This window comes from Streptomyces sp. NPDC006552, from assembly GCF_040611655.1.
Taxonomy (GTDB): domain Bacteria; phylum Actinomycetota; class Actinomycetes; order Streptomycetales; family Streptomycetaceae; genus Streptomyces.
This window is the reverse complement of sequence record NZ_JBEXOS010000010.1, coordinates 57672-115342: the sequence shown is the minus strand read 5'-3', so window position 1 is coordinate 115342 and position 57671 is coordinate 57672. Positions and strand designations below refer to the sequence as shown.

Here is a 57671-nt window from a genome sequence, read left to right as displayed (position 1 = left end):
GTCCAGCTCCCGGACGGTGCCGTCGATCCCGGCCGTGCCGGTGAAGCGGTGCACCGCGCCGTCCTGCCGGGTCGTCCAGTCGCCGAGCGCGACGGGCCCCTCGGCGTCCAGGTAGGCCGTGCGGAAGAGCGCGTACAGCTCGTCCGGGCTCGCCTCCCGGCCGCTGTCGTCCGTGGCCTCCTGCACCACGCGCGCGTACCCGGGCCGCATCCCTTGCGGCAGGTCGATGCCGTGGTGCTCCTTGAGCAGGTACGCCATGCCGCCCTTGCCGGACTGGGAGTTGACGCGGATCACCGCTTCGTACGTCCGTCCGACGTCGGCCGGGTCGATCGGCAGGTACGGCACCTGCCAGGGCTCGTCCGGGTGCGCGGCGCGGTGGGCCAGGCCCTTGCTGATGGCGTCCTGGTGGGTGCCGGAGAAGGCCGTGTGGACGAGGTCGCCGCCGTAGGGGTGGCGCGGGTGCACGGGGATGCGGTTGCAGTGCTCGACGGTCGCGCGCACCGCGTCGAGGTCCGAGAAGTCGATCATCGGGTCGACGCCCTGCGCGTACAGGTTCAGGGCGAGGGTCACCAGGTCGACGTTGCCGGTGCGCTCGCCGTTGCCGAACAGGCAGCCCTCCACGCGCTGGGCGCCGGCCAGGACGGCGAGTTCGGCGCAGGCGACGCCGGTGCCGCGGTCGTTGTGCGGGTGGACGGAGAGGATGACCGCCTCCCGCCGGTCCAGGTTCCGGTGGACGTACTCGATCTGGTCCGCGTAGATGTTCGGGGTGGCGATCTCCACCGTCGCGGGCAGGTTGTGGGTGACCGGGCGGTCCGGGCTCGCGTCCCACAGCGCGGTCAGCCGGTTGCAGAGGTCCAGGACGAAGTCCGGCTCGGTCAGGTTGAAGGTCTCCGGTGCGAACTGGAAGCGGATGTGCGCGTCCGGCCGGCCGTCGGCGAGGCGTGCCATGTGCTCGGCGGCCTCCCGCACCGTCTGCCACACCTCGGCGCGGGACCGGCCGAGCACGACGTCGCGCCAGACCGGCGAGGTCGGGATGTACAGGTGCACGACCGCACGCGGCAGTCCCTCGATCGAGGCGAAGGTCCGCTCGATCAGCTCCTTCTTGGCCGGGGTGAAGACGACGGGCGTCACGTCGTCGGGCACGGCGCCGCCGCGCACCCGGTCCACCAGGTGCCGGACGAAGTCGAAGTCGGCGCGGCTCGCCGAGGGGTAGCCGACCTCGATCTCCTTGAACCCCATCGTCACCAGCAGGTCGAAGAGGCGGCGCTTGCGCGGGGTGTCCATCGGCTCGGCCAGCGCCTGGTTGCCGTCGCGCAGGTCGACCGGGACCCACAGCGGCGCCTCGGTGAACCGCCGGTCGGGCCAGCTCCGCTCCAGCCGGGGCACCTCGACGCGGTCCTGGTAGGGGAGGTAGCGGTGGAACGGCATGGGGCCGGGCCGCTGCGGATTCCAGCGGAAAGCGGTGCGGGCGGGCTCGGGACGGTCGTTCATGGGCGGGGCCTCTCTCGGCTCGGTCGGAGGGTGCGACCGGCAGCACGGCGCCCCGCGGCGGGGCGCCGGTCGCGTCAGGCCCCGCCGCGGCAGCCGAGAAGGAGAAGACCGCGGAACATGCTCGGTAGAGTAGCCACACCTCAGCTCCTCAGACAAGTACTCCTCAGACAAGTTGGGTCCACGACGATGACAGCGACGCCCCCGCCCCTCGGCCCAGTCCGCCCCAGCCCCCTGGTCGAACAGGCCGCCGACCGGCTGCGGGCCCGGATCGCCGAGGGCGCCTGGCCCGTCGGTGCCCGGCTGCCGGGCGAGACGACCCTCGCCAAGGAGCTCGGCGTCGGCCGCTCCACGGTCCGCGAGGCGCTGCGCGCGCTCGCCGGTGCCGGCATGGTGCGCGCGCGCCAGGGCGCGGGCGTCTTCGTCACGGCCCTGCGCCCGGTCGAGGACTGGCCGGCGCGGCTGCGCCGGGCGGCCGTCGGCGACGTCTACGAGGTGCGCACGCTGGTGGAGGTCCAGGCCGCGCGGCTCGCGGCCCAGCGGCGCACGGACGAGGATGTCGCGGCGATGCGGGCCGCGCTCGACGGACGGCGGGCCGCCGCGGGCGGCCCCGGGGACGCCTTCGTCGACGCCGATGTCGCCCTGCACGCGGCGGTCGTCGCGGCGGCGCACAACCCGGTCCTCACCGACCTGTTCACGCAGTTCGCCCCGGCCCTGCGGCAGGGGCTGATCGACCTCCTCGCGCTCGTCGACGTCCGGCGGGCCGAGCACGACCACGGGGACGCGGCGCACGCGGAGCTGGTGGAGGCGGTCGCGGCGGGCGACGCGGAGCGGGCCGGCCGGGTGGCGCACGCGGAACTGGCGGCGATCCAGGAGAAGTTGGCGGCCCGTCGGCCGGGCGCGGCCACCGGTTGAGGCCCCGTGTCACCCACTTGGCGGCACACCGGAATAGGCCCGGGGGCACCGGGGTTCGCACTCCATGCACATGCATGGATCTCGATGAATCTCTCTCGAAGGGCCTGACATGAAGATCGGCATCATCGGCGCGGGCAACATCGGCGGCAACCTCACCCGGCGCTTCGCCGCCGTCGGGCACGACGTCCACGTGGCCAACTCGCGCGGCCCGCACACCCTCACCGCACTCGCCGAGGAGACCGGCGCGACGCCCGCCACCATCGAGGACGCGGTGCGCGACGCGGAGGTCGTCGTCGTCACGGTCCCGCTCAAGGCGGTCCCGCAGTTGCCCAAGGGGTTCCTGGACGCGGCCGCCCCCGGCGCCGTCGTCATCGACACCGGCAACTACTACCCGCAGCAGCGCGACGGGAAGATCGCCGAGATCGAGGAGGGGCTGACCGAGAGCCGCTGGACGGAGCGGCAGCTCGGCCACCAGGTCGTCAAGGCGTTCAACGGCACGTACGCACAGGACATCCTGGACAAGCCGCGCCCCTCCGGCGACCCGGCCCGCGTCGCCCTGCCCCTCTCCGGCGACGACACCGAGGCCAAGCAGACCGTCACCGCGCTCCTCGACGAGATCGGCTTCGACACGGTCGACGCGGGCGGCCAGGACGAGTCGTGGCGCCAGCAGCCCGGCACCCCGGTCTACGGTCTCGCCGCGGACGCCATCGCCGTCCGCAAGGCCCTGGACGCGGCGTCCCCGGAGCGCACCGCGGAGTGGCGCGCCTGACCGGCCGCGCCCCGGGCGGCCCCCGTCAAGGCGTGGCCCAGTCGCGCAGCGCGGCCTCGCTCGCGAAATCGGCCACGTTCTTGTCGAGGGGATCGCTCGTGTACTGGTGGATGCGCCAGTCCGCCTGGATGCGGGGCTTGCCCGCGCTCACGTAGTCGGCGATCCACAGGCCGTCGCCCGCGTACGACGTGGTGTCGATGTTCAGCCAGAAGTTCCGGTTGCAGTAGAGCAGCACCCGGTTGTGCGGGCGCAGCCGCTTCACCTCGCGGATGAACTTGTCCTTCTCCGCGTTGCTGGCGTGGGTGCCGCTGCCGGTCGTCTCCCAGTCGACGGCCAGCAGGTCGCCCGCCTTCTCCGGCGCCTTGCTCACGAAGTACTCGGCCTGCGCCGTGAGGTTGCCCGGCCACAGGAAGTGGTAGAAGCCGACGACACAGCCGCCGTCGCGGGCCTTCTTGGTCTGCGCGGAGAGCCGCGGATTGACGTAACTGCGGCCCTCCGTCGCCTTGATGAAGACGAACGACAGGCCGTCCGTGTCGAAAGAGCTCTGGTACGAGCTGACATCTATGCCGCGGATCATGGCGGGGCCTCCTCGGTCGGCGGGCGACGAAGTCGACATACCCATCGTTCCCGGGCGGCCACCGTCGCTGGGTCACCTGTCTCGGACAGCGGTCGTTTGCCCGCGCTCAGTCTTGGAACACGCTTTACACGGGTTCATGCAACTGACGGCGGCCGTCACGCGGTCTAACAAGGGGCGCACAGACCGGGGGACAGGGTCCCACCAGGGGCGCGCGACGGCGACGGAGAGAGCGGGGCAGTTCGTGGGACGGCGTAAGGGCAGCGGTATAGGGATCGCGCTCATGACGGTCGCGGCGCTCGCAGGCGTGAGCGCCTGCGGCGGGGGCGACAGCGACAACGAGGCGAGCGGGAACGACGGGAAGGCACCGGGCAGGCCGAGCGCGAGCGCCTCGCCCTCGCCGGCCAAGCCCAAGGGCCCGCCGATGCTGCTGGAGACGATCACCCCGCAGACCGACGCCACGGTGGGCGTGGCGATGCCGGTCTCGGTGGTCTTCACCAACCCGGTGGCGGCCAAGGCGCGGGCCGGCGTGGAGAAGCACATGAAGGTCAGCGCCTCGAAACCGGTGGCCGGCGCCTGGCACTGGTTCGGCGACAAGCGCGCCGACTGGCGGCCCAAGGAGTACTGGCCCTCGGGCACGACGGTCAAGGTCGAGGCCGACATGAAGGGCGTCGCCAACGGCAACGGCCGGTACGGCGTGCGCACCTACACTCACACCTTCAAGGTCGGCGACGACGTCCGGGCGGATGTCTCCGTCTCCGGCCACACCCTGAAGGTCACCAAGAACGGCGCGGCGGTCCGCACCCTGTCGATCAACGCGGGCAGCGCCGAGTACCCGACCTGGAACGGCACGATGGCCGTCATCGACAAGCAGGAGAAGGTCCACATGACCTCCTGCAGCGTCGGCATCAGCTGCAACAAGGGCGACGCCAACTACTACGACCTGACGCTGCCCTGGGACGTGCACCTCACCCAGTCCGGCACCTACGTCCACTACTCGACCGGCGACCCGAACCCGGGCAGCGGCAGCGCCCGCGGCTCACACGGCTGCGTGCACCTGTCGATGTCCGACGCCAAGTGGTTCTACCAGCAGGTCAAGCAGGGCGACCCGGTCACCATCACCGGCTCCCCGCGCGCCAAGGCCCCGGCGGACAACGGCTACGCGGCCTTCAACCTGAGCTGGGACCAGTGGCTCCAGGGCAGCGCCTCGGGGGAGGCGACGACGGCGACGCTGTAACGCGCCGCGGGGCCGTCAGCCGCAGTTGGTTCCGTTCTTGCTGAACCAGGTGCCGTCCAGGCGGCCCCACCAGTCGACGCAGGCGCCGCGGGCGTCGACGTAGAGCGGGCCGGCGTAGGACCGGTAGTCACCGATGTCGTAGTTGTCGTGGATCTCGCTGCCCGCCAGGCCGAGATAGAGCTCCATCGGCACGGGGTCGCCAACGGTGGTGCGGATCATGACCAGGCAGTTCTTGCCGGTCGCCGCGCTGTAGGTGAGGTACGCCGTCCCCTTGCCGGTGACCGGCGCCTGGTTGACGACCTTGTACCCCGCGCCACAGGCCCCGTTGTAGGCGGCCGGAGCGGCCGAAGCGGTGGGCGTGGCCGCGGAGGCCGCAGGGGCCAGGGCGGTCAGCGCGGCGACGCCTGCCCCGGCCAGGGCGGTGGCGGTCAGCAGGTGCTTGGTGCGAGTGAGACCGGACATCAGTGTGTTCCCCCGTCGTGTCGGGTGCGCGGCCTCTGCCGCTCACCCCGTTTTCCTGACACCCGATAAGACAGGTCAGGGCCACGCGCGGTTGTCCGCACCCCGGTCACGGGATCGTGCAGATGGTCAGCGTCCCGTCACCGGGAGGTGAACGGCAGGGGCCGCGGAGGCCGGCTCACCGGCCTAGCACTCGATGATGTTCACCGCGAGCCCGCCGCGCGCCGTCTCCTTGTACTTGACGGACATGTCCGCCCCGGTGTCCCGCATCGTCTTGATGACCTTGTCGAGGGAGACCTTGTGCGAGCCGTCGCCGCGCATCGCCATCTTCGCGGCGGTGACGGCCTTCACCGCGGCCATGCCGTTGCGCTCGATGCAGGGGATCTGGACGAGCCCGCCGACCGGGTCGCAGGTCAGGCCGAGGTTGTGCTCCATGCCGATCTCCGCCGCGTTCTCCACCTGCTCCGGGGAGCCGCCGAGGACCTCGGCGAGCGCGCCCGCCGCCATCGAGCAGGCCGAGCCGACCTCGCCCTGGCAGCCGACCTCCGCGCCGGAGATCGAGGCGTTCTCCTTGAACAGCATGCCGATCGCGCCGGCCGAGAGCAGGAAGCGTATGACGCCCTCCTCCTTCTCCTCCGCGGTGCCGGCGGGCACGAAGTTCACGTAGTAGTGCAGGACGGCCGGGATGATGCCGGCCGCGCCGTTGGTCGGCGCCGTGACCACTCGGCCGCCCGCCGCGTTCTCCTCGTTCACCGCCATCGCGTAGAGCGTGATCCACTCCATCGCGAGCGCCAGCGGCTCGCCCTCGGCGCGCAGCTTGCGGGCCGAGGAGGCGGCGCGGCGGCGGACCTTCAGGCCGCCCGGCAGGATGCCCTCGCGGGACATGCCCCGCGAGACGCACGCCTGCATCGCGCGCCACAGCTCCAGCAGGCCGGCGCGGATCTCGTCCTCGGTGCGCCAGGCCTTCTCGTTCTCCAGCATCAGCGCCGGGATGGACAGGCCGGTCTCGCGAGTGAGGCGCAGCAGCTCGTCGCCGGTGCGGAAGGGGTACTTCAGCACGGTGTCGTCCGGCACGACCGGGTTCTCGCCCTGGACGGCGTCCTCGTCGACGACGAAACCGCCGCCCACCGAGTAGTACGTCTTGGACAGCAGCTCGCCGCCCTCGGCGTCGTGCGCCCACAAGCGCATGCCGTTCGCGTGGTAGGGCAGCGTCTCGCGGCGGTGCAGGACCAGGTCGTCGTCGAAGGAGAAGGCGATGTCGTGCACGCCGAGCAGGTTGATCCGCCCGGACGACTTGATCGTCTCCACCCGCTCGTCGGCGTGCTCGACGTCGACCGTGCGCGGGGACTCGCCCTCCAGGCCGAGCAGCACCGCCTTCGGGGTGCCGTGGCCGTGGCCGGTCGCGCCCAGGGAGCCGTACAGCTCGGCGCGGACCGCGGCGGTGTGGGCCAGCAGGCCCTCGTTCTTCAGGCGCCGCGCGAACATGCGCGCCGCGCGCATCGGGCCGACCGTGTGCGAGCTGGACGGGCCGATGCCGATCGAGAACAGGTCGAAGACCGAGATGGCCACGGTGAGGACTCCAATGCTGGGTGGTAGACGCCGTTGTCTGCCGGGGGTGGTGCGGTCGTTCCGGGCGGTGCACGGCACGGGGCACCGTGCGTGCTGGACCCCTGTGGTTCCAGTGTGCGCGGTGCCCCGGAAGTGTGTACGTACCCCAAGGGTACGTAACTGCCGCGAAATACCTACAGGCCGGGGTAGAGCGGGTGCTTCTCGGCCAAGGCGGTCACCCGGGCCTTGAGCGCGTCCACGTCGCAGGACGGCTTGAGGGCCTCCGCGATCACGTCGGCGACCTCGGTGAAGTCCTCGGCCGTGAAGCCGCGGGTGGCGAGCGCAGGCGTACCGATGCGCAGGCCGGAGGTGACCATCGGCGGGCGCGGGTCGTTCGGGACGGCGTTGCGGTTGACCGTGATGCCGACCTCGTGGAGACGGTCCTCGGCCTGCTGCCCGTCCAGCTCGGAGTCGCGCAGGTCGACCAGGACGAGGTGCACGTCCGTGCCGCCGGAGAGCACGTTCACGCCATGGGCGCGGGCGTCCTCGGAGGTCAGCCGCTCGGCGAGGATGCGGGCACCCTCGACCGTGCGCTGCTGGCGCTCCTTGAAGTCCTCGCTCGCGGCGACCTTGAAGGAGACCGCCTTGGCCGCGATCACGTGCTCCAGGGGGCCGCCCTGGAAGCCCGGGAAGACGGACGAGTTCAGCTTCTTCGCGAAGTCCTTCTTGGCGAGGATGATGCCGCCGCGGGGGCCGCCGAGCGTCTTGTGCGTCGTCGAGGTGACGACGTCGGCGTACTCGACCGGGTTCGGGTGCAGCCCAGCCGCGACGAGACCCGCGAAGTGCGCCATGTCGACCCAGAGGTAGGCCTCGACCTCGTCGGCGATGCGGCGGAACTCCGCGAAGTCCAGCTGCCGCGGGTACGCCGACCAGCCGGCGATGATCACCTTCGGGCGGTGCTCCTTGGCGAGCCGCTCGACCTCGGCCATGTCGACCAGGCCGGTGTCGTCGACGTGGTAGGCGACCACGTCGAACTGCTTGCCGGAGAAGTTCAGCCGCATGCCGTGCGTGAGGTGGCCGCCGTGCGCCAGGTCCAGGCCGAGGATCGTGTCCCCGGGCTTGGCGAGCGCGAAGAGGGCGGCCTGGTTCGCGGAGGCGCCCGAGTGCGGCTGCACGTTGGCGTACTCGGCGCCGAACAGCTCCTTGACCCGGTCGATGGCGATCTGCTCGGTGACGTCGACGTGCTCGCAGCCGCCGTAGTAGCGGCGGCCGGGGTAGCCCTCGGCGTACTTGTTGGTGAGGACCGAGCCCTGCGCCTCCATGACGGCGACCGGCGCGAAGTTCTCCGAGGCGATCATTTCCAGGGTCGACTGCTGGCGGTGCAGCTCGGCGTCGACGGCGCGGGCGACGTCCGGGTCGAGCTCGTGCAGGGACTGGTTCATTGCGGACTTGTCGGTCATCTCGGTCAGCTCCCGGAGAACGTGGTGTACTCGTCGGCGGTGAGCAGGTCCTTCGGCTCCTCGGAGACCCGGACCTTGAACAGCCAGCCGCCCTCGAAGGGGGCCGAGTTCACCAGCGACGGGTCGTCGACGACGTCCTGGTTGGCCTCGGTGACCTCGCCCGAGACCGGGGAGTACAGGTCGGAGACCGACTTGGTGGACTCCAGCTCGCCGCAGGTCTCGCCCGCGGTGATGCTGTCGCCGACCTCGGGGAGCTGGACGAACACGATGTCACCGAGCGCGTTGGCCGCGTGCTCCGTGATGCCGACCGTGGCGACGCCGTCCTCGACGGCCGACAGCCACTCGTGCTCCTTGCTGTAACGCAGCTGCTGGGGGTTGCTCATGAGGCGAATTCTCCTGTACGCGGGAGGGTGCGGGTGACAGTGGGGGAGGGCGACGGGCTCGGGCGCGTCACTTCTGGCGCTTGTAGAACGGCAGCGCCACGACCTCGTACGGCTCATGCGTACCGCGGATGTCGACGCCCACACCCGCGGTGCCCGGCGCGGCGTGCGCGGCGTCCACGTACGCCATGGCGACCGGCTTGCCCAGGGTCGGGGAGGGGGCGCCGGAGGTGACCTCGCCGATCACCTGTCCGTCGCGGACGACCGGCATGCCCGCGCGCGGGACGCGGCGGCCCTCGGCGACCAGGCCGACGAGCCTGCGGGGCGGGGCGCTCTCGGCGCGCTCGGCGGCGGCCGCCAGCGCCTCGCGGCCCACGAAGTCGCCGTCCTTCTCGAACTTCACCACCCGGCCGAGCCCCGCGTCGAACGGCGTCAGCTCCGTGGTCAGCTCGTGCCCGTACAGCGGCATGCCCGCCTCCAGGCGCAGCGTGTCGCGGCAGGACAGACCGCACGGGACGAGGCCGTACGCGGCGCCCGCCTCGGTCAGCGCCTGCCACAGCCGCTCCGCGTCGGCGGGGGCCACGAACAGCTCGAAGCCGTCCTCGCCGGTGTAGCCGGTGCGCGCGATGAGCGCCTCGACCCCGGCGACGGTGCCGGGCAGCCCGGCGTAGTACTTCAGCCCGTCCAGGTCGGCGTCCGTGACGGACTTCACGATGGCGGGGGAGTGCGGGCCCTGCACGGCGAGCAGCGCGTACGCGTCGCGGTCGTCGCGGACCTCGGCGTCGAAGCCGGCGGCGCGCTCGGTCAGGGCGTCGAGCACGGTCTGCGCGTTGCCCGCGTTGGCGACGACCATGTAGCGCGTCTCGGCGAGCCGGTAGACGATCAGGTCGTCGAGGATGCCGCCGTCGGCCCGGCAGATCATGGTGTAGCGGGCGCGGCCCACGCCGACCGTGGCGATGTTGCCCACGAGCGCGAAGTTCAGCAGCGCCGCCGCGTCCGGCCCGGTCACGGTGATCTCGCCCATGTGGGAGAGGTCGAAGAGGCCGGCCTTCGTGCGCACCGCAGTGTGCTCGTCGCGCTCGCTGGCGTAGCGCAGCGGCATGTCCCAGCCGGCGAAGTCGGTCATGGTGGCGCCGAGCGAGCGGTGCAGCGCGTCGAGGGCTGTCGAACGAGGCGTACGGGTCATGGCTGGTGCTCCCGGGCGTGACGGCGATGGCGAGGGGTCCCCCGTGGCGGAGGCCTCCCCATCTGTCATCGGAACCTGAGAGGTTCGCCCCGGCCACCCGTACTGGTGGTCATGGCTTGCACCTTGGGTGGGACCGCCGTGCTGGACGGGCGGCCCGCTTTTCAGATGTGCCTCGCCCGCGCGGTACGGGGCCTGAGAGATTCAAGGGAGGAACTTGCTCCTTCGGCGTCCGGGTCCACCTGCGTGTCCGGAACTCTCCCGCGCGGATTCAAACGGCCGGTATGCGGTTGTGTGCCTGCGGCGGGCACATCATCGCATGCCCGCGGATCGGCGAAAGCCCACGGCGGGCATTACCTTCTCTTTACACTTGGCGGGCAAGAGACGGGTGGGCGGAACGGGGAGGGGCGATCACGGTGCGCAAGGCGATCGCGGGGGCGTACGCGGCGACGGCGTCGGCCGCGGCGGTGACCGGAGTGCGGGTCCCGCGGCAGCGTTCGGTGCGGGACCTGCGCGGGCGGGGCGGCCGCACCCCACGGCTCATCGCGTTCACCGCGGGCGACCTCGTCGTGCTCTCGGGGCTGCCGGGCAGCGGCAAGTCCACGCTGATGCGCCGGGCCGTCACGGTCGTGCGCGTCGACTCCCAGGACACCCGCGAGCGCTGGGCCGCCCGGCTGCCGCGCGTCGTGCCCTATGTCCTGTACCGGCCGCTGGTGCGCCTCGCGCACTACGCGGGGCTGTGGCGGGCGATGCGCTCCGGAGCCAGCGTCGTCGTGCACGACTGCGGCACCCAGGCCTGGGTACGCCGCTGGGTGACGCGAGCGGCCCGGCGGCGCGGAGCCGCCGTCCATCTGCTGCTCCTGGACGTGCCCGCGGACACGGCGCTCGACGGCCAGCTGGAGCGGGGCCGCGGCGTCTCGCGGTACGCGTTCGCCCGGCACCGGCGCGCGGTGGGCGCGCTGGTGACCTCCACGGAGCGGGGCGAGCTGCCGGCGGGCATCGCCTCGGCGGTGCTCCTGGACCGTGCGGCCACCGACGCGCTCGGCGGGATCACGTTCCGGGAGTGACCCGGGCCCGCCCCGCCCGCGCGGGCCCAGGCGTTATCGTCGGCGGCTATGGAACACCCGGCATTTCACGAGGCTGCGCACCCCCACCCCGTCCAGGGCTGGCCGGCGAACGAGCTGGAGGAGGTCCTCGCCGCGTCGGTCGGCGTCGAGGGCGCGGGCGGCCGGATCGTCGAGGTCCTCGGCCGCAGCCCGATCTGGATACCCCTGCCCCGGGGCGGCGGCGCCGACAGCCGCGACCTCGATCTGCCGACCCTGGAGATCCAGGGCCAGGCCTATGTTCCCGTGTTCAGCTCCGAGCAGCAGTTCATGCAGGTCACCGGCGGCCGGATGAGCTGCACCGTGGCCCCGGCCGCCGAGTTCGCGCGCGGCCTGCCCGCGCAGGTCGGCCTCGCCCTGAACCCGGACGGCGCCGTCGGCATCCCGCTGCCCCCGCCCGGCGTCGCCGAACTGGCCCGCGGCGGCCGCACCCCGCTGGACGGCCCCTCCTCCGGCGGCCGCGTCGTGCTCTCCGAACCCGACTGGCAGCACGACCCCGTCGACTTCCTCGCGGCGGTGCGCGAGGAGTTCGCGGCGGCCGGCACCGTCCTGAGCGCCCACCGCTGCCTCGCCGTCGTCGAGGACGGGGCGCCCTCCCTCTTCGTCGGGGTGCAGCTGACCGAGTGGGAGGGCGCCGCCCGCGACCTCCCGCTGGACGCGCTGGGCCGCGCGCTCGGCCGGGCCCCCGCCCCCTGGCCGGTGAACCTGGTCTTCCTCGACGTCACCGAGGACCCGGTCGCCGACTTCCTGCGCACCCGCGTCCGTCCGTTCTACCTACGGGAAGGGTGACGCCGTCCGTCAAGTCGGTGTCAGGAACGCCGCTTAAGCTGGTTTCATGACGTGACCGGGCGGCACCGCCCCCGGCCAGGTGCGGGACACAAGGGTTCAGAAGGGGCGGTTACGGGTGAGTGCGTCGGGCACGGCCGCGGCCGGACAGGTCGAGCACATGCTGCGCCAGGTGACCCCCGGGCGCTACGACGCCTACGAGGCGCTCCTCGCGGCCCTCGCCTCCGGCCAGGTCTGGATGCTGCTCTGGCACGGCCAGGCCGGCTCGCCCGACGCCCAGTACGGGACCATGGACGTGGACGGCGTCTCGTACGCGCCCTGTGTCACCTCCGCCCAGGAGCTCTCCGCCTCCGGCTGGTCCCGCGCCTACGAGGTGGTCGGCGGGGTCGACGCGGCCCGCACTCTCTACCCCGACCACTACGGCCTGTGGCTCAACCCGCACGCCCCCGGCGGCGGGGTGGGCGTGCCCTGGCTCGATCTGCGCCGGATCGCGGGCGGGCTCGACCGGCAGCCGGCCGGGCCACTGCGGCTGACCGAGCCGACCCTCGAACTCCCGCAGTTCTGGGCGCTGCTGGCGCAGAACGCGCACCGCACCACGGCCGTGCGGGCGCTGCGCCGCGCGTGGGTGCAGCCCGCGGTCGGCGCGCCGTACCTGGCGATCGGGCTCGACGTGTACGACGCCTCGCCCGCCTCGGTGGACGCCGTCCGCGCGATGATGCAGCAGTCCGTCGCGGCCGTCCCGGACGGGCTGCCGGTCTCCACGGTGGCGATGTCCGACGCCTACGACCCGGTGGCGATGTGGCTGCGGGCCAACGCGCGCCCGTTCTACGACCGCGAGGCGCACGCCGCTCCCGCGGGCCGGGCCGACGGCGGATACGGGTACCCCCCGCCCTACGGCGCCGCGTACTGAGCGGATTGTCCGCAAAAGCCGGACAGGACCCCGTTACCGGCCATCGCAAGACCCCGGCGGCCTATGGCCAGTTGTGGGCCCAATGTCCCTGCTGGCACCGCTTGCGACCCAACTGCCCAGCGTTCGCACGCCGTTCACAGCTGTCCGGATAACGGAACACCCCTGACCGCATCACGTTTAGGCATCCTTTCCCCAGGAGATCTGGCGGCTGATCACACACGCGTTGAAGACTCCCCGAATGCGGGGCCGTTCGGGCCCTTGTGCGAGTCGCCCGCGCCGGAGTCCGGTTCCGCGGAGCAGCGGCACCGCAGCGCAGTCGAGTACGGGGCCGCCACCGCGGCAAGCATGGGCCGGTCATCCCCGGCCGGGAGGGGGCAGTCACTCGTGACCGCACCGATCGAGACCACCGAAGCAGCGGCCGAAGTGTCGCCGGAGGCGGTCCTTGCCGGAGCGGGGGCGGAGCGGATCGAAGGCCGGTCCCTCGGGCGGATCGCCTGGAACCGCTTCAAGAAGGACAAGGTCGCCGTCGCCGGTGGCGTCATCGTCATCCTGCTCATCCTCATCGCCGCTTTCGCGCGCCCCCTGCAGCACCTCTTCGGTCTCGACCCGAACTCCTTCCACCAGGACCTCATCGACCCCACGACCTCGCTCCCCCAGGGCGGGCTCGGCGGGATGAGCGGTGACCACCCGCTGGGCGTGGACCCGAAGTTCGGCCGCGACATCCTCGCGCGCATCCTCGAAGGCTCCTGGGTCTCGCTCGTCGTCGCCTTCGGCGCGACCGTCCTGTCGAACGTCATCGGGGCGATCCTCGGCGTCGTCGCCGGCTACTACGGCGGCCGGGTCGACACGGTCATCAGCCGCCTGATGGACACCTTCCTCGCGTTCCCGCTGCTGCTCTTCGCGATCTCCATCTCCGCGACGCTGCAGGGCGGCGCGTTCGGCCTGAACGGTCTGCCGCTCCACATCTGCGTGCTGATCTTCGTGATCGGCTTCTTCAACTGGCCCTATCTGGGCCGGATCGTGCGCGGCCAGACCCTCGCCCTGCGCGAGCGGGAGTTCGTGGACGCCGCCCGGGGCATGGGCGCCCGCGGCCCGTACATCCTCTTCCGGGAACTGATGCCCAACCTGGTCGGCCCGATCACCGTCTACTCGACGCTGCTGATCCCGACCAACATCATCTTCGAGGCGTCGCTCAGCTTCCTGGGCGTGGGCATCCAGCCGCCGCAGGCCTCGTGGGGCGGCATGCTCAAGGATGCCGTCGACTACTTCCAGGTCGACCCGCAGTTCATGATCGTTCCGGGCCTCGCCATCTTCGTCACCGTGCTGGCGTTCAACCTGCTCGGCGACGGTCTGCGCGACGCTCTCGACCCGCGCAGCCGCTGACCCCGGCCGCCTCGAGAGCTCCACAAGTTTCCGATAATGGAGGGGAATTCGACCATCATGCGAAGGTCATCTATCGCCGCGGTCGCGGCCATCGGCAGCGTCAGCCTGCTGCTCGCCGGCTGCAGCAAGGCAGACGACGGCTCGGACGACACCACGAAGTCGGCCGGTGCGAACGCCGCCACGAAGGACGTCGTCAACGCCTCCACGAAGAAGGGCGGCACGGTCACCTACGCGATGTCGGATGTCCCCGACTCGTTCGACCCGGGCAACACGTACTACGCCTACATGTACAACTTCAGCCGGCTGTACGCCCGCCCGCTGATGACGTTCCAGCCCGGCGCGGGGGAGAAGGGCAACACGCTCGTCCCCGACCTCGCCTCGGCCCCCGGCAAGTCGTCGGAGGGCGGCAAGACCTGGACGTACACGATCCGCAAGGGTCTGAAGTACCAGGACGGCTCGCCGATCACGTCCAAGGACGTCAAGTACGCGGTCGAGCGCTCGAACTTCGCGCGTGACGTGCTCTCCCTGGGCCCCAACTACTTCCAGCAGTTCCTCAAGGACGGCGACAAGTACAAGGGTCCCTACAAGGACAAGAGCGACAAGGGCCTGAAGTCCATCGAGACGCCGGACGACACCACGATCGTCTTCCATCTCGACCGTGCCTTCCAGGAGTTCGACTACCTGGTCGCCACCCCGCAGACCGCGCCGGTGCCGAAGGCCAAGGACGACGGCATCGACTACGTCAAGCACATCGTCTCCTCGGGCTCGTACCAGTTCCAGAGCTACCAGGAGGGCAAGCAGGCCGTCCTGGTCCGGAACAAGAACTTCGACCCGAAGTCCGACCCGCTGCGCAAGCAGTACCCGGACAAGATCGTCGTGAACCTCAAGGTCAACCAGCAGACGATCGACAAGGACCTGCAGTCCGGCGACACGCTGGTCGACCTCCAGGGCAAGGGTGTCGACACCCAGACCCAGGCGCAGCTGGTCAACGACAAGTCGAAGATGGGCAACACGGACAACGCCTACGGCGGCCGTCTCGTCTACGCGGCGATCAACACCAAGCTGAAGCCGTTCACGAACGTCGAGTGCCGCAAGGCCGTCGAGTACGCGATCGACAAGGTCTCGGTGCAGACCGCGCAGGGCGGCCCGATCCGCGGCGACGTCGCCACCACGGTGCTGCCCCCGGACATCACGGGTTACGCCAAGGAAGACGTCTACGCCACGACCGACAGCAAGGGCGACGTGGCCAAGGCCAAGGACGCCCTGAAGGCCTGTGGCAAGAAGTCGATCAACACCACGATCACGGCGCGCAGCGACCGTGACGAAGAGGTCTCCGGCGCGCAGGCGCTCATCGAGTCGCTGAAGAAGGTCGGCATCAACGCCAGCCTGAAGCAGTTCCCGTCGGGCAAGTACTTCACCGACTACGCCGGTGTCCCCAAGTTCAACCAGAAGAACAACGTCGGCATCATGATGATGCAGTGGGGCGCCGACTGGCCGTCCGGCTACGGCTTCCTGCAGCAGATCCTCAACAGCAAGGCGGTCGGCCAGTCCGGCAACACCGCGCTGTCGGAGCTCGACGACAAGAAGGTCGACTCGATGCTGGCCCAGGCCATCGGGACGCCCGAGGAGTCCAAGCGCAACGAGCTGTACGCCGCGGTCGACAAGCAGGCCATGGAGGACGCCGCGCTCGTCCCGCTGACCTACTTCAAGGTCCTGCTGTACCGCTCGCCGTACGCCACCAACCTGGTGTCCACCGCCGCCTTCAGCGGGCAGTACGACTACCTCAACATCGGCACCACGAAGAAGTAGCAGCCCCGGAAGGCAGGTGAAGGCATTGGTGCCCGCGGGCCGAACGGCCCGCGGGCACCAGCGCCGGTCCCCGTGATCTCGTACATCATCCGCCGGTTGATCGCGGCAGTGATCCTGTTGCTGGTCGTCACCGCGGTCACCTTTGGCATCTTTTTCCTGCTGCCGAGAATCGCCGGCCAGACCGCCGACCAGCTCGCGCAGCAGTACATCGGCAAGAGTCCCTCGGCCGCGGACATCGCGGCGGTCAAGCACAACCTCGGCCTGGACGAGCCCGTCTACACCCAGTACTGGCACTTCATCAAGGGGATCTTCGCCGGCTCCACCTACAACATCGGCCCCACCACGGTGCACTGCGACGCACCGTGCTTCGGCTACTCCTTCAAGAACCACGTCGCGGTGTGGCCCGAGCTGACCGACCGGCTGCCGATCACGCTGTCGCTCGCCGCCGGCGCCGCCGTCATCTGGCTGCTGTCCGGTGTCACGGTCGGCGTGATCTCGGCGCTCAAGCCCGGCTCGTTCTTCGACCGCGCGTTCATGGGTGTCGCCCTCGCCGGTGTCTCGCTGCCCATCTTCTTCACGGGCCAGCTGGCGCTGCTCGTCTTCACCTACCAGATACCTATCTTCGGGCGCACGTATGTACCGCTCACGGAGAATCCGGCGCAGTGGGCCAACACCCTCTTCCCGGCCTGGTGTTCGCTGGCTCTGCTGTACTCGGCCATCTACGCGCGCCTGACCCGCTCGGGCATGCTGGAGACGATGAACGAGGACTACATCCGCACCGCGCGCGCCAAGGGCCTGCGCGAGCGCACGGTGGTGGGCCGGCACGGTCTGCGCGCCGCGCTCACCCCGATCATCACCGTGTTCGGCATGGACGTCGGTCTGCTGCTCGGCGGCGCCGTCATCACCGAGAACGTCTTCTCGCTGCACGGCATCGGTGAGTACGCGGTCCAGGGCATCACCGACAACGACCTGCCCAAGGTGCTCGGCGTGACCCTGCTCGCCGCGTTCTTCGTCGTCTTCTGCAATCTCCTGGTGGACCTGCTCTACGCGGCCGCCGACCCGCGGGTGAGGCTCTCGTGACCGAACTTTCCAAGACCGGCGCGGCAGTCGCCGAGCCGGTCGCCACGACCGGCGTGCCGAACGCGTTCCTCGAAGTGCGCGATCTCAAGGTGCACTTCCCGACCGACGACGGCCTCGTCAAATCCGTCGACGGGCTCAACTTCTCCCTCCAGAAGGGGGAGACGCTCTGCATCGTGGGCGAGTCCGGCTCGGGCAAGTCCGTGACGTCGCTGGCCATCATGGGCCTGCACCGGCTCGGCGCGCGCGGCAAGAACGTGCGGATGTCCGGCGAGATCTGGCTCGACGGCAAGGAACTGATCTCCGCCGCCCCCGACGACGTCCGCCGGCTGCGCGGGCGCGACATGGCGATGATCTTCCAGGACCCGCTCTCCGCGATGCACCCGTACTACACGATCGGCAACCAGATCGTGGAGGCGTACCGCGTCCACAACGACGTCAGCAAGAAGGTGGCGAAGGCGCGCGCGGTCGAGCTGCTCGACCGCGTCGGCATCCCCGAGCCCGCCAAGCGTGTCGACAGCTACCCGCACGAGTTCTCCGGCGGTATGCGCCAGCGCGCGATGATCGCGATGTCGCTCGCCAACAACCCGCAGCTGCTCATCGCCGACGAGCCGACCACGGCTCTCGACGTGACGGTGCAGGCGCAGATCCTCGACCTGATCCGGGATCTGCAGAAGGAGTTCGAGTCGGCGGTCGTGCTGATCACCCACGACCTGGGTGTGGTCGCCGAGATCGCCGACCAGGTCCTGGTCATGTACGGCGGCCGGTGTGTCGAGCGCGGCCCCGTGGGACAGGTCTTCGAGGCGCCCCAGCACCCCTACACCTGGGGCCTGCTGGGTTCGATGCCGCGCATCGACCGGGACCAGACCGAGCGTCTGGTGCCGGTCAAGGGACAGCCGCCGAGCCTCATCAACGTGCCGTCCGGTTGCGCCTTCCACCCGCGGTGCCCGTACGCCGACGTGCCCAAGGACAACGTCACCCGTACCGTGCGCCCCGAACTGGAGCTCGCCGACGGCGGCCACTACTCGGCCTGCCACCTGTCGCCGGAAGACCGCACGCGGATCTGGACCGAAGAGATTGCGCCGAAGCTGTGAGTGACACCGAGTCTGTAGACGCGAAGAGGACGGCCGGCGTCCCCGCACCGGCGAAGCCCGCCGAGAGCACCGAGACCGCCGGGGCCACCGGGGCCACCGGGAAGGGGGACGTGCTGCTCGACGTCCAGGGTCTGGTCAAGCACTTCCCGATCAAGAAGGGGCTGCTGCAGCGCCAGGTCGCGGCCGTGCGCGCCGTCGACGGGATCGACTTCCAGGTGCGCCGGGGCGAGACCCTGGGCGTCGTCGGGGAGTCCGGGTGCGGCAAGTCGACCATGGGCCGGGTGATCACGCGGCTGCAGGAACCCACGGGCGGCTCCGTCACCTTCGAGGGCCAGGACATCACCCACCTGAAGACCGGCGGCATGCGCCCGCTGCGCCGGGACATCCAGATGATCTTCCAGGACCCGTACGGTTCGCTGAACCCGCGGCACACCATCGGGTCCATCGTCTCCGCGCCGTTCCGGCTCCAGGGCGAGACCCCCGAGGGCGGGGTGAAGAAGGAGGTCCAGCGCCTCCTGGAGCTGGTCGGGCTCAACCCGGAGCACTACAACCGCTACCCGCACGAGTTCTCCGGCGGTCAGCGCCAGCGCATCGGTATCGCCCGCGCGCTGGCCCTGAAGCCGAAGCTGGTGGTGGCGGACGAGCCGGTCTCGGCGCTCGACGTGTCGATCCAGGCCCAGGTCGTGAACCTGCTCGACGACCTCCAGGACGAGCTGGGTCTCACGTACGTGATCATCGCGCACGACCTCTCCGTCATCCGGCACGTCTCGGACCGGATCGCGGTGATGTACCTCGGCAAGATCGTGGAGCTCGCCGACCGCGACGACCTCTACGCCACGCCGATGCACCCGTACACCAAGGCGCTGATGTCCGCGGTTCCCATCCCGGACCCCCGGCGGCGCGGCGCCAAGAGCGAGCGGATCCTGCTGCGCGGCGACGTGCCCTCGCCGATCAACCCGCCCGCGGGCTGCCGCTTCCACACGCGCTGCTGGAAGGCGACGGAGGTCTGCGCGACGAAGGAGCCCCCGCTCCTCCAGCTCGGCACCCACCACGAGGTGGCCTGCCACCACCCGGAGAACGCGCCGGACCAGGCCCCCGAGGACACGAAGCTGCTCTCGGTGGCCAAGGAGGCGATCGAAGTGGTGACGGTCCCGGCCCCGACCGCGGCCCCGGCCGCGGAGGAGCCGACGCCCACGCCGAAGGAGCCTGAGGTGTCTGAGGCGGCTGAGGTGTCTAAGGAGCCTGAGGTTTCTGAGGTGCCTGAGGCGCCTGAGGAGAAGTAGCCGGAGGGGGCCGCCCCGCCTCGGGCAAGGCGGGGCGGCCCCCGACGCGGGACAAGCGCTCCGAGAGGCCCGGACCTGATCCCGGCTCTCCGGGCCCGGCCGAGGCGCCGCCGGATGACCCAGAAGGGTCATGTACACGCCCGCCCCCGAACGGCAGTGTCACCGTGTCCGACTCAGACACCCCGGCACACGTTCGAAGGGACAACGCCCATGGCCTCCCGTTCGGCACGCCTGGCCGCGCTCACCGTCGCAGCCGCCTCCTTCTGCCTGATCGCCGCCTCCCCGGCCCCCACCCCGGGCTCCGACGGCATCGGCGACAGTTACTTCCCCCAGCTCGGCAACGGCGGCTTCGACGCCCGCCACTACGACCTCGACCTCGCCTACGACCCGGCCACGGACCGGCTCGACGGCCGCACCACCCTCACCGCGCGCGCCACCCAGAACCTCTCCTCCTTCGACCTCGACCTACAGGAACTCGCGGTCACCCGGGTCGAAGTGGACGGCAGGCGCGCCGACTTCACCCGCACCGGCGACGAGCTGGCCATCACCCCGCGCGGCCCGCTCCGCAAGGGCCACACCTTCCGCGTGGAGGTCACCTACGGCGGCGTGCCCGAGGCGCTGAGCGGCCCGATCGTCTTCGGCTCCGACTACGGCTGGATGAAGACCGCGGACGGCGTCTTCGTCGCCTGCGAACCGAACGCCGCCTCCACCTGGTTCCCCTCCAGCGACCACCCCTCGGACAAGGCGACGTACGACATACGGATCAAGGCCCCCAAGGGCCTCACCGGCGTCTCCAACGGCCGCCTGGTCTCCACGTACGCCGCCAAGGGCGGGCAGACCGTCCACCACTGGCGCGAGTCGCGGCCGATGGCGACCTACCTGGCGACCGCCAGCATCGGCAGATTCGACGTGCGCACCGGCCGCACCCCGGCCGGCACGCCCGTCTACGTCGCCATCGACCCGGTCCTCGCGGACAGCAACGACGTCGACGTGTACGCGGTCACCGCCGAGGCCACCGACTACTGGTCCCGCGTCTTCGGCCCCTACCCCTTCGAGGAGACGGGCGCGGTCGTCGACGACATGCCGCAGGCCGGGTTCTCCCTGGAGACCCAGAGCAAGCCCAGCTACTCGGCCGTGCGCTCCGAGTCGACCATCGTGCACGAGCTGGCCCACCAGTGGTTCGGTGACTCCGTCTCGGTGGAGCGCTGGAAGGACATCTGGCTCAACGAGGGGTTCGCCACGTACGCCCAGTGGCTCTGGACCGAGCACCAGGGCGGCGCGTCCGCCCACGACTCCTTCCTCGCCGGCTACGCCTCCCGCCCGGGGACCTCGGCCTTCTGGCAGACGGTCGTCGGCGACCCGCAGCGCGACACGATGTTCGCCTCCGCGGTCTACCAGCGCGGCGCGATGACGCTCCAGGTGCTGCGCGAACGCATCGGCGACCAGGCGTTCTTCCGGCTGCTGCCCGCGTGGACGCGGCTGCACCGGCACGCCAACGCGAACACGTCCGACTTCGTCGCCCTGGCCGAACGGGTCTCCGGGCAGCAGCTCGACGACCTCTTCGACACCTGGCTGTTCACCCCGGGGAAACCGGCCCTGTAGCCCGGCGCCGCCCATCACGCACCGGCCCGGCGCGCGCGGCGGGTAAGAATGTCGGGTGCTCCAGGAACTGTTCACCCCCTCCGTCCAGCATTGGCTCGACCTCGTCGGCATCTTCGTGTTCGCCATCTCCGGTGCGCTGATGGCCGTACGCAAGAACTGGGACGTCTTCGGCATCGCCGTCCTCGCCGAGGTCACCGCGCTGGGCGGAGGGATGCTCCGCGACCTGATCATCGGGGCCGTGCCGCCGGCCGCGTTCACCGATCTCGGCTACTTCTCGACACCGCTGATCGCCGCGGCCCTGGTCTTCTTCCTGCACCCCGAGGTCGAGCGGACGCAGGCCGCGGTCAACGTCTTCGACGCGGCCGGCCTCGGCCTGTTCTGCGTCACGGGCACCACCAAGGCCTACGACTACGGGCTCGGCCTCACCGCCTGCGCCGCGCTCGGTCTGGCCACCGCGGTCGGCGGCGGCGTGCTGCGCGACATCATCGCCAACGAGGTGCCGTCCCTGGTCCGCTGGGACCGCGACCTCTACGCGGTGCCGGCGATGGTCGGCGCCGTGATCGTGGTGCTCTGCATCGACCACGACGTCCTGAACGCCTTCACCAGCGCGCTCGCCGCCCTCACCGCGTTCGTCCTGCGGCTCCTCGCGATGCACTACCACTGGCGCGCCCCGCGCGCGTGGAACCGCAGGTCGGCCTCGGTGGACGTGACGGAGGAGACGCCCTGACCGGACCCTCCACCGTCCCCGAAGCTACCGCTTAGTAATGAGTTGTTGTACGTTGCCGTCATGGCAGAAGCAGCGTCCATGCAGGACCGTACGGCGACCACGGCGGGTGCGACGATGACCGCGGCGACGATCGGTGACAGTGAGTTCGACCGCGACACCACCGTCGTGCGGCGCGAACCCGGCGTCTACGACATCGACCTCTCCGCCGGGTGGACGATCATCAACGCCGTCAACGGTGGCTACCTGCTCGCCGTGGTCGGCCGCGCCCTCGCGGACGCCCTGCCGCACAGCGACCCCTTCACGATCTCGGCGCACTACCTGACGGCGTCCGCGCCGGGCCCCGCGGTGATCCGCACCGACACCGTCCGCACCGGCCGCACCCTGTCCACCGGCCAGGCCTCCCTGTTCCAGTACGCCGAGGACGGCACCGAGGTCGAGCGCATCCGCGTCCTCGCCTCCTACGGCGACCTGGACGCGCTCCCCGACGACGTGCGCACCAGTGCGCGGGTACCGGACCTCCCGCCCATCGACCAGTGCTTCGGCGCGGGCGACGCGCCCGAGGGCGCGCCCCCGGTCCCCGGCAGCTCCGCGATCACCGACCGCCTCGCGCTCAAGCTCGACCCGGCGACGCTGGGCTGGGCCCTCGGGGCGCCGTCCGGCAAGGGCGAGATGCGCGCGTGGTTCGGCCTGGCCGACGGCCGCGACGCGGATCCGCTCTCGCTGCTCCTCGCCGTGGACGCGCTGCCGCCGACCGCCTTCGAGATGGGCCTCAAGGGCTGGGTCCCGACCGTCGAACTGACGGTGCACGTCCGCTGCCGCCCCGCGCCGGGCCCGCTGCGGGTCTCCATCACGACGCGGAACCTGGCCGGTGGCTTCCTGGAGGAGGACGCGGAGGTCTGGGACGCGCGGGATCGCCTGGTGGCGCAGTCACGGCAACTGGCGCGCGTGCGACTGGGCTGACGCCCGGTCTGCCGGCCGGTGGGCGCGGGTCGGCCGGCGCGGGCCGGCCGCGGTCTGGGCGGGTGCGTCCGCCGGTCCGGTGGGGGCTGGTCGCGCAGTTCCCCGCGCCCCTGAAGCATGCGGCTCCGCCGTCGGCTTCATGGCCGGGATGGTGCACGAAGTGCGCATCTCAGGGGCGCGGGGAACCGCGCGAGAAGCCCGACCGGGCCGCGGACGACGACAGATCTCGCGGGGCCCCTCAGACTGGCCCGGTGAAATCGGACCGCCTGCTCTCCATCCTGCTGCTCCTGCAGACCCGCGGCCGCGTACCCGCCCACGACCTGGCAACCCGCCTGGAGGTCTCGGTCCGCACCATCTACCGGGACATCGAGGCGCTGAGCGGCGCGGGCGTACCGGTCTACGCCGAACGCGGCCGGCACGGCGGCATCACCCTGCTGCCCGGCTACCGCACCGACGTGACCGGCCTGACTGCCGACGAGTCCCGCGCCCTGTTCATCCTCGCCGCACAGGGCGCCCACACCGCCCTCGGTCTCGAGACGGCGCTCGGCTCGGCCCTGCGCAAGGTGATGGCCGCCCTGCCCGCCCCGCACCGCCCGGCGGCCGAGCTGACCTCGCGCCGCATCCTGGTGGAGTCCTCGCGCTGGATGGGCCCGCCACCGCGCGAGATCGACGTCAGTGCCCTCCAGGACGCGGTCTTCGCCGACCGGCGCCTGCGCATCCGCTACCGGCACAGCGGCGCCGACGCGGCGCGCACCTACACCGTCGACCCCTACGGTCTCGTCTGCAAGGCAGGGGTCTGGTACCTGGTCGCCGACCGGCGCGGCGTGCCCCGCCTCTTCCGCGCGGACCGGATGCACGCCGCCACGGTCACCGACGCCCCGGTCCGGCGGCGCGAGGGGGTCGAACTCGCCGACGTCTGGGCCCTGTTGAAGCGGCAGGTCGAGGTGCGCCCGGGCGGTATCGAGATCACCGCCCGGGTCCGCCGCACCCGCTTCGACCTCTTCCTGCGGATGTGCGGCGCCTCCCTGACCGAGCACCCCGAGGACGACGGCGTCAGCGAGTGGATCACGGTCCGGCTCGGGTACGGGGTCCTGGGAGCGGCCCGCTCGCTCGCGCCCTTCGCCGACCACGTGGAGGTCGTCGAACCCCCCGAGGTCCGCGAGGAGCTGGCCCGCTGCGCCGCCGCGATCACCGCCCTGTACGCGCAGAGCGACCGAGCGGGGCCGGAGACCGAGCGGCCCTGAGGCCACTGAGGTCAGGGGTCCGGGCGGCCCTGATGTCAGCTGCTCACGACGCGTCCAGCCAGTGTCTGCGGCCCAGGCTGACCAGCCGCAGCTGCCGCTCCGCCAGCCCCGCCGCACGGGCGAACTCCCCGGGCGGCGTGGTGAGGAAGACCGACGCCGTCATCACCATGTGGTCGACGTAGAGCCCCGCGAGCATCAGCAGATCCTCCTGGCTCCAGCCCGCCGACTCCGGGTCATGGCTCAGCGCCGCCGCCACCTCCGCCGCGAACTGCCCGAGCTGCGCTCCTATCGCCTCGCTGACCCGCTGGACGCCGCCGTGCCGCTCGCGCGCAATGAAGCGCACGTGGGCCGGGTGGGCGCGCACGTGCGCGGCGATCAACTCCACGGTGCGGGCGATCCGTTCGTCGCTGTCCCAGACGGCCGTGAGCAGTTCGGAGACGACCGCGTGCAGGCTGCCGAGCGCCTCGTCGACCAGGGCGACGCCGAGATCGGCCGTGCTCTCGAAGTGGCGGTAGAAGGCGGTCGGCGTCACACCCACGGCACGCGTGACCTCCCGCAGACCCAGGCTGCTGAGGCTCTGCTCCTCCAGCAGTTCGAGCGCCGCGTCGAGGAGGGCCTGCCGGGTCTTCTGCTTCTGGGCCTGCCGGATGCCGAGAGTGTGACTCATGTCATCCAGTTAACAACTGTTCTCCGTAATTGAAAAGCCGCCTGCGGGATAGACTCATAAGTCAGTGAACAGTTGTAACCCGATCACTCTGTGAGGTCCTCCCATGCTGTTCCTCGTCGCGGCCCTGCTCCTGCTGGGCTTCGCGCTCGGCACCGTCGCGCACGCCCCGCTCTCCTTCACGCTGGTGGCCGCCGCCGTCATCGCCGTCTGGCTCGCCGTCTTCGCGGTCCGCGAGCGGCACGGCCGCCGCCACCAGAGCTGACCCGCGTGCGCGGCCGCACCGCAACGTTCCGGCACCACCCTTCCTGACCAGGTTTTTCTCACCAAGGGGGCACCAACCATGACCATGCAGCTCACCAAGACGGACCGGGTCGCTCCGGTGGAGACGACCGAGGTGCAGGCGCGGCCCACCGGGCGGCGGGACACCGACGGCATGGCCGTCGCCTCGTTCGTCCTCGGCCTTGTCGGCCTGCTCGTCCTGAACGTCTTCCTCGGCCCGATCGCGATCATCCTCGCCGGCCTCGCCCTGTGGCGCGGCACCACCCGCCGCGGCCGCGCCCTGCTCGGCCTCGGACTCGGCGTCGCCGACCTCGTCGTGCTCGGCGTCCTCGTCGCCGCCGACAACACCGTGTCCTGGAGCATCGCGGGCTGACCCCCCCCGCCCGGCTCCCTCGCGTGGGAACGGGACCCCACGCGGCGGCCGACGCCCGCCGGAGTGTCCGTAGAATCGGACCCACCATGGCCTACCTCGACCACGCCGCGACCACTCCGATGCTGCCGGAGGCGGTCGAGGTGATGACCGCCCAGCTCGGCGTCACCGGCAACGCCTCGTCCCTGCACGCCGCGGGCCGCCGCGCCCGGCGCACGATCGAGGAGTCCCGTGAGACCCTCGCCGCCTCCCTCGGCGCCCGCCCCAGCGAGGTCGTCCTGACCGCGGGCGGCACCGAAGCCGACAACCTCGCCGTCAAGGGCCTCTACTGGGCCCGGCGCGCCGCCGACCCGGCCCGCACCCGCATCCTGACCAGCCCCGTCGAGCACCACGCCGTCCTCGACGCCGTGCACTGGCTCGCCGAGCACGAGGGCGCCACCGTCGAGTACCTGCCCGTCGACCCCTACGGCCGCGTGGCCGCCGACGCCCTGCGCGAGGCGATCGCCCGCAACCCCGCCGACGTGGCCCTGGCCACCGTCATGTGGGCCAACAACGAGATCGGCACGGTCCAGCCCGTGCGCGAACTGGCCGACGCCGCGCAGGAGTTCGCCGTCCCGCTGCACGCCGACGCGGTCCAGGCCTACGGCCAGCTCCCGCTCGACTTCGCCGCCTCGGGCCTCGCCGCCATGACGGTCTCGGGCCACAAGGTCGGCGGCCCGTACGGGGTCGGCGCGCTCCTCCTCGGCCGCGAGTACACCCCCGTCCCGGTGCTGCACGGCGGCGGCCAGGAGCGCCACGTCCGCTCCGGCACGCTCGACGTACCCGCCGTCGCCGCCTTCGCGGCGGCGGGCCGGATCGCGGCCGCACAGCAGGAGTGGTTCGCCCGCGAGATCGGCGCCCTGCGCGACGAGCTGGTCAGCGCGGTCAGCGCGGCCATCCCCGAGGCGATCCTCGGCGGCGATCCGGCCCCCGGCGGCCGGCTCCCCGCCAACGCGCACTTCACCTTCCCCGGCTGCGAGGGCGACTCCCTGCTGCTGCTCCTGGACGCCCAGGGCATCGAGTGCTCGACGGGCTCGGCCTGCACCGCGGGCGTCGCCCAGCCCAGCCACGTCCTGCTCGCCACGGGCACCGACCCGGATCTGGCCCGCGGCACCCTGCGCTTCTCCCTCGGCTCCACCTCGACCAAGGCGGACGTGGACGCGGTGGCCGCGGCGATCGGCCCGGCGGTCCAGCGGGCGCGCAGCGCGGGGCTGACGTGAGCGGGGCCCGTCCGGACCGGGGCGAGCGGCACTTACGGCCCGCTGCTCAGGCCCTGGCGGCGCCGGCCCGGTCGTAGGCCTCCTTGACCAGCCGCATGTACCGGTCCCAGTCCCAGTGCGGCCCGGGGTCGGTGTGATCGGTCCCCGGCACCTGCACGTGCCCGATGACGTGCTCGCGATCGGGCGGGAAGTCGTAGCGCCGGCATATCGCCGCGGTCAGCCGGGCCGAAGCCGCGTACATGGCCGCCGTGAAGTCCGCGGGGCGGTCGACGAACCCCTCGTGCTCGATGCCGACACTGCGCTCGTTGTACTCCCGGTTCCCCGCGTGGAACGCCACGTCCAGCTCCCGGATCATCTGGGCTATGTGCCCGTCCTGGCGCACCACGTAGTGCGCGGCCGCGCCGTGCCAGGGGTCCTTGAAGACCTTCAGCGTGCCCTGGTAGCTGCCCTGGGTGACATGGATGATGACGCGGTCGACCGTGTAGTCGGCGGGCCGGTCCGCCCGCCGCCAGTTCGCCGCGGCCGCCGCCACCCACTCCGCGCCCCGGAAATCCACCGCCCCGGCCGTGCGCGGCTTGTCGACGCCCGGCACCTGCCACCACATGTGCGCGAGGTCGCTGCGCGCGAGCAGCCCCACGCCGAAGGCCGACGCCACCCCGCCGAGCACCAGGGTGCGCCGGCTGATCACCCGATCCCCGTCCCCGCCGCCCTTGGCACCCATACGCCGCCCCCGCTCGCACTCCCCGCCGTCCCCCTACGAGATCCACAACGCATATCCGGGGGAGTCGGTTCCCGATGCCCCGTACCCTGTACGTGCTATGACTTCGCAGACCTCGATGCCTCCAGCCGACCGCCCCCTCCGCGTCCTCGCCGCCATGTCGGGGGGCGTGGACTCCGCCGTCGCCGCCGCCCGCGCCGCGGAAGCCGGCCACGACGTGACGGGCGTGCACCTCGCCCTGTCCGCGAACCCGCAGTCCTTCCGCACCGGCGCCCGCGGCTGCTGCACCATCGAGGACTCCCGCGACGCGCGCCGCGCGGCGGACGTCATCGGCATCCCGTTCTACGTATGGGACCTCGCCGAGCGCTTCCGTGAGGACGTGGTCGAGGACTTCGTCGCCGAGTACGAGGCGGGCCGCACCCCGAACCCGTGCCTGCGGTGCAACGAGAAGATCAAGTTCGCCGCGCTCCTCGACAAGGCGCTCGCCCTCGGCTTCGACGCGGTCTGCACGGGCCACTACGCGCAGGTCGTCGTGGACGCGGCCGGCAACCGCGAGCTGCACCGCGCCTCCGACATGGCCAAGGACCAGTCCTACGTCCTCGGTGTCCTGGACGACCGCCAGCTCGCCCACGCGATGTTCCCGCTGGGCGACACGGTGACGACCAAGGAGGAGATCCGCGCGGAGGCGGAGCGCCGGGGCCTCGCCGTCGCCAAGAAGCCCGACTCGCACGACATCTGCTTCATCGCCGACGGCGACACCCAGGGCTTCCTCGCCTCCCGCCTCGGCAAGGCGGAGGGCGACATCGTCGACGCGTCAGGGGCGAAGGTGGGTACGCACGAGGGGGCGTACGGCTTCACCATCGGCCAGCGCAAGGGCCTGCGCATCGGCACGCCCGCGCCGGACGGGAAGCCGCGCTACGTCCTGGACATCTCCCCGGTCGACAACACGGTGACGGTCGGTCCGGCCGACGCCCTGGACGTCACCGCCCTGACGGCGATCAAGCCCCGCTGGTGCGGAGCGGCGCCCTCCGGGCCCGGCACGTACACGGCGCAGCTCCGCGCACACGGAGGCGAGACGCAGGTCACGGCCGAACTGGTCGACGCCACCCTCCAGGTGACCTTCACGGAGCCGGTCCGGGGGGTGGCCCCGGGCCAGGCGATCGTTCTGTACGACGGGACGCGGGTGGTGGGGTCGGCGACTATCGCCACGACGGCTCGGGCCGCTGCGTCGGTCTGAATTCGACCCCGGGCCGGGCAAGGCATGCGGGAGTCCCTGCCGTGGCACTCCACAGGTCTCGCAGACTCGTGGTCGCAATGCCTACGCACCACGCGTCCAGCAGGACCAGCGCTGCCAGACCCAGGGACAGTTCGCCGCGCCTGATCAGCAGTTCGCTGAACCCTGTCATCCATGCAGCGAGGGCCACCGCCCACAAGGCCCGGCTGCAACTGTCATTCTGTGACAGTTTGCGGGTGGGGTCATTGGGGTCCTGGAAGTCCATGAGAGTTGTGCTCCTGGTGTCTTGCTAGACCAACTTGTTGTCGTAGCTTTTTCCGACAACGGGAAACTTTTTGAGTTCATTCGACAGTGCCACCGACGTGAGTCCGATACCGCCGAGTAGCGCGTTCAGGGCCAGCATGAAACGGTCGTACTCCTTCACGAGCTCGTGGTAGGCCTGGATCATTGAATTCACCCGTTCAACAGCCAAAGCGACACCGACGAAGGAGCCCGTGAATCCGACACCTGTGAGAGCCATCGCAGTAGACGCTGCAGCCGCAATGGCGACCTGTGCGCCCTTGTCGCAGATGTCTGCGACCGCCGATTTGGCGAGTTCCGCGAAGGAGAAGACCATCTTGGTGACGCCTGTGTAGCGGTCGCGCAATTCGTGGAAGGCGTCGTGGGCCGTATCGAGCTTGGCCGCCACCTTGTCGAAGTACTTCCAGGCGGCGTCTGCGGCGTTCCCTCGCCACGTGGTTGCGAGCACCTGATTGCCGTGCCGAAGGTCGGCCGCGACATCTGCGCAAAGTTCCCCCAGGCAGTGCCATGCGTCGGCGCAAGCGGCGTAGTCCTGCCAGTCTCCCGAGAACCAATTGGCGACGCTTCCGAGAACGTCCCAGTCGAAAGCCAGCTTGATGCCCTCGTTCGCCAGCGCGGACGGGCTGCCGAGATCCAGCAGGGTGCCTGCTGTCTTGTGGATGGGAGCGAAGACGAACTCGTCCGCATGTCCCTGGAGCCAGCCGTCCGTGCCGCCGGACGGTTTCAGACGGCCTGTCGCATCTCGGACGTCCGCAAACGACAGAGTGCCGCTTGGCCGGGCCCGGGGGACGTGTGCGGAATACTGTCCCGTCGGGTACGTCGCGTCGAGCTCACGAGCTCGGTCGAAGTCCACTGTCTGGTACCAGGTGGCTGTCTTTTTCAGCTCTGCCTTCGAGGCCCGAAGGATCACACCGAACTGCGTAAGGACCTCTCTGGCTTCGCGATTCCTCTCGACGTGGTCACCAAGAGCGAGGTCCCAGGCTCCTTCCGCCCAGGAGAAGCCGATAGAGGTGCTCCTGTTCAAGTAGGCGAGAGCAGTGTCACAGTCCTCACCAGCCCTGCGCACCAGACCGGCGTAACCGATCAGGTCACCTGATTCCACGGCCAGCGTCATGCGCGTCCACCGCCCGACCGCTCGGCCTTCAAGAGCGCCCGCTCCTCGGCCACGTGGCGTTCGCCTTGCTGGGCCAGCGACTCACGCTCGGCGTCCGGCATCGCCTCCCACTGCCGGCGAAAATCCCGGCCCTGGTCGATCACCGCCTCCGCATACGCAGGAATGCGCGTCGCCTCCCGCAACCCCACCCGCCCCGCCAGAACCTCCCGGGCCATTTCCTTGAGGACGGGGCCCGAGTCGCCGCGGTGGAAGACCTCCAGGGCCTTGCGTAAGAGGCGTTGCTGGACGGGGTCGTCGGTGAGGTCCATGCAGGAAGTGGCCCGGGCGGGCCGGTGGGGCGTGTCGGTGGTCACTACGTCTCCTGGGTGCGGCACGGCGTATCGCGGAGAGCGCACAGTAGTGATGCCGGGGGAGCAGCGGGCCGCTGGAGAGCACCGCGTACTGCACCCCGGGCGGCCAGCCCTCAACGCCCCGCTGGCCGACCCCCGCCAGGAAGGATCATCCGATCGGGCGAGGCGTCAACGGGGCTCAGCCGCGGGCCCCCAGGTAGTGGTGCAGAACCCCGGACAGCCGCGCACACCACCCGCCCGCCCGCGACCGCCGCCGCGCCCGCACCCGGCACTCGTAGACCGGCCCGCTGTACTCATCGGCGGCGACGAACTCCGGCCCGCCTGTTGCCCGTGACCCCGCGTCACACCTGCCGGCCCTTATCCCACCACCTCCACCTCGTAGAAGCAGAAGTGCCCCTTGATCGCGGCCACGTCCGGCTTGGGGTCCGGGTAGGACCAGACGGTGTCGGCGGCGTCCGGGAGCGACCAGTAGGAGGCGGTTCCCTTGAAGGGGCAGTACGTCGTCGTCTCCGACGGCGTCAGCAGCTCCTGGGTGACGTCCTCGCCCGGCAGGTAGTAGCGCACGGGACAGCCCGTCTCGCGCAGCACCAACGGCCGCGCGCTGTCGGCGACCACCTGCCCGTCGCGGACCACACGCACCCGCTCCGTACCTTGCTCGATCGTGATCTTGTGTCCGGCAGTCATACCGGGTTCAGCGCCCCGGGAGCCCCGGTTCTTCCCCGGACGGGGCCCCGTACCGTGAACCCCATGAACATCTGCGTCTTCCTTTCCGCCGCCGACCTCGACGACCGCTACACCCGCCCGGCCCGTGAGTTCGCCGAGCTGCTCGGCCGGGGCGGCCACACGCTGGTGTGGGGCGGCTCGGAGAGCGGGCTGATGAAGGTCGTCGCCGACGGCGTGCACGAGGCCGGCGGGCGGCTCATGGGGGTCTCGGTGGACTTCCTCGCGGACCGGGCGCGCACCGTCACCGCGCCGGACGAGATGGTCGTCGCCAAGGACCTCGCCGAACGCAAGGCGCTGCTCCTGGCGAAGGCCGACGCCGTCGTGATCATGGTGGGCGGCACCGGGACGCTCGACGAGGCCACCGAGATCCTGGAGCTGAAGAAGCACGGCAAGACCACCATGCCGGTCGTGCTGCTCAACTCGGCCGGGTTCTACGACGGGCTCAAGGAGCAGTTCCGGCGCATGGAGGACGAGGGCTTCCTGCCGGTTCCCCTCACCGACCTGGTGTTCTTCGCCGAGGAGCCCCTCGGCGCCGTGGCCTACCTGGAGGAGTCACAGGGCGTCGAATAGTGCGACCATGGCGGCCATGACAGGCACAGCCACCCATGTGATCACCGGCGCCGGTTCCGGCATCGGCGCCGCCGTAGCCCGCCGCCTCCACGCGCGCGGGGACGAACTGTTCCTCCACGCGCGCGACGCGGGCCGCGCCAAGGAACTCGCCGCCGAGTTCCCCGGCGCGCGGACCCTCGTCGGCGACCTCGCCGACCCCGACAAGCTGTCGTGGGCGTTCTCGCACCAGTCGCTGCCGGACCGGATCGACTCGCTGCTGCACATCGCCGGCGTCGTCGACCTGGGGAAGGTCGGCGACCTCACCCCCAAGTCCTGGCGCCACCAGCTCAACGTCAACCTCGTCGCCCCGGCCGAGCTGACCCGCCACTTCCTGCCCCAGCTCCGTCTCGCCCAGGGCCACGTGCTCTTCGTGAACTCCGGCTCCGGCCTCAACGCCGGCCCCGAATGGGCCGCGTACGCCGCGTCCAAGCACGGCCTCAAGGCCCTCGCCGACTCGCTGCGCCACGAGGAGCACGCGCACGGGGTGCGGGTCACCTCCGTCTACCCGGGCCGCACCGCGAGCGCCATGCAGGCCAAGGTGCACCAGCAGGAGGGCAAGGAGTACGACCCGGCGCGCTGGATCGACCCCGAGTCCGTCGCCACATCGATCCTGATGGCGCTCGACCTGCCGCGCGACGCCGAGGTCAACGACCTGACGGTCCGCCCGGGCCGCTGACGGACGGACTGCCACCGACGCACCGCTGACGACCGGCCCGCCGCCGCGGTTACGTACCCTTCCGGAGTGAACGAAAAGAGCGACTTCAGGTGGGGGCCGGCCACAGGCGTCGGTTCGATGCCCGGCGGCGATGCCCGAGAGGCCGCCAAGACCGTCACCGGTTCCTTCGAGGGCCCCGAGCAGGGGATGCCGTTCCTCGCCGAGCTGCCCGTCCGGGGGCCGGGCGCCGACATGATCGGCCGCACCGCCGGGCTGCTCGTGGACCTCTACGCGCGCGTGGAGCCCAGCGGCTGGCGTATCGGTGACCGGCCCGGCCGCGACACCAAGCGCGCCCGGTCCTGGCTCGGCGAGGACCTGGACGCGCTGGAGGAGTTCACCCAGGGGTACGCGGGGCCGGTCAAGGTGCAGGCCGTCGGGCCGTGGACGCTGGCGGCGGCCCTGGAGCTGCGCAACGGGCAGGCCGCGCTCTCCGACCCCGGCGCCTGCCGCGACCTCGCCGGCTCGCTCGCCGAGGGCCTGCGCGCCCATCTCGCCGACGTCCGGCGCCGCCTCCCCGGTGCCCGGATCGTGCTCCAGCTCGACGAGCCCTCCCTCATCGCCGTGCTGCGCGGCCAGGTCAAGACCGCCAGCGAGTACCGCACCCACCGCGCCGTCGACCGCCAGCTCGTCGAGAGCACCCTGCGCGACGTCCTGGCGGCCGCCGCCGGCGACCCCGTCGTCGTGCACTCCTGCGCCCCCGACGTGCCCTTCGCCCTGCTGCGCCGGGCCGGGGCCGACGCGATCTCGTTCGATTTCTCCCTGCTCACCGAGCGTGACGACGAGACGATCGGAGAGGCCGTCGAGGGCGGCACCACGCTCCTGGCCGGTGTCGTGCCCGGCGTGGACGGCCCATTGTCGGACCCGGCCGGTAGCGTCATGGGTGTCAGGACGCTGTGGCGCAGGCTGGGGCTGAATCCGGGATCTCTCGCGGAGTCGGTCGTGGTCACGCCGTCGTGCGGACTCGCGGGCGCCTCACCCGCGTACGCCCGCGCGGCGCTCGCCCACTGCGCCCGGGCGGCGAGGTCGCTCGCGGACAACCCTGAGTGACCGTGGACCGAGGGCAACGGGAGGACGAGACGGTGGCTGCCGGAAAGGCCGAACAGGCCGCAGGGGCGGACAGGGCCGGACAGGCCGGGAAGATCGACCGGGCCGCGGGGGAGAGCCCCGTGCCCGCCGACGCCCGGGACGAGCACGGCCGGCTGGCCGAGCAGATCGAGGAACACCGCTTCCGGTACTACGTGAAGGACGCGCCGGTCGTCTCCGACGCCGACTTCGACCAGCTGCTGCGTTCCCTGGAGGCGCTGGAGGAGCGGTACCCGGAGCTGCGCACCCCGGACTCCCCGACCCAGAAGGTGTCCGGTTCGTACGCGACGGAGTTCACCGCCGTCGAGCACCGCGAGCGCCTGCTCTCCCTGGACAACGCCTTCGACGAGCTGGAGCTGGCGGCCTGGGCCGAGCGCGTCGCCAAGGACGTCGGATCGCCCGGCTACCACTTCCTGTGCGAGCTGAAGATCGACGGCCTCGCGGTGAACCTGACGTACGAGAACGGGCGGCTGACCCGGGCGGCCACCCGCGGCGACGGCCGCGTCGGCGAGGACATCACACCGAACGTGCGCACCATCGCCGAGATCCCCCACCGCCTGGAGGGCGACCGCGTCCCCGCGCTGGTGGAGGTCCGCGGCGAAGTCTTCTTCCCCATGGAGAAGTTCGAGGAGCTGAACGCACGGCTGGTGGAGGCCGGGGACAAGCCCTTCGCCAACCCGCGGAACGCGGCGGCGGGTTCCCTGCGCCAGAAGGACCCCCGCGTCACCGCCTCGCGCCCGCTGCACATGGTCGTCCACGGCATCGGCGCCCGCGAGGGCTTCGACATCGACCGGCTCTCGCAGGCGTACGACCTGCTGCGTGAGTGGGGACTGCCCACGGCCAGGCACAACAAGGTCGTCGACGACCTGGACGGGGTCCGCGCGTTCATCGCGTACTACGGGGAGAACCGGCACTCCGTGGAGCACGAGATCGACGGCGCCGTCGTCAAGCTCGACGAGATCCGTCTCCAGGGCCGCCTCGGCTCCACCGCGCGCGCCCCGCGCTGGGCCATCGCCTGGAAGTTCCCGCCCGAAGAGGTCAACACCAAGCTGGTCAACATCCGCGTGGGCGTGGGCCGTACGGGCCGGGTCACGCCGTACGCGCAGGTGGAGCCGGTGACGGTGGCGGGCTCCGAGGTCGAGTTCGCGACGCTGCACAACCAGGAGGTCGTGAAGAAGAAGGGCGTCCTGATCGGCGACACCGTCGTCATCCGAAAAGCGGGCGACGTGATCCCCGAGATCCTCGGGCCCGTCGCCGACCTGCGGGACGGCAGCGAGCGGGAGTTCGTGATGCCCGCCGAGTGCCCCGAGTGCGGCACCCCGCTGCGGGCCATGAAGGAGGGCGACATCGACCTGCGCTGTCCGAACGCCCGCACGTGCCCGGCCCAGTTGCGCGAGCGCCTCTTCTACCTCGGCGGCCGCCAGTGCCTGGACATCGAGAACTTCGGCGCGGTCGCCGCGGCCGCGCTCACCGCCCCGCTGGAGCCCGCCGAGCCGCCGGTGGCCGACGAGGGCGACCTGTTCGGCCTCTCCATCGAGCAGCTGCTGCCCATCAAGGCGTACGTCCGCGACCCCGACAGCGGCCTGCCCAAGCGCGACCCGAAAACCGGTGAGGACAAGGTCGTCACGGTCTTCGCCAACCAGAAGGGCGAGCCGAAGAAGAACGCGGTCGCGATGCTGGAGAACATCGCGGCGGCCAAGGACCGCCCGCTGGCCCGCATCATCAACGGCCTCTCGATCCGGCACGTCGGCCCGGTCGCCGCCGAGGCGCTGGCCCGCGAGTTCCGCTCCCTCGACCGGATCGACCGGGCCACCGAGGAGGAGCTGGCCGCCACCGACGGCGTCGGCGGGATCATCGCCGCCTCGGTGAAGCAGTGGTTCGCCGAGGACTGGCACCGCGAGATCCTGCGCAAGTGGCGCGAGGCCGGGGTGCGCACGGAGGAGGAGGGCGCCGGCGAGGACGAGGGCCCGCGGCCCCTCGAAGGGCTCACCGTCGTCGTCACCGGCACGCTGCAGAACCACACGCGCGACGGCGCCAAGGAAGCACTGCAGAGCAGAGGCGCCAAGGTGACCGGTTCCGTTTCCAAGAAGACGTCGTTCGTCGTCGTCGGGGAGAACCCGGGCTCCAAGTACGACAAGGCCATGCAGGTGAAGGTTCCGGTTCTGGACGAGGACGGATTCGCCGTCCTGCTCGACCAGGGCCCCGAAGCCGCCGCCGAAGTGGCACTTCCCGCCGAAGACCCGACTGCGGAGTAGCGGTTGAAGGCCACCCGTTCGGCGCATACCAGATGCATACGGGTGGCCAGGTCGCATTCGGGCAACAGTGGCCGGGCGAGACCGTCTGGTGCCCGTGGAAGCCTTCTGCGGCCTACTGTTGAGCGTGTGCGTCTGCCGTGTCCTGCTGCGGATGGGGCGCATCCCCCCGGTCGCCGGAGGCCGGGGGAGCGGGCAGGGGACGTGGGCACCGCCGGCTGTGAGAGGGACGGGAATGGAACCGACCGAGAGCGCCGAGGCGGACTCACGGCTGCGTCCGCGCCGTCGCGTGCGGCGCGGGAGGGCCCACCATGGCGGGGGCGACGGCAATGACGCCGGTCGCGGGAAGAACGAGCGCGGTGATGTGGTGAACTGGCGCACCTGGTGGCGTGAGGCGGGACGCGGCTTCGGCCGCCCCGGCGGGGACCGGACCCGGACGGGGTTCGGCAGGGCGCACGGACCCGCGGCCCCGGCCTCCCCGCCGGCCGGCACGGGCCCCGGCGGCAGAGGTGCCCCGGGCACCGGCCCTCACCCGTCAGGCCCAAGGAGCACGAACGGTTCGCCGCCGTTCACCGTCACCCCCCTCGCCGCGACGCCCGCCGGACCCCCGCCGGGCGGCCGGCGCGCGGCGGCGGCCCCGGCCGGCCACCAGCCCGCCGGACAGCCTGCCGGACAGCCCGACACCGCCTCCCGGGCCGCGGCGCTGCCGCTGCTGCCCGGCGCGGTCGTCACGCTCGCCGGTGTCGTCCTCGGCGCCGGGTTCTACCGGGCCTTCGCCGGCCACCACGCCCTCTTCCCCTCCGGCACCGTCGGCTGGTCGCTCGCCGTCCTGACCGGCTTCATCGTCGGCCACCTCGTCGCGCTCGGCCGCGACCGCTGGTGGGGCGGGACCGGCTCCGGCGCCGCCCTCACCCTCGCCGTACTGCTGCTGTACGGCTGGGTCCCGGCCGGGATGGTCAGCCTCACCGTCGTCGTCCTCGTCGGGGTCGCCCGCCGGCACCGCTGGCGCCAGGGCGTCCTGCACGGCGCGATCGACATCCTCGGTATCGGCGCGGGCGCCCTCGTCCTCGCCGCGTTCGGCCGCGTACCGACCGTCGAGGCGCCCTGGCACCCCGAGACCTGGAGCTACTCCGCCGTGCCCGAGGTCGTCCTCGTGGCGGCGGCGTACCTGCTGGTCAGCCGGGCGCTGCTCTGGTACGTCCACGCCCCGCGCCCGGCCGGCCTGCCGACGGTCGCGCGGCCGGCGCTGCTGCGCCAGGGCCTGGTCGGTGTCGCACTGCTCGGCATCGCGCCGCTGGTCTGCGTCGTCGCGATCGCCCTGCCGGTGCTGCTGCCGCTGTTCGCGATCCCGCTGGTCGCGCTCGACTCGACACTCTGGATCGCGCGCGCCCGCGCCGAGGAGCAGCTGCGCGACCCGCTCACCGGACTGCCCAACCGCCAGTGGCTCCTGGAGCGCACCTGGACGGCGCTGGACGACGCCGAGCGGATCGGGGCGCGCAGCGCGCTCATGCTGATCGACCTCGACCGGTTCCGGTCGGTCAACGACACGCTGGGCCATCTCGCCGGTGACCGGCTGCTGTTGCAGATCGCGGACCGGCTGCGGGCCGCTCTGCCGCGCGGCGCGGAGGCGGCGCGGATCGGCGGCGACGAGTTCGCTGTGCTGCTGCCTGTCGCCGAGTCCACGACGTCCGCGTCGCGCGTGGCGCGCAACCTCGTGGCCGCGCTCGGCTCACCGCTGGACCTGGACGGGCTGACGCTGGTCCTGGAGGCCAGCGCCGGCCTCGCCGTCTTCCCCGACCACGCGCTCGACGCCGAGGGGTTACTGCGCCGGGCCGACGTCGCCATGTACCAGGCCAAACGGGACCGTACCGGCGTGGAGGTCTACGAGTCGAAGCGGGACTCCAACACCCCCGACCGGCTCGGTCTGCTGGGCGATCTGCGGCTCGCGCTCGACGCCGGGGACGTGGAGCTGCACTACCAGCCGAAGGTGCAGTTCGACGGCCATGTCGCGGGCCTGGAGGCGCTCGTGCGGTGGGTGCACCCGGAGCGCGGGAAGGTGCCGCCGGACGAGTTCATCGCCATCGCCGAGTCGTCCGGGCTCATGCCGCACCTGACCGAGTACGTCCTGGACACGGCGCTGGCCCAGGTGGCCCGCTGGCGCGCGCAGGGCCTGTACGTGCCGGTCGCGGTGAACGTCTCGCCCAGGGACGTGCACACCCCCGGGTTCGCGGGCACGGTCGCCGCGCGGCTCGCCCGGCACGGCGTCCCGGCCGGCTCCCTCCAGCTGGAGATCACCGAACACGTGCTCCTGGAGGACCCGCAGCGGGCCGCGGACACCCTCGCCGGACTGACCGGCCACGGCGTGAAGATGTCCCTGGACGACTTCGGCACCGGCTACTCCTCCCTCGTCCACCTGCGGCGGCTGCCGGTGAGCGAGCTGAAGATCGACCGCTCCTTCGTGGCCCGGCTCGCCGTGGACAACGAGGACGCGGAGATCGTGCGCTGCACCGTCGACCTCGCCCACTCGCTCGGGCTGCTCGTGGTGGCCGAGGGCGTCGAGGACGACGAGACCTGGGAGCGGCTGCGCGACCTCGGCTGCGACGCGGTCCAGGGCTGGCTCGTCGCCGCGGCGATGCCGCCGGACGAGATGACGGCCTGGCTGCGCGCCCGCGGCTCCCGCGGCTGGCAGCGCGAGACGGCGGCCCTGCCGGCGGCCACGGGGGACGAACCGCGCCCGCTCGGCTGACCCGGGCGCGGGGCCCGGGAGGCAGCGGTTCACCGGCACGGTGCCGGGCCCCATAGGATTGGGGCCGGACCACCCACTCCCACCCAGAGGATCGCTGCATGCCTGGCATCACGCGCGAGGAGGTCGCCCACCTCGCCCGGCTGGCGCGTCTGGAGCTGAAGCCCGAAGAGCTCGACCACTTCGCCGGCCAGCTCGACGACATCATCGGCGCGGTCGCCCGCGTCAGCGAGGTCGCCGACCAAGACGTACCGCCGACCTCCCACCCGCTGCCGCTGACGAACGTCATGCGGGCGGACGAGGTCCGTCCGTCGCTCACCCCCGAGCAGGCGCTCTCCGGCGCCCCGGCCCAGGAACAGCAGCGTTTCAAGGTGCCGCAGATCCTGGGGGAGGACTAAGAAGTCATGACGGACCACATCACCATCATCAAGCTCACCGCCGCCGAGACGGCCGCGAAGATCGCCTCCGGCGAGCTGAGCGCCGTCGAGGTCACCGAGGCCCACCTGGCCCGGATCGAGGCCGTCGACGAGAAGGTGCACGCCTTCCTGCACGTCGACCGCGAGGGCGCGCTCGCGCAGGCCCGCGCCGTCGACGACAAGCGCGCCCGGGGCGAGAAGCTCGGCCCGCTGGCCGGCGTCCCGCTCGCGCTGAAGGACATCTTCACCACCGAGGGCGTCCCGACCACGGTCGGCTCCAAGATCCTCGAAGGCTGGATCCCGCCGTACGACGCGACGGTCACCAAGCGGCTCAAGGCCGCCGACGTCGTCATCCTCGGCAAGACCAACATGGACGAGTTCGCCATGGGGTCCTCCACCGAGAACAGCGCCTACGGCCCGACCGGCAACCCGTGGGACCTCACCCGCATCCCCGGCGGCTCCGGCGGCGGCTCGTCCGCCGCGCTCGCCGCCTTCGAGGCCCCGCTCGCCATCGGCACGGACACCGGCGGCTCGATCCGCCAGCCCGCCGCCGTCACCGGCACCGTCGGCGTCAAGCCCACCTACGGCGGCGTCTCGCGCTACGGCATGGTCGCCTTCTCCAGCTCGCTCGACCAGGGCGGGCCCTGCGCCCGTACGGTCCTGGACGCGGCGCTGCTCCACGAGGTCATCGCCGGGCACGACCCGCTCGACTCGACCTCCATCGACGCCCCGGTCCCGCCGGTCGTCGAGGCAGCCCGCAACGGCAGCGTGCAGGGCATGCGCGTCGGCGTCGTCAAGCAGTTCCGCGGTGAGGGCTACCAGGCCGGCGTCGTGCAGCGCTTCGACGAGTCCGTCGAGCTGCTGAGGTCGCTGGGCGCCGAGATTGTCGAACTGGACTGCCCCACCTTCGACCTGGCGCTCTCCGCGTACTACCTGATCGCGCCGTCCGAGTGCTCCTCGAACCTCGCCCGGTTCGACGCCATGCGCTACGGCCTGCGCGTCGGCGACGACGGCACGCGCTCCGCCGAGGACGTCACCGCACTCACCCGCGAGGCCGGCTTCGGCGACGAGGTCAAGCGCCGCATCATCCTGGGCACGTACGCGCTCAGCTCCGGCTACTACGACGCGTACTACGGCAGCGCCCAGAAGGTCCGTACCCTCATCACCCGCGAGTTCGAGGCCGCGTTCGAGTCCGTGGACGTCATCGTCTCGCCGACGACGCCGACCACCGCCTTCCCGATCGGCGAGCGCGCCGACGACCCGATGGCGATGTACCTCGCGGACCTGTGCACGATCCCGACCAACCTGGCCGGCAACGCCGCCATGTCGCTCCCCTGCGGCCTGGCCCCGGAGGACGGCCTGCCGGTCGGCCTGCAGATCATCGCTCCCGCCATGAAGGACGACCGGCTGTACAAGGTCGGCGCCGCCGTCGAGGCCGCCTTCGTGGAAAAGTGGGGGCACCCGCTGCTAGAGGAGGCTCCGTCGCTGTGAGTGCCATGGCAAAGAAGGCCAAGAACTTCAAGAAGTCCAAGACCGGCGTCTACGTCTCGCTGGCCAGCACCGCGTTCGGTGCGATCAGCGTCGCGAAGCAGGCGAAGCTGGCGCGCAGCGAGAACGACACGCTGCGGCTGCTCGACGCCGCCGTGTCCGCCGCCGCCATCGCCACCGGCCTGGCGATCCTCTACCGGGAGCTCAAGCGCCTGGGCGACGACGACGTCCTGCTGGGCTGAGAGGGATACGTTTCACCGTGACTGCCACGACTGAACTGGTGTCGTACGAGGACGCCCTCGCGACGTACGACCCCGTCATGGGCCTGGAGGTCCATGTCGAGCTCGGCACCAGGACCAAGATGTTCTGCGGGTGCTCCACGGAGCTGAAGCAGGACGCCAACAGCCAGACCTGCCCGACCTGTCTCGGCCTGCCCGGCGCGCTGCCGGTGGTCAACGAGATCGGCGTCGAGTCCGCCATCAAGATCGGTCTCGCGCTGAACTGCGAGATCGCCGAGTGGTGCCGCTTCGCCCGGAAGAACTACTTCTATCCGGACATGCCGAAGAACTTCCAGACCTCCCAGTACGACGAGCCGATCGCCTTCAACGGCTATCTGGACGTCCAGCTGGAGGACGGCGAGGTCTTCCGCGTGGAGATCGAGCGCGCCCACATGGAGGAGGACACCGGCAAGTCGACGCACGTCGGCGGTGCCACCGGCCGTATCCAGGGTGCCTCGCACTCGCTGCTCGACTACAACCGCGCCGGCATCCCGCTCATCGAGATCGTCACCAAGCCGATCGAGGGCGCGGGCGAGCGTGCCCCCGAGGTCGCCAAGGCGTACGTCGCCGAGCTGCGCGAGGTCATCAAGGCGCTGGACGTCTCCGAGGCCCGGATGGACAAGGGCCAGATGCGCTGCGACGTGAACCTGTCGCTGCGCCCGCACGGCCGCGCGGAGTTCGGCACGCGCTCGGAGACGAAGAACGTCAACTCGCTGCGTTCCGTGGAGCGTGCGGCGCGCTTCGAGATCCAGCGCCACGCGGCCGTCCTGAACGGCGGCGGCACGATCATCCAGGAGACCCGGCACTTCCACGAGGAGGACGGTTCCACCACCTCGGGCCGGATCAAGGACAACGCCGAGGACTACCGGTACTTCCCGGAGCCCGACCTGGTGCCCGTCGCCCCGTCCCGCGAGTGGGTCGAGGCGCTCCGCTCCGAGCTGCCCGAGCTGCCGCTCGCCCAGCGCAACCGGCTGATCGAGGAGTGGGGCGTCACCGCCCACGACATGCAGTCGATCCGCAACGCCGGTGCGATCGGCCCGATCGTCGCCACGATCAACGCGGGCGCGGACGCGGCCTCCGCCCGGAAGTGGTGGATGGGCGAGCTGGCGCGCAACGCCAACGAGCAGGGTGTCGACCTGGGTGAGCTGCCCATCACGCCCGAGCACGTGGCGCGCGTCTCCGAGCTGGTCGCCAAGGGAGACCTCAACGACAAGCTGGCCCGTCAGGTCATCGACGGTGTCCTCAAGGGCGAGGGCACCCCGGACGAGGTCGTCGACAAGCGCGGCCTGAAGGTCGTCTCGGACGAGGGCGCGCTCTCCACCGCCGTGGACGAGGCCATCGCCGCCAACGCGGGGATCGTCGCCAAGATCCAGTCCGGCAAGGTGGCCGCCGCCGGTGCCCTCGTGGGCGCCGTCATGAAGGCGACCCGGGGTCAGGCCGACGCGGCGCGCGTCAAGGAACTGATCCTCGAGAAGCTGGGCGTCAGCGAAGGGTGAGCCTCCTTCTGCCGGAGGGGCTGGACATGTCCAGCCCCTCCGGCGATCGGGGAACGGGGTCCGGGGCGGAGCCCCGTGGAACGGAGCAGCACACTGAGCACGACCTCGGCCGAGATCCTGGCCGCAGCTCTCCTCCTGATCACGCTCGCCTTCGCGGTCGTACGGCCCCGCGGCTGGCCGGAGGCGGTCGCCGCCGTGCCCGCGGCCGGCGTCGCCGTCGCCGTCGGGGCGGTCACCCCGGCGCACGCCTGGGCCGAGACAAGAGAACTCCTCCCCGTCGTCGGGTTCCTCGCCGCGATCCTGCTCCTGTCCCAGCTCTGCGCCGACGACGGCCTGTTCAAGGCGGCCGGGGACGCCGTGGCGCGGGCCTGTCACGGCAGTCCGACCCGCATGCTCGGCGGGGTCTTCGTGGTGGCCGCCACGGTCACCGCCGTACTCAGCCTGGACGCCACTGTCGTCCTGCTCACCCCGGTCGTCTTCGCGACGGCGGCCCGGATCGGCGCGCGGCCGCGCCCGCACGTCTACGCCGGCGCCCACCTCGCCAACTCGGCGTCCCTGCTGCTGCCCGTCTCCAACCTGACGAACCTGCTGGCGTTCGCGGCGAGCGGGCTGACCTTCAGCCGGTTCGCCGGGCTGATGGCCCTGCCCTGGCTGGTCGCCGTCGGCATCGAGTACGTGGTCTTCCGCCGGTACTTCGCCGCCGACCTCGCGGCGCCCGCGCACGAGCCCGACCCGGGTGAGGCGACCCCCGTCCCGGTCTTCACGCTCGTCGTGCTGGCGCTGACGCTCGCCGGGTTCGTCGGCACGTCGTTCGCGGGCGTCGAACCGCTGTGGGCGGCGTGCGCGGGCGCCGTCGTGCTCGGCGTCCGGTCGCTGGCGCGGCGCCGCAGCACCCCCGGCGAACTGCTGACGGCCCTGAACCTCCCCTTCTGCCTCTTCGTCCTCGCCCTCGGGGTCGTGGTCCGGGCCGTGGTCGACCAGGGGCTCGGCGACGGCATCGCGCACGTCCTGCCCGACGGCTCGTCGCTGGTGACGCTGCTGGCGATCGCGGGCGTGGCCGCGGTCCTCGCCAACCTCATCAACAACCTGCCCGCGATCCTGGCCCTGCTGCCGGCCGTCGCCCCGGCCGGCCCCGGGCCCGTACTCGCCGCGCTGATCGGCGTCAACGTCGGCCCGAACCTCACGTACGTGGGCTCCCTGGCCACCCTGCTGTGGCGGCGGATCGTGCACGACCACGGCACGGAGCCCGAACTCGGCGCCTTCACCCGGCTCGGTCTGCTCACGGTGCCGGCCACGCTGCTCGCGTCGACGGTCGCCCTGTGGGCCGGACTGTTCGTTCTCGGTTAGCGGTTGGACCTTTGTCCCGAATGCTTGGACGTTTACGTTTCGGCTGGTTCTCGTACTTCCCAGGGACATCTGGGGTGGCTACCGTCCCCGCCGAACCACTCAATGGGTCAGTTGCAGACCATTACGCCCGGAGGTCCCGTGTCCCCGTCCTCGCAGTCCCCCCGGCCGTCCGGGTCCCCTGAGCTGACCCGCAGACGCCTCATGGCCGTCGGCGGGGGCGCGCTCGGCGCCGCGGCCGCCGGATCGTTCCTGCCGCCCTCGCTCCAGCGGGCCGTCGCCGCGCAGGCCGAGCACGGCGCGCCGCCCCGGGGCGGGCTCGACGCGATCGAGCACGTGGTGATCCTTATGCAGGAGAACCGGTCCTTCGACCACTACTTCGGGACCCTGCGCGGAGTGCGCGGCTTCGGCGACCGCAACGCGATCCGGCTGCCGGGCGGCACGAGCGTCTTCGAGCAGCCGGGCGCGCTGCGCACCGTCCTGCCCTTCCCGGTGCGCGAAGCGGCGCAGACGCAGAAGAAGGACCTCCAGTACATCGGCGCCCTGGACCACTCCTGGTCCGGCGGCGCCAAGGCCGCGCGCGACGGCTGGCACGACGGGTGGATCACCGCGAAGACCGCGGCGACCATGGCGTACTACACCCGCGAGGACATCCCGCTCCACTACGAGCTGGCCGACACTTTCACCGTCTGCGACGCCTACCACTCCTCCATCCACTCCTCGACCAGCCCCAACCGCAACCACCTGTGGAGCGGCAAGACCGGCTTCGAGCCGACCGGTGACCGGGCCGTCGGCAACGACGCGTACGACGAGGGCACCCACCCCGGCTACGACTGGGGGACGTACGCCGAGCGCCTGGAGAAGGCGGGCGTGAGCTGGCAGACGTACACCGAGTGGGAGAACTTCACCGACAACCAGATCGAGTTCTTCACCACCTTCAAGGCCATCGCGCGCAAGGTCCTCGCCGGCACCGGCCTGACCTACATGGAGGCCTTCTACGCCAAGGTGCGCGACGCGAAGGACGACGCCACGCGCGCCGGACTGCTCGCCGCCCTCGACAAGGGCGTCGCGACGCTGAGCAGGCGGGAGCGGTCCCTGTTCGAGCGGGCGCTGCGGCGCGTGCCGACCGGTGAGCTGGCCACGACGTTCGCCCGCGACGTCGCGCGCGGCACGCTGTCCCGCGTCTCCTACCTCGTCCCGTCCGCGGTGGACTCCGAACACCCGTCCGTCTCCTCGCCGATCCACAGCGCGACCATCGTCTACAAGGTGCTCGACGCGCTCGCCTCCCACCCCGAGGTGTGGAAGAAGACCGCGGTCTTCATCAACTACGACGAGAACGACGGCTTCTTCGACCACGTGCCGCCGCCCGTCCCCGGCCCGGACGTCACGGAGGAGCACTGGGAGGGGCTGCCGACCGGGCTCGGGGTGCGCGTGCCGATGCTCGTCGTCTCGCCGTGGACCGTCGGCGGACATGTCTGCTCGGAGATCTTCGACCACACCTCCGTCATCCGGTTCCTGGAACAGTGGACCGGCGTGCGCGAGCCCAACATCGGTGCCTGGCGCCGCCAGGTCACCGGCGACCTCACCGGCGCCTTCGACTTCCACCACGGCCACCGGCAGCCCGAGGTCGAACAGCCCGGCGCCGTCCCGGCATTCAGCGGCCGCTGGGCCCCGCAGCCGCCGCTGAGGCAGACGATGCCCGTGCAGGAGCCCGGCACCCGGCCGGCCCGCGCCCTGCCCTACCAGCCGGACGCCCACGCGCGCGTGCACGACGGCACGCTGACGCTGGACCTCGTCAACACCGGCCGCTCCAGCGCCCATTTCGCGCTCTACCCGTACGCGGGCGAGTTCGCGGCGCCGGTCCACTTCGACGTCGTCCGGGAGACGACCGTGCCGGTGCGGGCGGGCGCCTACGACTTCGTGGTGACCGGGCCGAACGGGTTCCGGCGCGAGTTCCGCGGACGTACGGACTTCGGCCTCGACGTGACGACGACCGTGGACGCCCGCACGCGCGTCCTGCGCATCCGGCTGCGCGGCACGGGGAAGACGGCCCGCACGGCCACCGTGGGGAAACGGAGCGTCCTGGTCCGGCCCGGCCGGACCGTCACCGTCGTGCACGAGACGGAGCGGGCACACGGCTGGTACGACGTGGAGATCAGCTCCGAAGCCACCTTCCACCGGCGGCTGGCCGGGCACATCGAGAACGGCCGGCCGAGCGTCTCCGGCTGACCGCGGCGGCCGGACGGGCCCGTGTGAGGAACACCACGAAAGCGACAAAGGATCACTTCTTGCTGCAAGAGTGACTGGCTCTTGCTCACGTGTTCTTTGCGGGCCCGTTCAGCTGCACCCGGCTGAGCACCGACTGTTCCCGGTAAAGATCCACCGAACCTCCAGGGAGCACGTCCGTGGCCGCACTCGCACGGTGGTGTGTCAGGCACCGGCTCGTCGTCGTCCTGCTGTGGCTGCTCGCGCTCGGCGCCACGAGCGCGGCCGCCGCGGTCGCCGGGACCGCGTACTCGAACGACTACGAGGCACCCGGCACCGAGTCCGGCCGCGCCACCCAGCTGCTCGACGCGGGCTTCGCCGGCCTCGGCGGCGACAGCGACACCGTCGTCTGGCACATCGACGGCTCCACCGTGCGCGCCGCCGACGTCGAGACGGCGATGAGCAACACGCTGGAGCGGATCGGCGCACTGCCCGGTGTCTCCTCCGTCGCCTCCCCCTACGACGCCCAGGGCGGCGGCCGGATCAGCGCCGACGGGCACACCGCGTACGCCACGGTCACCTTCGCCGAGCAGGCCGACGACATCCCGCGGAGCCAGGCGCAGGCGGTCGTCGACACGGCGCGCGCCGCCGAGACCCAGGGCCCGGACGGGCTCCGGGTGGAGCTGGGCGGCAGCGCCGTCGCCCTCACCGAGCCCACGTCCGCCCACCTCTCGGAGATCATCGGCGTCGTCGTCGCGGCCGTCGTGCTCTTCCTCGCCTTCGGCTCACCGGCCGCCGCCGCGCTGCCCATCGCCACCGCGCTGATCGGTGTCGGCACCGCGTACGCGGGCATCGGCCTGCTCGGCCACGCCATGACCGTCGCGGACTTCGCGCCGATGCTCGGCATGCTCGTCGGACTCGGCGTCGGCATCGACTACGCGCTGTTCATCGTGGTCCGCCACCGGCGCGGCCTCAAACGCGGGCTGCCCGTCGCGGCCGCCGCCGAACAGGCCGTCGCCACCACCGGACGGGCCGTCGTCTTCGCGGGCGCCACCGTGTGCATCGCGCTGCTCGGCATGCTCGTCCTGCGGCTCAGCTTCCTCAACGGCGTCGCCATCGCCGCGTCCGTGACCGTGCTGCTCACCGTCGCCGCCTCCATCACCCTGCTGCCGGGCCTGCTCTCCTTCATCGGGATGCGGGCCCTGTCCCGGCGCGAGCGGCGCCGGCTCGCCGCGCACGGGCCCGCGCCCGAGCTGCCGACCGGACTAGCCGCCCGCTGGGCCGCCTTCGTCGAACGCCGCCCGAAACTCCTCGGCGGCCTCGCCCTGGCCGCCGTCACCGTCCTCGCGCTGCCCACCCTCTTCCTCCACCTCGGCACCTCCGACCAGGGCAACAACCCCGCGTCCAGCACCACCCGGCAGGCCTACGACCTGCTCGCCGACGACTTCGGACCCGGCGTGAACGGCCCGCTCACCCTGGTCAGCGCCGTGGACGGCGCCCAGGACAAACTCGCGTTCGGCCGGCTCGCGGGCGAGCTGCGCGCCACCGACGGCGTCGCTGCCGTCTCCGCGGTGACGTACAACCACGACGACAGCACCGCCTACCTCACCGTCGTCCCCAACTCCGCGCCGCAGTCCGGCGCCACCAGCGACCTCGTCGACCGGCTGCGCGCCGACGTCGTCCCCGCCGCCGAGACGGGCAGCTCCCTCCAGGTCCAGGTCGGTGGCGTCACCGCGAGCTACGACGACTTCGCCGAGGTCGTCATCGGCAAACTGCCGCTGTTCGTGGGCGTCGTGGTCGGGCTCGGCTGCCTGCTCCTGCTGCTCGCGTTCCGCTCGGTCGGCATCCCGCTGAAGGCCGCCGCCATGAACGTCGCCGCCGTCGCCGCCTCCTTCGGCGTCGTCGTCGCGGTCTTCCAGTGGGGCTGGGGAAGCGAACTCCTGGGACTCGGCCGCTCCGGCCCCATCGAACCGTTCCTGCCGGTCATCATGGTGTCGGTGCTCTTCGGCCTCTCGATGGACTACCAGGTGTTCCTGGTGAGCCGGATGTACGAGGAGTGGCTGGAGACCGGCGACAACCGGCGGGCCGTCCGGGTCGGTCTGGCCGAGACCAGCCGCGTGATCAACTCGGCGGCCGTCATCATGATCTCCGTCTTCCTGGCCTTCGTGCTCAGCGGCGACCGGGTGATCGCCATGTTCGGCATCGCCCTGGCCGCCGCGGTCGCCGTCGACGCCTTCCTCCTGCGCACCCTCCTGGTCCCCGCCCTGATGCACCTGCTCGGCGGCGCCAACTGGTGGCTGCCCGGCTGGCTCGACCGCCGTCTGCCCCGCCTCAGCATCGAGCCGCCGGAGTGCCGGGCCGCGGCGGATGCGAGGATCCCCGGGCGGCGCCGCCCGGCGGGCGGCGCGCTGGACGAGGTACGGACGAAGGAGCCCGATGTACGCGATACCGCTCAGTGACGACGGCGGCGCCGAGCTGCGCCCTCTGGAGACCTGGCACGCGGCGGAGTTCCTCCGCCACCTCGACCGCGGGCGGGAGTTCATCGGGCAGTTCATCCCGTTCGGCAAGGACGCCACCGATGTCGCCTCCGCCCGCGCCCTGCTGCGGCGGTACGCGGACAAGCGCGCCGCCGACAACGGCGCCCTGCACGGCATCTGGCTGGACGGCGAACTCGTCGGCGGTGTCCTCTTCCGGGTCTTCGACGCCGCCGCCGGCACCTGCGAGGTCGGCTGCTGGCTGGAGCCCGCGGCCACGGGGCGCGGCCTCGTCACCCGCGCGGCCGGGATCCTCATCGACTGGGCGGTCGAGGAGCGCGGCATCCACCGCGTCGAGTGGGTCGCCGCGGCGGGCAACACCCCCAGCACCAGCGTCGCCCGCCGCCTCGGCATGCGGCGGGACGGCGTCCTGCGTGAGTCCTTCCTCTACGGCGGAGTCCGCCACGACCAGGAGATCTGGTCCGTCCTCGCGCCCGAGTGGCGCACCGCACGCCAGGCCCCCGAGAAACGTTAAGAGACTTCTCAGACTCCGTCCGTACGGTGCGCACCATGACTACGAAGACTGATGCGCAGCCCGACGCCGCCGAGCGGAAGGAGAACGAGGAGGCCGTCGAGGCGACCGAACCGACGACCACGACCGGTCAGACCCCCACGGTCCCTGACAATGCCGTCACGGACACCGCTGCCACGGACACCGCTGTCACGCACACCGCCGTCGCCGGGGGAGCTACGGACGACGCGGACGAGGACGTGACCGACGAGGAGCTCCTTGCAGCGGAGGAGGCCGCCGCGCGCCCGTCCGGCGTCGGGCAGGGCGCGGGCGCCATCGTCTCGGTCGGCCTCGGCGTCATCGCCCTCAGCGGCAGCTGGCTCGGCACCGTCGCCTCGGCCCGCGAGTCGCTCATCGGTCAGCTCAACACCGCGCAGACCGCCGGCGTCGCCAAACAGGTCTCCGAGGTCTACGGCGACTCCTGGCACGCCGCCGCCCTCGTCGGCGGTGTCTTCGCCCTCGTCGCCCTGGTCGTAGGCGCCTTCGTCCTGGCCAAGCCCGCGTTCGGCGCGCCCGGCAGGCCGCAGGCGGCCTGGATCAAGTCCACCGCGTGGGCGGGCGTCTCCCTCGGCGTCCTCGGACTGCTGCTCGCCGTCGCCAAGTACTCGGACCTGATCCTGGGCCTGCCCAAGACCAGCTGACCCCGGCGGACCCGAACCCCGGACCCGAACCCCGGGCCGGGTCCGCACCGCCCCGGGGCGCAAGGCATCTGAGGCCCGGCTGCCCCGAGGCACCCGCTGCCTTACGCCCTGCGGTGCTCATGGCCCCTCGGCCTAAGGCACCTGAGGCCCCGCCTAAGGCACCCCCGTCCTCGAACATGCGGCACTCTCCCGATGTGGCGCACCCCCCTGGCACACGAGAGTTGAGGCATCGCGGAGAACGCTCCGCGAGAACCGCAGACGATCGTCACCAGGGAGACGAGATGTTCGAGTACGAACTGCACCAGGCCCGCACCGCCGAACTCATCGAGCGGGCGGATGCCTACCGGCTGGCCCGCGCCGCCACCAAGGCCCGCCGCGCCGCCCGCCGCTCGGCCCGCCACGAGGCCGAGAGGCGGGTGAGGACGGGCGGACTGCGCCGGCACCGTGCCCCGCGTGCGGCATGAGCACGGCCCCCGGTCCCGGGAGAACGCACCCGACGACAGGCCCCGGGCAGACCCCGGAGGAACCCGCGAAGCAGTCCACGGGGGACCGCGTGAGGAAGGCCGCGGGGGACCTCATGAGGAAGGCCGCGGGGGACCTCATGGGGAAGGTCACGGGGGAGGCCGCGGGGGACCTCATGGGGAGGTCCACGGAGGAGGGCGGACCGCCCGTCCTCCTCCGCTTCCCCGCCCCCGTCCACGGTGCGGAAAACGAGGCCGCACCCTCGTATCCGTGTGCGATGCTCGGCCCTGTGAAGACCAGGTCCGTCAGCCCGGTGTTCGTCGGCCGCGCCGACGAACTCGGCATACTGCACACCGCGCTCGCGCGCGCCGTCGACGGCGTGCCTCAGGCGCTCCTGCTCGGCGGCGAGGCCGGGGTCGGCAAGACCCGGCTCGTCGAGGAGTTCGCCGCCGCGGCCTGCCGGCAGGGCGCGGTCGTCGTCACCGGCGGATGCGTCGAGATCGGCGCCGACGGACTGCCCTTCGCCCCCTTCTCCAGCGCCCTGCGTGCCCTGCGCCGGGCCCTGCCCGACGCCTTCGACACCGCGGCCGCCGGCCAGGAGGACGAACTGGCCCGGATGCTGCCCGAGTTGGGCGACCACGCCCTGCGGCGCCTGCACGAACGCGGTGACGAGACCGCCACCGCCCGCCTCTTCGAACTCACCGCCCGCCTCCTGGAACGCGTCGCCGCCGACCACACCCTCGTCGTCGTCCTCGAAGACCTGCACTGGGCCGACGCCTCCACCCGCCACCTCCTCGCCTACCTCTTCCGCACGTTGCGCAGCGGCCGCCTCGGCGTCGTCGCCACCTACCGCGCCGACGACGTGCACCGCCGCCACCCGCTGCGCCCCCTGCTCGCCGAACTCGACCGGCTGCGCACCGTCACCCGCATCGAACTCGGCCGCCTCAGCCGCAGCGAAGTGGCCCGCCAGGTCGCCGGCATCATGGCCGCGGAGCCCGACCGGGCCCTCGTCGACGACATCTACCGACGCTCCGACGGCAACGCCTTCTTCGTCGAGGAACTCGCCGTCTCCGCCGCCGAGGGCTGCGCCACCGGCCTCACCGACTCGCTGCGCGACGTCCTCCTCGTCCGCGTCGAATCGCTCCCGGAGTCCGCCCAGCGCGTCGCCCGGATCTGCGCCGAGGGCGGCTCCACCGTCGAGTACCCGCTGCTCGCCGCCGTCGCCCGGCTCGGCGAGGACGACCTCATCGAGGCCCTGCGAGCCGCCGTCGGCGCCAACATCCTGCTCGCCACCGAGGACGGCGACGGCTACCGCTTCCGCCACTCCCTGGTCCGCGAGGCCGTCAGCGACGACCTGCTGCCCGGCGAGCGCTCCCGCCTCAACCGCCGCTACGCCGAAGCCCTGGAGGCCGACCCGGCCCTCGTGTCCGCCGACGCCCGCGCCATGCGCCTCGCCACCTACTGGTACCACGCCCACGACCCGGCGAAGGCCCTGCCCGCGGTCCTCGGCGCCTGCGTCGAAGCCCGCCGCCGGCACGCCTACGCCGAGCAACTCCGGCTCCTCGAACGGGCGATGGAGCTGTGGGACGGAGCGCCGCAATCCATCCGGGCCACCCTCCACGTCGGCGACTACGCCGACTCCTATCCGGCCTACGGCTGCGACCCCGCCACCACACCGCTCGGTTACCTCGACCTGATGGGCGAGGCCTCCGTCGCCGGCCGCCTGTGCGGGGAGCGGGAACGCGCCCTGAAGATCAGCAAGCGCGCCGTCCGGATCCTCGACGAGGCCGCCGCTCGCGGCGAGGGCGACCCCTTGCGCGCCGCCTGGTTCTGGATCGAGCGCTCCCGCATCAGCTCCCACGCCGGCCGCGGTGACGGCTGGGACGAGATCGCCACCGCGCAGCGGTTGGTCCGCGGACTGCCGCCGTCCGCGGTCCACGCCCTGGTCCTCACGCACGTGGCCGCCTGGGGCATGCTGCACAGCCCCGGCGCCGAGACCCTCGCCGCCGCCGAACGCGCCGTCGAGTACGCGCGCATGGTCGGCGACGAGGAGACCGAACTCCACGCCCGCCTCATCCTCGGCGGTCTCCTCGTCGACGCGGGCGACATCGAGCGGGGCTTCGCCGAGATGTACACGGTGCGCGACCGCTCCACCGAGATCGGCCTGATCGCCCGCCTCAACAACGTCAACGTCAACCTGCCCTCCTGCCTCGAAGGCGTCGGCCGCTCCGAAGAGGCGCTGCGCATCTGCGACGAGGGCATCGCCCTGTCCCGCCGCTACGGCCTCACCGACAACAGGGGCTGGGTCCGCTCCAACCAGGCCGAGTCCCTGATCTCCCTCGGTCGCTGGGACGAGGCCGTCGAGGCCGCGGAGTGGACCCGCCGCTCCGCCCTGAGCGGCAGGCCGCGCGGCAGCTCCTGCGTGCACCTCGCGACCGTCTCGCTGGACCGCGGCGCGCTTCAGGAAGCGGCGGACCATCTCGCCGCCGCCCACAAGCACTACGGCACCCACGACCCGATGCCGCAGTACACCCTTCCCCTCGCCCATCTCACCCTCGCTCTCGCCACCGCCCAGGGCCGGCTCCCCGACGCCCGCGCCGCACTCGAACGCGTCGTCACCGCCGGCCTCCCGCCCTCCATGCACCGCTACATCTGGCCCCTGCTGCGCACCGCCGCCGCCGCGGAGGCCGACGCCCGCGGCCTGCCCGCCGCCGACACCGGCCGCGCCGAGACCCTCGAACGGCTCCGGGACGCGGCCAAGCGCCAGGCCACCCCGGCCCCCGTCTGGCAGGGCCACGAACAGTGGGTCCGCGCCGAAATCCTGCGCGCCGAAGGCCGCGACACCCCGGACGACTGGTCCGCCACCGTCCCCCTCTTCGAACCCCTGGGGCGCCCCTACGACCTGGCCCGCGTCCGCTTCCGCCTCGCCGAGTCCCTCCTCCTCTCCGCCGCCCCGGGCACCGGCCCCGGCGAGAGCGACCGCGACCGCGCCACCGAACTGCTCCGCCTCGCCGGCGCCGTCGCCGACCACCTCGGCGCCCGCCCGCTCGCCGAGTCCGTCGCCCTGCTCGCCCAGCGCGCCCGGCTCAGCCTCACCCCCTCCGTGCCGCCCCAGGACGCCCCGGCCGACCCCGCCGGGGAGCTGGGCCTCACCAGCCGTGAACGGGACGTGCTGCGCCTGGTCGCCGACGGCGGCAGCAACCGCCAGATCGCCGCGGAACTCTTCATCTCCCCGAAGACCGTCAGCGTCCACGTCTCCAACATCCTCGCCAAGCTCGGCGTCGCGGGCCGCGGAGAGGCGGCCGCCCTCGCCCACCGCCTGCGCCTCTTCCCGGAGCAGCCGGTGCCGGTCCCGGCTGCGGTGCCGGTGCCGAGTGCGGTGCTGGTGCCGCCCGGGGGTTCGGCCTGAGCCCTGCCGGCTCAGGCCGAGGACTCCGACGGGCGCTCCCGTACGCTGAACGGGAGGCTCGGTTCCGACGCCCACCGGGAGGCGCGGTGTTCAACATGTTCGAGGAACTGTTCGCGCCCGGCCGCAAGCACGCTAACGACGAGCGCAAGCGCTTGGAGCTGACCCGGGTCGACCTGAACGACGGTGACCCCGGCCGCGGCCCCATAGACCTCTCCTCCGGCAAGGTCGTCGTCCGACCCCCGCACCAGACGGAGGGGGAGCCCGAGGATCTGCCGGGGCCTGAAACCGGGGCGGGAGCGGAAGCCGGTCCGGGGTCCGAAACCGATTCGGGAACCGCAACCGATCCGGTGCCCCCGCCGGGCTGACCGCCCCCCGGGCTGTCTCTCGGGAAGGCGGCGACCGGAACCCGTCAGCTCACCTTCAGCTCCAGGATGCGGTCGTCCCCCTTGCTCGGGGTGCCCCGCGTGTCCGTCTCGCTCGTCACCAGCCACAGCTTGTCCCCACCCGCGGCGACCACCGTGCGCAGCCGCCCGTATCTTCCCTTCAAGAACTCCTGCGGCTCATGGGCCGCCTTCGTGCCGTCCAGCGGGATGCGCCACAGGCGCTCCCCGCGCAGGCCCGCCATCCAGATCGAACCCTTGGCGTAGGCGATGCCGCTGGGGGAGGCGTCAGCGGTGTGCCACTGCGCGACCGGGTCGTGGTACCCGGAGTCGCCGCTCTTGCCCTCGGCGTCCGGCCAGCCGTAGTTGTCGCCCGCCACGATGTTGTTCAGCTCGTCCCAGGTGTCCTGGCCGAACTCCGAGGCCCACAGTCGCTTGTCCGTGTCCCAGGCCAGGCCCTGCACATTGCGGTGCCCGTACGAGTACACCGGCGAGTTCCCGAACGGGTTGCCCGGTGCCGGCTCGCCCTCCGGGGTGAGCCGGAGGATCTTGCCGCCGGGGGACTTCTTGTCCTGCGCGTACTGGGTCCGGTAGGTCTCGCCCGTGCCCACGTACAGCAGGTCGTCCGGGCCGAACGCGATCCGCCCGCCGTTGTGGTTCGTGCCCTTCGGGATGCCCTTGAACACCGTGTCCGGAGCGCCCAGCTGCTCGCCGGCGGGCTTCTTCTCGTCGTACAGCATCCGCGCGACGCGGTTGTCCGACTCCGTCGTGAAGTACGCGTAGACCATGTGGTCCGAGGCGTACGACGGCGAGAGCGCGAGGCCCAGGAGGCCTCCTTCGCCGGCCGGGGCCACGCCGGGGACCGCGCCGAGTTCCGTCTTCTTCCCGGTCGCGGTGTCAACGCGGGTGATCGTCCCCTCGTCCCGGGACGAGACCAGCAGGCCCCCCTCGGGCAGCGACGCCAGACCCCACGGCGACTTCAGGCCATCGGCGACGGTGCGGCCGACGGTCACCGAGCCCTTGGCCGGCGGGACGACGTCGCTGGGCTTCGAGGAGGTGGCCGAGGCGCCCGCTTCGCTCCTGCTCGGCGCGGACGACGGGTCTCTGCTCGCCCGCCCGTCGGCACCGGAGGAGCACCCTGCCGTGAACAGGAGCGCGGCACAGGCGGCCACGGTCAACGCGGGCCGCACAGCTTGACGTTGCACGATCAGGTCCCTTCGACGCGACGGTTCTACCGTTCATACACCGCTCACGCCCCGCAGGTTCCCGCCCCCGCCGACCGGACCCGAACCGGTCGCGATGCCCCGGCCGCCTCCGGCCCGATCCTCGGCCCCCGCCCGGCTCCGTCCCGCCCGGCTCCGCCCCGGCCGTGACTCCGCCGCCGACCGAATCCGTCCACCCCCGCCGCCCGAATCCGCTCCACCCCCGCCGACTGAACTCGGGGCGGCCGAGGCTCGCCCCCCCCGGCCCTCACCCGCTCCTCAGTCCCAAGACCCCTGCGCCCGCGGCAACCCCGCTATCTCCGCCAGATCCGCCCCGGTCAGCACAAGATCCGCGGCCCGCGCGTTCTCCACCGCCCACCGCTCGTGCTTGGCCCCCGGCACCGGCACCACGTTCCGTCCCTGCGCGAGCACCCAGGCCAGGGCCACCTGCGCCGGGGTCACCGTCGCGCCGTGGCGGGCCGCGACCCGGCGCAGCCCGGCCACGATCGGCTGGTTCGCCGCCATCATCTCCGCGGTGAACCGGGGGTGGCGGGCCCGCGCGTCGTCCGGCTCGAACCCCTGCCCCGGCGTCAGCGTCCCGGTGAGGAACCCGTTGCCCAGCGGCATCGCCGCCAGGAATCCGACGCCGCGCACCGCGCACCACGGCAGCAGCGACGCCAGCGCCTCGGGCGACCACACCGACAACTCCGCCATCACCGAGCTCACCGGGAACACCTGCTGGATCCGCTCCAGCTGCCGAATCGTTCCGGCATGGAGCCCGGCTCGGCCGCCGCGGCGCGTGGTCCGCGCTCCCACCGCGCACAGCCCGAGCGAGCGCACCTTCCCGGCCCGCACCAGTTCCGCCATCGCGCCCCAGGTCTCCTCGACCGGGACCTCCGGATCCGCCCGGTGCAGCTGGTAGAGGTCGATGACGTCCGTCTGGAGCCGGCGCAGCGACGCGTCGCAGGCGCGCTTCACATAGCCGGGGCGGCCGTTGGCCACGATGTGCTGTTCGCCGACGAGCAGCCCGACCTTCGTCGACACGAACGCGTCCGCGCGCCGTTCCTTCAGGACCCGGCCGAGCAGCAGTTCGTTGGTGAACGGCCCGTACATGTCCGCGGTGTCGACCAGGGTGCAGCCCCGGTCCAGAGCGGCGTGCACGGTGCGCAAGGACTCCTCGCCCCGCCGCCGTGAGCCGGTGTAAGCCCAGTTCATCGGCATGCAGCCGAGCCCGACCGCCCCCACCTCGAGCGCCGCCGCCCCGATCGCCTTGCGCTCCACCTGCCCGTGACCCTCCCTGTCTATGGCCACCAACCTAACCTCTGCACGTCGGCGCGGCTGACATAGCCTCCTGACCATGACTGGTGATGTATGGCTGCCCTTCCGCGCCGACGAGATCCCGGGCCTCCCGAAGGGCCTCGACTACCGCTACTGGAACGGCGAGCCGGACTTTCCCGCGGACCCGGCCGACTGCGCGTACTACGTCGTCCCCTACATGAAGGGCGCCGAGGTCGCCGTCCGGCCGCTGCCCCGGATGACGTCGGTGCGCGCGGTGCAGACCCTCTCCGCCGGCGTCGACCACGTACAGGGCGGTCTCAAGTACCTTCGTCCCGGCGTCGAGTTGTGCAACGCGCGCGGGGTGCACGACGCCAGTACCGCCGAACTGGCCCTTACGCTGATCCTCGCCTCCCTGCGGGGCATCCCCGACTTCGTGCGCGGGCAGGACCGCGGGGAGTGGCGTTCCGGATTCCGTCCGGCTCTCGCCGACAAGAACGTCCTGATCGTGGGCTACGGGGCGATCGGCTCCGCCATCGAGGACCGGCTCGTGCCCTTCGAGGTCGCGCGGGTGGCGCGGGTCGCACGCTCCGCGCGCACCACGGAGCGCGGGCCCGTGCGCCCGCTCGCGGACCTGCCGGAGCTGCTGCCCGACGCCGACGTCGTCATCCTGGTCACTCCGCTCACCGAGGAGACCCGCGGCCTGGCGGACGCCGAGTTCCTCGCGCGGCTCAAGGACGGGGCGCTCCTGGTGAACGTCGGGCGCGGCCCCCTCGTCGACACCAAGGCGCTCCTGGCCGAACTGGAGAGCGGCCGCATCACCGCCGCCCTCGATGTCACCGATCCTGAACCGCTGCCCCAGGAGCACCCGTTGTGGCAGGCTCCCGGAGTACTCGTCTCCCCGCATGTCGGCGGGCCCACCTCCGCCTTCCTGCCGCGGGCCAAGCGGCTCCTCGCCGCCCAGCTCACCCGTTTCGCGACCGGACAACCGCTCGACAACGTGGTCCACACCATCAGCTGACCCAGGGGCGCCGGGGGCCTCACCGGCCACCCCCGTACGGCAGTTGGCGTGCCGGTGCGCACGCTCCGCGCCCGTCCGGACGCACCGCGTACCGCCATCGTCGCTGGTCGTCACGGAGAGTAGAGCAACTATGTCCCTGAGTGACGAGTCTGGTGTATCGTCCCGACTGGGGCAGCGCCGCGCAGCACGCGGCGCCGGGGACGGATGACGGACTGCGAGGGGGGCGACGGGCGATGCACGGCCTATGGGTGAACAATCCGACGTGGCGGGGCCGCCGACGGCGACCCTCGCGCACGCTGCTGCGCGGACGCAGTCCGGGCTGCCGCAGGAACCATCCGCACCGCGGCGGAGCCCGTGGCGGCCGCAGAAGGCATCCGCATACCGGACCGGGCAAGCGGGACGCCGGCGCGGCCCGACGGACCGAGGCGGCCTGGTGACCGCCCAGTCGACGGAGACCGCCCCGATGGGAGCCCCACTGCGCACCGGGCTGCCGGTCCTGCCGCGCGCTCCGCGGCGCACGGTGGGCGCGGGACCGCAGTTCGTGCTCACCGTCCTGTGCGGGGCGTACGCCGCGGGATCGGCGCTCGGCTGGGGCAGTGAGG

52 protein-coding genes and 1 riboswitch (2 of these 53 cut by a window edge) are annotated in these 57671 nt (G+C 71.9%); of the genes, 38 read left to right on the top strand and 14 right to left on the bottom strand.

The features are described from left to right. Nucleotides 1-1491, bottom strand: the 5' portion of a protein-coding gene (leuA, locus tag ABZY33_RS09170; RefSeq protein ID WP_356490867.1) for a 2-isopropylmalate synthase. Its footprint begins 246 nt before the window's first position; 1491 of the gene's 1737 nt are visible here — the first part of the coding sequence; the start codon lies at nt 1489-1491; the stop codon falls past the left edge of the window. A 186-nt stretch (nt 1492-1677) separates the two neighbouring features. Here leuA and ABZY33_RS09165 point away from each other — a divergent pair, with 186 nt between their 5' ends. Both ABZY33_RS09165 and ABZY33_RS09160 read left to right on the top strand, forming a co-directional pair. Continuing rightward, nucleotides 1678-2403, top strand: a complete 726-nt coding sequence (locus ABZY33_RS09165; protein ID WP_356490866.1) for an FCD domain-containing protein — start codon at nt 1678-1680, stop codon at nt 2401-2403. Nucleotides 2404-2512: 109 nt separating this feature from the next. Beyond that, on the top strand, nt 2513-3172 hold the full coding sequence (locus ABZY33_RS09160; protein WP_356490865.1) for an NAD(P)-binding domain-containing protein: 660 nt from the start codon (nt 2513-2515) through the stop codon (nt 3170-3172). A gap of 25 nt (nt 3173-3197) precedes the next feature. Here ABZY33_RS09160 and ABZY33_RS09155 read toward each other — a convergent pair whose 3' ends face one another. Continuing rightward, nucleotides 3198-3749, bottom strand: coding sequence for a glycoside hydrolase family 25 protein (locus ABZY33_RS09155; RefSeq protein ID WP_356490864.1), 552 nt, complete (start codon nt 3747-3749; stop codon nt 3198-3200). Nucleotides 3750-4029: 280 nt separating this feature from the next. Here ABZY33_RS09155 and ABZY33_RS09150 point away from each other — a divergent pair, with 280 nt between their 5' ends. Continuing rightward, complete coding sequence (locus tag ABZY33_RS09150) at nt 4030-4983, top strand: L,D-transpeptidase (RefSeq protein ID WP_356490863.1); 954 nt, start codon at nt 4030-4032, stop codon at nt 4981-4983. A 15-nt stretch (nt 4984-4998) separates the two neighbouring features. Here ABZY33_RS09150 and ABZY33_RS09145 read toward each other — a convergent pair whose 3' ends face one another. The 5 genes from ABZY33_RS09145 to gcvT form a co-directional block, all read right to left on the bottom strand. Further along, nucleotides 4999-5445 carry a spore-associated protein A gene (locus ABZY33_RS09145; RefSeq protein ID WP_356490862.1) on the bottom strand — a complete coding sequence of 149 codons (447 nt, stop codon included), beginning with the start codon at nt 5443-5445 and terminating at the stop codon, nt 4999-5001. Nucleotides 5446-5628: 183 nt separating this feature from the next. Next, entirely contained in the window at nt 5629-7011 is a 1383-nt protein-coding gene (locus ABZY33_RS09140) for an L-serine ammonia-lyase (protein WP_356490861.1), read from the bottom strand. 173 nt (nt 7012-7184) lie between these two features. Then, nucleotides 7185-8450 (bottom strand): serine hydroxymethyltransferase, encoded by a 1266-nt coding sequence (glyA, locus tag ABZY33_RS09135; protein WP_356490860.1) that lies wholly within the window; start codon nt 8448-8450, stop codon nt 7185-7187. Between the two features lie 5 nt (nt 8451-8455). After that, complete coding sequence (gene gcvH, locus ABZY33_RS09130; RefSeq protein ID WP_356490859.1) at nt 8456-8833, bottom strand: glycine cleavage system protein GcvH; 378 nt, start codon at nt 8831-8833, stop codon at nt 8456-8458. A 67-nt stretch (nt 8834-8900) separates the two neighbouring features. Next, nucleotides 8901-10016 (bottom strand): glycine cleavage system aminomethyltransferase GcvT, encoded by a 1116-nt coding sequence (gene gcvT, locus ABZY33_RS09125; RefSeq protein WP_356490858.1) that lies wholly within the window; start codon nt 10014-10016, stop codon nt 8901-8903. Between the two features lie 171 nt (nt 10017-10187). Next, a riboswitch (glycine riboswitch) is annotated at nt 10188-10287 on the bottom strand. A gap of 142 nt (nt 10288-10429) precedes the next feature. On the opposite strand from gcvT, the gene ABZY33_RS09120 reads away from it, so the two are divergent. From ABZY33_RS09120 to ABZY33_RS09065, 12 genes are all read left to right on the top strand, one after another. Then, the gene (locus tag ABZY33_RS09120) at nt 10430-11080 is read left to right on the top strand and encodes an AAA family ATPase (RefSeq protein ID WP_356490857.1); all 651 of its coding nucleotides are present in this window, start codon (nt 10430-10432) and stop codon (nt 11078-11080) included. A gap of 48 nt (nt 11081-11128) precedes the next feature. Next, a complete protein-coding gene (locus ABZY33_RS09115) occupies nt 11129-11905 on the top strand; it encodes an enhanced serine sensitivity protein SseB (protein ID WP_356490856.1) in 777 nt (258 codons plus the stop codon). 115 nt (nt 11906-12020) lie between these two features. Continuing rightward, entirely contained in the window at nt 12021-12812 is a 792-nt protein-coding gene (locus ABZY33_RS09110; protein WP_356490855.1) for an enhanced serine sensitivity protein SseB C-terminal domain-containing protein, read from the top strand. A 384-nt stretch (nt 12813-13196) separates the two neighbouring features. Then, a complete protein-coding gene (locus ABZY33_RS09105) occupies nt 13197-14195 on the top strand; it encodes an ABC transporter permease (RefSeq protein ID WP_356490854.1) in 999 nt (332 codons plus the stop codon). Nucleotides 14196-14231: 36 nt separating this feature from the next. Next, nucleotides 14232-16004, top strand: a complete 1773-nt coding sequence (locus ABZY33_RS09100) for an ABC transporter substrate-binding protein (protein WP_356490853.1) — start codon at nt 14232-14234, stop codon at nt 16002-16004. 72 nt (nt 16005-16076) lie between these two features. Next, nucleotides 16077-17084, top strand: a complete 1008-nt coding sequence (locus ABZY33_RS09095) for an ABC transporter permease (RefSeq protein ID WP_356490852.1) — start codon at nt 16077-16079, stop codon at nt 17082-17084. Then, entirely contained in the window at nt 17081-18175 is a 1095-nt protein-coding gene (locus ABZY33_RS09090) for an ABC transporter ATP-binding protein (protein ID WP_356490851.1), read from the top strand. The genes ABZY33_RS09095 and ABZY33_RS09090 overlap by 4 nt, the downstream gene beginning before the upstream one ends. Next, entirely contained in the window at nt 18172-19458 is a 1287-nt protein-coding gene (locus ABZY33_RS09085) for a dipeptide ABC transporter ATP-binding protein (RefSeq protein WP_356490850.1), read from the top strand. Before ABZY33_RS09090 ends, ABZY33_RS09085 begins: the two co-directional genes overlap by 4 nt. Before the next feature lie 210 nt (nt 19459-19668). Then, nucleotides 19669-21060, top strand: coding sequence for a M1 family metallopeptidase (locus tag ABZY33_RS09080; protein WP_356490849.1), 1392 nt, complete (start codon nt 19669-19671; stop codon nt 21058-21060). A gap of 55 nt (nt 21061-21115) precedes the next feature. Then, nucleotides 21116-21787, top strand: coding sequence for a trimeric intracellular cation channel family protein (locus tag ABZY33_RS09075; protein WP_356490848.1), 672 nt, complete (start codon nt 21116-21118; stop codon nt 21785-21787). Nucleotides 21788-21865: 78 nt separating this feature from the next. Further along, the gene (locus ABZY33_RS09070; protein WP_356490898.1) at nt 21866-22747 is read left to right on the top strand and encodes a thioesterase family protein; all 882 of its coding nucleotides are present in this window, start codon (nt 21866-21868) and stop codon (nt 22745-22747) included. 251 nt (nt 22748-22998) lie between these two features. Next, entirely contained in the window at nt 22999-23991 is a 993-nt protein-coding gene (locus ABZY33_RS09065) for a YafY family protein (RefSeq protein WP_356490847.1), read from the top strand. Between the two features lie 43 nt (nt 23992-24034). Here the strand turns inward: ABZY33_RS09065 and ABZY33_RS09060 are convergent, their stop codons facing one another. Further along, on the bottom strand, nt 24035-24658 hold the full coding sequence (locus tag ABZY33_RS09060) for a TetR family transcriptional regulator (protein WP_356490846.1): 624 nt from the start codon (nt 24656-24658) through the stop codon (nt 24035-24037). 103 nt (nt 24659-24761) lie between these two features. On the opposite strand from ABZY33_RS09060, the gene ABZY33_RS09055 reads away from it, so the two are divergent. The 3 genes from ABZY33_RS09055 to ABZY33_RS09045 all read left to right on the top strand — a co-directional run bounded on the left by ABZY33_RS09055 (nt 24762) and on the right by ABZY33_RS09045 (nt 26566). Next, complete coding sequence (locus tag ABZY33_RS09055; protein ID WP_356490845.1) at nt 24762-24920, top strand: hypothetical protein; 159 nt, start codon at nt 24762-24764, stop codon at nt 24918-24920. 84 nt (nt 24921-25004) lie between these two features. Then, on the top strand, nt 25005-25310 hold the full coding sequence (locus tag ABZY33_RS09050; protein ID WP_356490897.1) for a hypothetical protein: 306 nt from the start codon (nt 25005-25007) through the stop codon (nt 25308-25310). An 86-nt stretch (nt 25311-25396) separates the two neighbouring features. Further along, complete coding sequence (locus ABZY33_RS09045; protein ID WP_356490844.1) at nt 25397-26566, top strand: cysteine desulfurase family protein; 1170 nt, start codon at nt 25397-25399, stop codon at nt 26564-26566. Between the two features lie 46 nt (nt 26567-26612). On the opposite strand, the gene ABZY33_RS09040 is transcribed toward ABZY33_RS09045, so the two are convergent. Beyond that, complete coding sequence (locus ABZY33_RS09040) at nt 26613-27287, bottom strand: N-acetylmuramoyl-L-alanine amidase (protein WP_356490843.1); 675 nt, start codon at nt 27285-27287, stop codon at nt 26613-26615. Between the two features lie 97 nt (nt 27288-27384). On the opposite strand from ABZY33_RS09040, the gene mnmA reads away from it, so the two are divergent. Next, a complete protein-coding gene (mnmA, locus tag ABZY33_RS09035; RefSeq protein ID WP_356490842.1) occupies nt 27385-28521 on the top strand; it encodes a tRNA 2-thiouridine(34) synthase MnmA in 1137 nt (378 codons plus the stop codon). A gap of 286 nt (nt 28522-28807) precedes the next feature. Here mnmA and ABZY33_RS09030 read toward each other — a convergent pair whose 3' ends face one another. The 3 genes from ABZY33_RS09030 to ABZY33_RS09020 all read right to left on the bottom strand — a co-directional run bounded on the left by ABZY33_RS09030 (nt 28808) and on the right by ABZY33_RS09020 (nt 30966). Continuing rightward, the gene (locus ABZY33_RS09030) at nt 28808-29932 is read right to left on the bottom strand and encodes a hypothetical protein (protein ID WP_356490841.1); all 1125 of its coding nucleotides are present in this window, start codon (nt 29930-29932) and stop codon (nt 28808-28810) included. Then, entirely contained in the window at nt 29929-30285 is a 357-nt protein-coding gene (locus ABZY33_RS09025) for a hypothetical protein (protein ID WP_356490840.1), read from the bottom strand. The genes ABZY33_RS09030 and ABZY33_RS09025 overlap by 4 nt, the downstream gene beginning before the upstream one ends. Before the next feature lie 354 nt (nt 30286-30639). Beyond that, on the bottom strand, nt 30640-30966 hold the full coding sequence (locus ABZY33_RS09020; RefSeq protein WP_356490839.1) for a DUF427 domain-containing protein: 327 nt from the start codon (nt 30964-30966) through the stop codon (nt 30640-30642). 63 nt (nt 30967-31029) lie between these two features. Here ABZY33_RS09020 and ABZY33_RS09015 point away from each other — a divergent pair, with 63 nt between their 5' ends. From ABZY33_RS09015 to ABZY33_RS08935, 17 genes are all read left to right on the top strand, one after another. Then, nucleotides 31030-31575, top strand: coding sequence for a TIGR00730 family Rossman fold protein (locus tag ABZY33_RS09015; protein ID WP_356490838.1), 546 nt, complete (start codon nt 31030-31032; stop codon nt 31573-31575). A gap of 16 nt (nt 31576-31591) precedes the next feature. Then, on the top strand, nt 31592-32290 hold the full coding sequence (locus ABZY33_RS09010; protein ID WP_356490837.1) for an SDR family oxidoreductase: 699 nt from the start codon (nt 31592-31594) through the stop codon (nt 32288-32290). Nucleotides 32291-32356: 66 nt separating this feature from the next. Further along, nucleotides 32357-33376: a methionine synthase gene (locus ABZY33_RS09005; protein ID WP_356490836.1), complete on the top strand. Its 1020-nt coding sequence runs from the start codon at nt 32357-32359 to the stop codon at nt 33374-33376. A 92-nt stretch (nt 33377-33468) separates the two neighbouring features. Beyond that, nucleotides 33469-35667 carry an NAD-dependent DNA ligase LigA gene (ligA, locus tag ABZY33_RS09000; protein WP_356490896.1) on the top strand — a complete coding sequence of 733 codons (2199 nt, stop codon included), beginning with the start codon at nt 33469-33471 and terminating at the stop codon, nt 35665-35667. A gap of 232 nt (nt 35668-35899) precedes the next feature. Further along, entirely contained in the window at nt 35900-38410 is a 2511-nt protein-coding gene (locus tag ABZY33_RS08995; RefSeq protein ID WP_356490835.1) for a bifunctional diguanylate cyclase/phosphodiesterase, read from the top strand. A gap of 98 nt (nt 38411-38508) precedes the next feature. Continuing rightward, nucleotides 38509-38805 (top strand): Asp-tRNA(Asn)/Glu-tRNA(Gln) amidotransferase subunit GatC, encoded by a 297-nt coding sequence (gene gatC, locus ABZY33_RS08990; protein WP_018531282.1) that lies wholly within the window; start codon nt 38509-38511, stop codon nt 38803-38805. 6 nt (nt 38806-38811) lie between these two features. Then, nucleotides 38812-40314, top strand: a complete 1503-nt coding sequence (gene gatA, locus ABZY33_RS08985; protein ID WP_356490834.1) for an Asp-tRNA(Asn)/Glu-tRNA(Gln) amidotransferase subunit GatA — start codon at nt 38812-38814, stop codon at nt 40312-40314. A 5-nt stretch (nt 40315-40319) separates the two neighbouring features. After that, nucleotides 40320-40553, top strand: a complete 234-nt coding sequence (locus ABZY33_RS08980) for a hypothetical protein (protein WP_356490895.1) — start codon at nt 40320-40322, stop codon at nt 40551-40553. A gap of 17 nt (nt 40554-40570) precedes the next feature. After that, nucleotides 40571-42085, top strand: a complete 1515-nt coding sequence (gatB, locus tag ABZY33_RS08975) for an Asp-tRNA(Asn)/Glu-tRNA(Gln) amidotransferase subunit GatB (protein WP_356490833.1) — start codon at nt 40571-40573, stop codon at nt 42083-42085. A 75-nt stretch (nt 42086-42160) separates the two neighbouring features. Further along, on the top strand, nt 42161-43432 hold the full coding sequence (locus ABZY33_RS08970) for an SLC13 family permease (RefSeq protein ID WP_356490832.1): 1272 nt from the start codon (nt 42161-42163) through the stop codon (nt 43430-43432). Nucleotides 43433-43615: 183 nt separating this feature from the next. Next, nucleotides 43616-45658: a phosphocholine-specific phospholipase C gene (locus ABZY33_RS08965; RefSeq protein ID WP_356490894.1), complete on the top strand. Its 2043-nt coding sequence runs from the start codon at nt 43616-43618 to the stop codon at nt 45656-45658. Nucleotides 45659-45834: 176 nt separating this feature from the next. Further along, a complete protein-coding gene (locus ABZY33_RS08960; protein WP_356490831.1) occupies nt 45835-48093 on the top strand; it encodes an MMPL family transporter in 2259 nt (752 codons plus the stop codon). After that, the gene (locus ABZY33_RS08955) at nt 48071-48643 is read left to right on the top strand and encodes a GNAT family protein (protein ID WP_356490830.1); all 573 of its coding nucleotides are present in this window, start codon (nt 48071-48073) and stop codon (nt 48641-48643) included. Before ABZY33_RS08960 ends, ABZY33_RS08955 begins: the two co-directional genes overlap by 23 nt. A 35-nt stretch (nt 48644-48678) precedes the next feature. Beyond that, nucleotides 48679-49320 (top strand): hypothetical protein, encoded by a 642-nt coding sequence (locus ABZY33_RS08950; RefSeq protein WP_356490829.1) that lies wholly within the window; start codon nt 48679-48681, stop codon nt 49318-49320. A 281-nt stretch (nt 49321-49601) separates the two neighbouring features. Then, on the top strand, nt 49602-49784 hold the full coding sequence (locus ABZY33_RS08945; RefSeq protein WP_356490828.1) for a hypothetical protein: 183 nt from the start codon (nt 49602-49604) through the stop codon (nt 49782-49784). 275 nt (nt 49785-50059) lie between these two features. After that, nucleotides 50060-53191 (top strand): AAA family ATPase, encoded by a 3132-nt coding sequence (locus ABZY33_RS08940; protein ID WP_356490827.1) that lies wholly within the window; start codon nt 50060-50062, stop codon nt 53189-53191. Nucleotides 53192-53277: 86 nt separating this feature from the next. Then, nucleotides 53278-53556: a DUF6191 domain-containing protein gene (locus ABZY33_RS08935; protein ID WP_356490826.1), complete on the top strand. Its 279-nt coding sequence runs from the start codon at nt 53278-53280 to the stop codon at nt 53554-53556. 44 nt (nt 53557-53600) lie between these two features. Here ABZY33_RS08935 and ABZY33_RS08930 read toward each other — a convergent pair whose 3' ends face one another. Together ABZY33_RS08930 and ABZY33_RS08925 are read right to left on the bottom strand one after the other, a co-directional pair. Next, entirely contained in the window at nt 53601-54782 is a 1182-nt protein-coding gene (locus ABZY33_RS08930) for a PQQ-dependent sugar dehydrogenase (protein ID WP_356490893.1), read from the bottom strand. A 270-nt stretch (nt 54783-55052) separates the two neighbouring features. Beyond that, a complete protein-coding gene (locus ABZY33_RS08925) occupies nt 55053-56054 on the bottom strand; it encodes an aldo/keto reductase (RefSeq protein WP_356490892.1) in 1002 nt (333 codons plus the stop codon). Nucleotides 56055-56130: 76 nt separating this feature from the next. Between ABZY33_RS08925 and ABZY33_RS08920 the strand changes: the two genes are divergently transcribed. Continuing rightward, a complete protein-coding gene (locus tag ABZY33_RS08920; RefSeq protein WP_356490825.1) occupies nt 56131-57069 on the top strand; it encodes a 2-hydroxyacid dehydrogenase in 939 nt (312 codons plus the stop codon). A 463-nt stretch (nt 57070-57532) separates the two neighbouring features. Further along, nucleotides 57533-57671 carry the start of an EAL domain-containing protein gene (locus ABZY33_RS08915; protein ID WP_356490824.1) on the top strand. Its footprint extends 2690 nt past the window's final position, so only the first 139 of its 2829 coding nucleotides appear in the window; its start codon is at nt 57533-57535; its stop codon lies off the right edge, out of view.

Coding starts and splice junctions, on each gene's coding strand:
- ABZY33_RS09155 (WP_356490864.1), bottom strand. CDS start 3,749: ATGATCCGCGGCATAGATGTCAGCTCGTACCAGAGCTCTTTCGACACG.
- mnmA (WP_356490842.1), top strand. CDS start 27,385: ATGACTTCGCAGACCTCGATGCCTCCAGCCGACCGCCCCCTCCGCGTC.
- ABZY33_RS09040 (WP_356490843.1), bottom strand. CDS start 27,287: ATGGGTGCCAAGGGCGGCGGGGACGGGGATCGGGTGATCAGCCGGCGC.
- gcvH (WP_356490859.1), bottom strand. CDS start 8,833: ATGAGCAACCCCCAGCAGCTGCGTTACAGCAAGGAGCACGAGTGGCTG.
- ABZY33_RS09060 (WP_356490846.1), bottom strand. CDS start 24,658: ATGAGTCACACTCTCGGCATCCGGCAGGCCCAGAAGCAGAAGACCCGG.
- ABZY33_RS08980 (WP_356490895.1), top strand. CDS start 40,320: ATGGCAAAGAAGGCCAAGAACTTCAAGAAGTCCAAGACCGGCGTCTAC.
- gatC (WP_018531282.1), top strand. CDS start 38,509: ATGCCTGGCATCACGCGCGAGGAGGTCGCCCACCTCGCCCGGCTGGCG.
- ABZY33_RS09160 (WP_356490865.1), top strand. CDS start 2,513: ATGAAGATCGGCATCATCGGCGCGGGCAACATCGGCGGCAACCTCACC.
- ABZY33_RS09145 (WP_356490862.1), bottom strand. CDS start 5,445: ATGTCCGGTCTCACTCGCACCAAGCACCTGCTGACCGCCACCGCCCTG.
- glyA (WP_356490860.1), bottom strand. CDS start 8,450: ATGACCGACAAGTCCGCAATGAACCAGTCCCTGCACGAGCTCGACCCG.
- ABZY33_RS08940 (WP_356490827.1), top strand. CDS start 50,060: ATGCTCGGCCCTGTGAAGACCAGGTCCGTCAGCCCGGTGTTCGTCGGC.
- ABZY33_RS09150 (WP_356490863.1), top strand. CDS start 4,030: ATGACGGTCGCGGCGCTCGCAGGCGTGAGCGCCTGCGGCGGGGGCGAC.
- ABZY33_RS09010 (WP_356490837.1), top strand. CDS start 31,592: ATGACAGGCACAGCCACCCATGTGATCACCGGCGCCGGTTCCGGCATC.
- ABZY33_RS09050 (WP_356490897.1), top strand. CDS start 25,005: ATGCAGCTCACCAAGACGGACCGGGTCGCTCCGGTGGAGACGACCGAG.
- ABZY33_RS09115 (WP_356490856.1), top strand. CDS start 11,129: ATGGAACACCCGGCATTTCACGAGGCTGCGCACCCCCACCCCGTCCAG.
- ABZY33_RS08945 (WP_356490828.1), top strand. CDS start 49,602: ATGTTCGAGTACGAACTGCACCAGGCCCGCACCGCCGAACTCATCGAG.
- ABZY33_RS09080 (WP_356490849.1), top strand. CDS start 19,669: ATGGCCTCCCGTTCGGCACGCCTGGCCGCGCTCACCGTCGCAGCCGCC.
- ABZY33_RS08955 (WP_356490830.1), top strand. CDS start 48,071: ATGTACGCGATACCGCTCAGTGACGACGGCGGCGCCGAGCTGCGCCCT.
- ABZY33_RS08995 (WP_356490835.1), top strand. CDS start 35,900: ATGGAACCGACCGAGAGCGCCGAGGCGGACTCACGGCTGCGTCCGCGC.
- gcvT (WP_356490858.1), bottom strand. CDS start 10,016: ATGACCCGTACGCCTCGTTCGACAGCCCTCGACGCGCTGCACCGCTCG.
- ABZY33_RS09165 (WP_356490866.1), top strand. CDS start 1,678: ATGACAGCGACGCCCCCGCCCCTCGGCCCAGTCCGCCCCAGCCCCCTG.
- ABZY33_RS09070 (WP_356490898.1), top strand. CDS start 21,866: ATGCAGGACCGTACGGCGACCACGGCGGGTGCGACGATGACCGCGGCG.
- ABZY33_RS08920 (WP_356490825.1), top strand. CDS start 56,131: ATGACTGGTGATGTATGGCTGCCCTTCCGCGCCGACGAGATCCCGGGC.
- ABZY33_RS08950 (WP_356490829.1), top strand. CDS start 48,679: ATGACTACGAAGACTGATGCGCAGCCCGACGCCGCCGAGCGGAAGGAG.
- gatA (WP_356490834.1), top strand. CDS start 38,812: ATGACGGACCACATCACCATCATCAAGCTCACCGCCGCCGAGACGGCC.
- ABZY33_RS09020 (WP_356490839.1), bottom strand. CDS start 30,966: ATGACTGCCGGACACAAGATCACGATCGAGCAAGGTACGGAGCGGGTG.
- ABZY33_RS09055 (WP_356490845.1), top strand. CDS start 24,762: ATGCTGTTCCTCGTCGCGGCCCTGCTCCTGCTGGGCTTCGCGCTCGGC.
- ABZY33_RS09015 (WP_356490838.1), top strand. CDS start 31,030: ATGAACATCTGCGTCTTCCTTTCCGCCGCCGACCTCGACGACCGCTAC.
- ABZY33_RS09045 (WP_356490844.1), top strand. CDS start 25,397: ATGGCCTACCTCGACCACGCCGCGACCACTCCGATGCTGCCGGAGGCG.
- ABZY33_RS09030 (WP_356490841.1), bottom strand. CDS start 29,932: ATGACGCTGGCCGTGGAATCAGGTGACCTGATCGGTTACGCCGGTCTG.
- ABZY33_RS09100 (WP_356490853.1), top strand. CDS start 14,232: ATGGAGGGGAATTCGACCATCATGCGAAGGTCATCTATCGCCGCGGTC.